Source organism: Nocardioides sp., assembly GCF_035576065.1.
Taxonomy (GTDB): Bacteria; Actinomycetota; Actinomycetes; order Propionibacteriales; family Nocardioidaceae; genus Nocardioides.
Genome location: NZ_DATLWX010000014.1, coordinates 1 through 53,647, shown reverse-complemented (window position 1 = coordinate 53,647; position 53,647 = coordinate 1). Strand labels below are relative to the sequence as shown.

The window sequence follows — 53,647 nt, the reverse complement described above, 5'->3', positions numbered from 1 at the left end:
TTCGGCCGCTAGGCTCGCTCCATGGTCAACCTCACCCGCATCTACACCCGCACCGGCGACGCCGGATCCACCCGACTCGGCGACATGAGCGAGACCACCAAGAACGACCTTCGGCTGCATGCGTATGCCGACGTCGACGAGGCCAACGCCACGATCGGTGTGGCCGTGGCTCGGGGCCAGCTCGAGCCGGACGTCGTCAAGGTGCTCGTCCACGTGCAGAACGACCTCTTCGACGTCGGAGCGGACTTCTGCACCCCGGTCGTCGAGAAGCCCGAGTGGCCCCCGTTGCGGATCGAGCAGGACTACGTCGATCGCCTCGAGGCGTGGTGCGACCAGTACAACGAGCAACTGCCCAACCTGCGGTCCTTCATCCTCAACGGCGGCACGGAGGGTGCGGCCCTCCTGCACGTCTCACGCACGGTCATCCGGCGCGCGGAGCGGTCCGCCTGGGCGGCGTACGCCGAGCACACCGACTCGATGAACATCTTGGCGATCACCTACCTCAACCGCCTCTCCGACCTGGTCTTCATCCTGGCTCGCCACGCAAATCGCGAGAACGGCGATGTGCTGTGGGTTCCCGGAGGCGAGCGCGGCAGCGACGAAGGAGCGGACACGCGAGGCGACCAGACAGTCAGCGGGGAGCGCGGGAACAAGGAAGCGGCGGAGTGAGGTGACCGACTGGGCCACCCACCCGGTCACGGCGGAGCGCGTCGACGACTTCGCCGACGTCATCAACCCCCACCGTCGCGAGTCCCATTGCTGGTGCCTGTCGCACCGCCTGCGCGTCAAGGAGATCGGCGAGCTGGGCGACGGCAGCCGCGAGAGCGCGGCACGGGCCCTCGCCGCCGGCGAGACCAGCTTCGGAGTCGTGACCTACCGCGACTCGGTGCCGGTCGGCTGGTGCCACATCGCGCCGCGCGAGGACATCACCCGGCTCGCCGCCTCCGCGCTCATCAGGCCGATCGACGACCTGGCCGTCTGGAGCATCATCTGCGTGGTGGTGCGCGGCGGCCACCGCAGGCAGGGCGTCACCGAGCACCTCATCGAGGGTGCCGTGGCGTACGCCGCCTCGCAGGGCGCTCCCGCCGTCGAGACCTACCCCGTCGACCCGCCGGGGCGGATGGACCTCACCATGGCATTCGTCGGCACCCGCTCGATGTTCGAGCGGCGCGGCTTCACGGTCGTCGGTGAGACCGACGCCGTGGCGAGCAAGCTGCCGCGGCTCGTCATGCGCCGGGTGTTGCCCTGACAGGTGCCTCGCCGACCTGACCTTCGCGTGCGGCAGGCACCACCAGAGCGGCAGGGATCAGGAGTACGGCGACCACGAGCAGCGCCTTGAGCGTGCCGACCTCGTCGCCCACGAACCCCAGCAACGGTGGTCCGGCCAGGAAGGCGGCGTAGCCGATGGTTGACACGACGCTGACGCGGGCGGCAGCTCGCACCGGGTCGTCCGCCGCGGCGCTCATGCCCACGGGGAAGCCCAGAGAGGCGCCGGCGCCCCACAGCACGACGCCGATCACCACGACGACCGGGTGGGTGCCGAAGACGATGAGCAACACGCCGATGCCGGCCGCGGCCATGGTCCCCCACAACATCACCACGCGGCCGAAGCGGTCGATCAGGCCGCTGCCGGCCAACCGACCAAGGGTCATCGCTGTCACGAACACGGCGAAGCCCGCCACACCGACCGCGTGGGAGGTGTCGTGCCCGTCAACGAGCGCGATGGCGAGCCAGTCGTTGGCACTCCCTTCAGTCGTGGCGAGGGCCATCACCATCACGCCGATCAACAGCGTGCGCGGCTCGAGCCATGCCCGCGCGGCTGACGTCCGCTCCTCCGCGTGGGCGGGCACGACCGGCAAGAAGCTGGGCGACGTGAGCCACACCACCACGACGGCGACGGTGATCACAGCCAGGAGGTGGACAACTGCAGGCACCGCGAGCTCTACCAGCAGGACGCCCAGCAACGCACCGAGGACCGTGCCACCGCTGAACCCGGCGTGGAACCTCGGCATGATCGTGCGGCCGAGGCCACGCTCGACCTCTGCGCCCTCGACGTTCATCGCGACGTCCCACACGCCGATCCCGATGCCGTAGAGGAAGAGGCCGACCGTGGTCACCACCAAGATCTCGCCGAGCCCGACCGCCGCCATCGCCAGACCGACCGTCGCTGTGACGGCCCCGAAGCGTACGACCCGAACGGTCCCGACTGCGTTGATGGCGGCTCCGGTCGTGGGCAGCGCCACGAGGGAGCCCACGGCGATCGACAGCAGCAGCAGGCCGAGCTGACCGTTGCTCAGCTCGAAGCGCGAACGCACCTCGGGGATGCGTGAGACCCAGCTGGCGAAGACCAACCCGTTGAGGAAGAAGGTCAGGCCAACGGCATTGCGTGCGGCGATCAGCTGAGGCACGGGCACTCCTGTGTCGAATCGTTTCGATCGAAACGATTCGATGGTAGCTTCTCTGCATGGCTGGTCCAACTCGCACCCCCACGCTTGCCGACGTCGCCGCGGCCGCCGGGGTGTCGTTGTCCACGGCCTCGCTGACCTTCTCCCGCAACAAGCCCGTCTCGGAGTCGACCAGACAGCGTGTGCTGAGCGCTGCCACTGCCCTGGGGTATGCCGGTCCCAATGCTCTCGCGCGCAACCTCCGCCAGGGTCGCAGCGGGGTGATCGGCATCGCTCTTGGACCGCTCAGCACCGCCTTCCGTGACCCGGCCGCGCTGCCCTTGCTCGACGCCGTATGCGAGGGGCTCGAGTCGGCTGGTCTGGGTCTGTTGCTGATGGGCGACAACGAGGACGTCGACCATTCCCAGATTCCGCTCGACGGCGTCATCTACATGATCTGCGGGCGCGAGACCTGGGCCGCTCAAGCCGACCTCGCCGCGCGTGGCGTGCCCATGGTCGTGGTCGAGGGCCCGACTTGGCCAGGGACGACCTTTGTCGACATCGACCACCGGGCAGGGGTTGCCGCGCTGGCGGCGCACCTGCGCGACCTGGGGCATCGCCGCGTTGCCACGATGACCTTGCAGCCCTCGCACCCCGAGCGTGAGCGGCTGGCCGGCCTGCGCGAGGTCTTTCCCGACGCCCACGTGATCGGCGCCTGTGAGAGCGACCTCTCTGCGGCCCAGATCATGGCTGCGACCTACCTCGAGACAGCACCCGACGTCACTGCTGTCGTGTGTCACAGCGACGTCCAGGCGGCGGCCGTGATCCTCGAGTCCACGCGACGAGATCTGCGTGTCCCTGAGGACCTGAGCGTCAGCGGGTTCGACGGTGTCGCCACCCCATGGCTGGACCTCGAGCTGACGACAGTGGTGCAGCCGTTCGCCGAGAAGGGTCGAGCAACGGCGCGGGCCATGCTTGCGCGGATCAACGGCGAGCCCGTCTCCGACGTGCTGCTCTCGGTACAGCTGCGGATCGGGGGATCGACCGGCCCGGCCTGAGGCTCCTCAGCTGCGGTGGCGGTCCCAGTCGGTGCCGGGCGGTCCGGCCTCGAGCCAGGACTGGAACCCGGTGAGTGATGCTTCGCTCATCGCGAGCTCGACGGTGCCATGGCCCGTCTCGCACACCACGACCACGTGCCCCGAGTACAGCGACATCTGCTCTCCACCCACCGGCTCACGCCGACGCGAGAAGGACAGGGACGCACGGGACCAGACCCTCCTCGGTTTCGGGGAGAGGGAGAAGATCCTGAACCACTCGAGCTCCTCACCGCTGTAGCGGCCCAGCCCGAGCAGCCAGCCGCGCCCCGGATGCTGTGTGTGCAGGCGGCAGCTGAGCTCGAAGGTGCCTCCGTGGCGTGAGAGCACCCGGCGTCGCACGATGAGCGCAATCCCGTAGAGCAGGGGGAGGAGCAGCAGTAGGCCAGCAGATTCGAGCAGCCGTTGCCAGTCGGGCATTCACTCTCCTGCTGGTCGCGCGTGGGTGATGAGGAAGGAGACAAATGTGACGAGCGCACGAACCCTGCGGTTCGTGCGCTCACCCTATCGGCCCTGGATTGCGTGGAGTCAGGAAGCCCGCTCCACTGCCCGGATCCTGGCTTCTGCGCGGCGTACGGCCTCTTTGGCATCGTCGCTGTTCTCGCCCGAGGCCTGGGCCCGTTCGAGGTCCTGACGAGCCTTCTCGAGGTCGATCTCGTGCGACATCTCTGCGCGCTCGGACAAGATGGAGACCCGGTTGTTGGCCACCGACATGAAGCCGGCGTCCACTGCAGCCACCCACGTCTCGCCCTCGGCGGTCTGCACGTCGACGACACCCTCGATGATCACCGAGAGCAGCGGCGCGTGACCGGCGAGGATGCCCACGTCACCTTCGGTGGTGCGGGCAATCACCATCTTCGCCTCGCCGGACCAGACCAGCCGGTCCGCCGCGACGAGCTCCACGTGCAGTGTCGAGTCAGACATCACAGACCCTTTTGGATCTCAGCCCACTTGGCCTCGACGTCGTCGAGACCACCGCACATGAAGAACGCCTGCTCGGCCACGTGGTCGTATTCGCCGTCGGCGATCTTGTTGAACGCCTCGATGGTGTCGGCCACGGGGACCGTCGAACCCTCGATGCCGGTGAACTGCTTGGCGACGTAGGTGTTCTGCGACAGGAACCGCTGGATGCGGCGAGCGCGGGACACGATGATCCTGTCCTCTTCGGAGAGCTCGTCGACACCGAGGATCGCGATGATGTCCTGGAGCTCCTTGTTGCGCTGCAGGATCTGCTTGATCCGGATCGCGCAGTCGTAATGAGCCTGCCCGATGTACTGCGGGTCGAGGATTCGCGAGGTCGACGTCAGCGGGTCCACGGCCGGGTAGATCCCCTGCGACGCGATGTCACGGGAGAGCTCGGTCGTGGCGTCCAGGTGGGCGAACGTCGCCGCCGGGGCGGGGTCGGTGTAGTCGTCGGCCGGGACGTAGATCGCCTGCATCGAGGTGATCGAGTGTCCGCGGGTCGAGGTGATCCGCTCCTGGAGCTGACCCATCTCGTCGGCGAGGTTGGGCTGGTAGCCCACGGCGGAGGGCATGCGCCCCAGCAGCGTGGAGACCTCGGAGCCGGCCTGGGTGAAGCGGAAGATGTTGTCGATGAAGAGCAGCACGTCCTGGTTCTGCACGTCGCGGAAGTACTCCGCCATCGTCAGTGCCGACAGGGCGACCCGCAGGCGGGTGCCCGGCGGCTCGTCCATCTGACCGAAGACCAGTGCGGTCTGGCCGATGACGCCGGCCTCGGTCATCTCCTCGATGAGGTCGTTGCCCTCACGGGTGCGCTCGCCGACGCCGGCGAACACGGACACGCCACCGTGGTTCTTGGCGACGCGGGCGATCATCTCCTGGATCAGCACGGTCTTGCCGACACCGGCACCACCGAACAGCCCGATCTTGCCGCCGAGGACATACGGCGTCAGCAGGTCGATGACCTTGATGCCGGTCTCGAACATCTGCGTCTTCGCCTCGAGCTGGTCGAAGGCGGGCGCCTTGCGGTGGATGCCCCAGCGCTCCTTGACGTCGAGCGTCTCGCCCTCGGCGAGGTTGAGGCAGTCGCCGGTGGTGTTGAACACCCGGCCGAGGGTGGCGTCACCGACGGGCACCGAGATCGGGCCGCCCGTGTCGCGCACCTGGGTGCCGCGCACGAGACCGTCGGTGGGGCGCATCGAGATGGCACGGACCATGCCGTCGCCGATGTGCATCGCGACCTCGAGGGTGATCTCCTCGGTCTTGCCGAGCAGGGTCAGCTCGACCTTGAGCGCGTTGTAGATGGACGGCATGCCATCAGTCGGGAACTCGATGTCCACGACCGGGCCGATGATGCGGGCGATGCGGCCGACAGCGCCGCCCTCGCTCTTCGTGGTGGTCTCTTCAACAGTGGCAGTCATGTTCACTCATTCCCGGCTTGTGCGTCGGCAAGGGCATTGACGCCTCCGACGATCTCGCTGATTTCCTGGGTAATGCCAGCCTGGCGTGCCTGGTTGGCAATGCGCTTGTACTTCTTGATGAGCTCGTCGGCGTTGTCCGTCGCGGACTTCATGGCCTTCTGGCGAGCGGCCAGCTCGGATGCGGCCGCCTGCAGGAGGGCGAAGAAGATCCGGCTCTGGACGTAGCGCGGCAGCAGCGAGTCGAGCACCTCGGAAGGCGACGGCTCGAACTCGTAGAGCGGCAACAGGTCCTCGTCTTCTGGCTTCTCCTCGCCCTCGACGACCTCCAGCGGCAGCAAGCGCACGGCAGCCGGCTCCTGGTGGAGCATGGAGCGGAACCGCGTGTAGACCACGTGAACCTCGTCGACGCCCGGCGCAGTGCCTTCCTCGGGCTCCGCGTCGGTGTCGTTGAGGAACGCCGAGATCAGGGTCGCGCCGATGTCGGAGGCCACGTCATAGGTCGGCTGGTCGGAGAAGCCGGTCCAGCTCTGGATGACGGGACGCTGACGGAACTTGAAGTAGGCCTCGCCCTTGCGTCCGGAGACGTAGAGGTCGACCTTCTTGCCTTCCCCCTTCAGCTTCTCGACGAGGCGTTCGGCCTCCTTGAGCACGTTGGAGGAGTAGGCACCGGCGAGCCCGCGGTCGGAGGTGACCACGAGGATCGCCGCCTTCTTCGGGTCTTCGGGCTCGACCGTCAGGGCGTGGTCGACGTTGGAGAACGTCGCCACGGCCGAGACGGCACGCGTCAGCTCACGGGCGTACGGCGCAGCCGCCTGGGCCCGCTGCTGCGCCTTGATGATCCGGGACGCAGCAATGAGCTCCATGGCACGCGTGATCTTCTTCATCGACTCCGTCGACTTGATCCGCGCGCGGTACTCACGTACCGAGAGAGCCATTGCCTCAGCCCCGCTTCTGCCGGACGATCTGCTCCTGCTCGACGTCCTCGTCCTCGAGGGCGACGTGCTCTTCCTTGCCGGCCTTGATGCTCTGGCCGTCGGAGGTCTCGAACTGGTCGAGGAAGGAGTCGTAGGCGCGCTCCATCTCGGTGCCGGTCGAGTCCTCGAACTTCTGCGTCTCGCGGATGCCGGCGAGGATGCCCTCGTGGCTGCGGCGCAGGTAGTCGAGGAACTCGTGCTCGAAGCGCAGCACGTCGTCGGTCGGGACCTTGTCGAGGCGGCCGGTCGTGCCGAGCCACAGCGAGGCAGTCATCTCCTCGAGCGGGTACGGCGAGTACTGCGGCTGGCGCAGCAGGGCCATCAGGCGCTGGCCACGGTCGAGCTGCTGGCGCGACGCGGCGTCGAGGTCGGAGGCGAACATCGCGAACGCCTCCATGGCGCGGAACTGCGCCAGGTCGACCTTGAGCGAACCGGTGACGGCCTTCATCGCCTTGGTCATCGCCGCACCACCCACGCGCGAGACCGAGACACCCACGTCGATGGCCGGGCGCTGGTTGGCCGCGAACAGGTCGGACTGCAGGAAGATCTGGCCATCGGTGATCGAGATGACGTTGGTCGGGATGAACGCCGAGACGTCGTTGGCCTTGGTCTCGATGATCGGCAGGCCGGTCATCGAGCCCTTGCCCAGCTCGTCGGAGAGCTTGGCGCAGCGCTCGAGCAGGCGGCTGTGGAGGTAGAAGACGTCACCCGGGTAGGCCTCGCGGCCCGGCGGGCGACGCAGTAGCAGCGACACGGCGCGGTAGGCCTCGGCCTGCTTGGTCAGGTCGTCGAACACGATCAGGACGTGCTTGCCGGCGTACATCCAGTGCTGGCCGATGGCCGAGCCGGTGTAGGGGGCGAGGTACTTGAAGCCGGCCGAGTCCGAGGCGGGCGAGGCGACGATGGTGGTGTATTCCAGAGCACCGGCCTCCTCGAGGGCCCCGCGCACGGCAGCGATGGTCGAGCCCTTCTGACCGATCGCGACGTAGATGCAGCGCACCTGCTTGTCCGGGTCGCCGGACTCCCAGTTCTGCTTCTGGTTGATGATCGTGTCGATGGCGATCGTGGACTTGCCGGTCGCGCGGTCACCGATGATGAGCTGGCGCTGACCGCGACCGATCGGGGTCATCGCGTCGATGGCCTTGATGCCGGTCGCGAGCGGCTCGTGCACCGACTTGCGCATCATGACATCGGGGGCCTGGAGCTCCAGGGCGCGCCGCTCGTCGGACGCGATCTCGCCGAGACCGTCGATGGGGGTGCCGAGCGGGTCGACCACGCGGCCGAGGTAGCCCTCGCCCACGGGGACCGACAGGATGTCGCCGGTACGGCGAACGGTCTGGCCTTCTTCGATCTTGTCGAAGTCACCCAGGACCACGACACCCACCTCGCGGGTGTCCAGGTTCAGGGCGATGCCGAGCGTGCCGTCCTCGAACTCGAGCAGCTCGTTGGCCATCACCGAGGGCAGGCCGCTGACGCGCGCGATGCCGTCCGCCGCCTCGGCGACGGTGCCGACCTCTTCCTTGCTGGCCGACTCAGGCTTGTAGTCGGACACGAAGCGCTGGAGCGCGTCGCGGATCTCGTCTGGACGAATCGAAAGCTCCGTCATTTTCCTAACCTCTGATTTCTTGAGCTGCTCGAAGTTCTGGGGTGTCTGCTGCGCTCGGCCGGTCAGCCGGCGAGCTTGCGCCGAGCCTCGTCGAGACGACTGGCCACGGTGCCGTCGATGACATCGTCGCCGATCTCGACGCGGATGCCGCCGATGACGTCGGGGTCGATCAGCACGTTGAGGTGCAACTGACGGTCGTACTGGCGAGAGAGGGCGTCGCTGAGACGCTGCCGCTCGGAGTCCGTCAGGGGGTGAGCGACCCGCACGGTGGCGACTCGCTCGTCATGGACCTGGGCAGCGACCTGCTGGTAGGTCGTCAGGGCGACTGCCACGGTGCGGTAGGTGCCGGCCAGCGCCTGCTGAGCCAGGGTGATCGTGGCCGGCAGTGCCTTCCCGTCGAGGAGCGACCGGACCAGGGTGGCCTTGTCGTCCACCGACCGGGCCGGGTCGGACAACGCGTCGCGCAGCGTCGGGTTGTCGTTGACGGCCTGGGCGAACGCGAACAGCTCGTCGGAGAGACGCGCTGACTCGGTGCCGGCCGACTTGACCGTGGCCATCTCGCTCAGGTGCTCGAGGGAGTTGGCCAGGTCGCGCGCCGACGTCCAGCGGCGGGTGACGGCCTCGGAGACGATGTCGAGCGACGCCGGGTCGATCTTGCCGGTGAGGATGCCCCCGACGAGGCCCTGCTTGGCGCTGGCGTCGATCGACAGATCCGTGGCGACCCGGCGCAGGCCGGGCTCGGCCCGGAACAGGCCGGCGACCGTGAAGAGGTCGTCACCGACCCGGGCCGCGTCCGCTCCGCCCTGCAGCTTGCTCCCCAAGAGGTCGGAGAGGGCTGCCAGGGCATCAGCCGAGGCACCACGCAGCTGCATCAGTTGACTCCGCTCGTCTGCGAGTCGGCCTCGAGGTCGGCAAGGAACCGCTCCACCACGCGGCTCTGACGAGCCTCGTCGTCGAGGCTCTCGCCGACGATGCGACCTGCCAGACCCGTGGCGAGTGCGCCGACCTCGGCACGCAACGAGGTGACCGCCTGCTGACGCTCGGCCTCGATCTGCGTCTTGCCGTGCTCGACGATGCGCGTCGCCTCGGTCTGGGCCTGCTCACGCATCTCGGCAACGATCTGGGCGCCCTGCTCACGCGCTTCCTCACGGATGCGCGCTGCCTCGTGACGGGCATCGGCGAGCTGCTTCTCGAGCTGGGCCAGCTTGGCGTCGGCCTCGGCCTGCTTGGTCTCGGCAGCACTCAGGCCACCTTCGATCGCCTGGGTGCGCTCGGCGAACGTCTTCTCGAAGTTCGGCACGACGAACTTCTTGATCGCGAAGAACAAGATGGCGAAGACGATCAGCGCCAGCACGATCTCCGAGAGGATCGGGATCAGAGGGTTGTGCGCCTCTTCGGCCGCTCGGATTGTGGTTTCCACAGGTGATCTCCCTAATGCCGGGACGGTCGTCAGATGGGCAGGACGAACGCGAGCGCGACGGTGATGATGAAGAGAGCCTCAGCGAGAACGAAGCCAAGGATGGCGATCGACTGCAGGCGGCTCTGAGCCTCGGGCTGACGGGCCACGCCACTGATGAACGCAGCGAAGATGAGGCCGATACCGATACCGGGACCGATGGCAGACAGGCCGAGGCCGATCATGTTGATGGAGCCTTCCACGGCTTTTCCTTTCGTCGGCGACGCGACCATCGCGCCGCTGTTTGGCGAAACTTGTGGGTGCTGGATCAGTGCTCGTCCGCGAGCGCTTCACCGATGTACATCGAGCTGAGCAGGGTGAAGACGTACGCCTGGAGGAACATGACCAGCATCTCGAGGAAGCTGACGCCGATGCCCAGGGCAAAGGAGAGGACGCCGACGCCGGCATACAGGGCGTTGCCGCTCTGCAGCAGCGCGGCACCGCCGGTGGCGAACAGGATCAGCAGCAGGTGGCCGGCGAACATGTTGCCGAACAGACGCAGCGTGAGCGTGACCGGACGCACCAGGATGTTGGAGAAGAACTCCAGCGGGATCAGCAGGATCAGGATCGGGCCGCCGACGCCGGCGGGCATCGTGGCGTGCTTGAGGTAGCCCAGCGGCCCGTGCTTCCAGATGCCCGTGCCGACGTAGATGAGCCACGAGATGATCGCGAGCGGGATCACGAAGCCGATGCGCGAGAAGCTCGGGAACTGCAGCAGCGGGAAGATGCCGTAGTAGTTGTTCACCAGGATGAACATGAACAGCGTGAAGAGGTAGGGCACGAACTTCATGAAGTGCTCGCTGCCGATGTTGTCGCGAGCCAGGGTGTTGCGGACGAAGCCGTAGACCCCTTCGCCGACGAACTGCAGCCGGCCCGGGACCATGGCGCGCTTGCGCGAGGCAGCGATCGTGAAGGCCAGGATCAGCACGGCCGAGAGGACCACCAGCAGCATCGGCTTGGTGACGCCGAACCCGGCGACCTCGAAGACCGGGGGCAGTTCGAAGCTGCCCGGTCCGGGGGCGATGAAACCATCGCCCTCGCCTTCGGCTGCGCGGATGCCCTCACTCAGGCTCACGTGGAAGCTCACTCTCTCTCCTGCCTTCGCTGTGCTTGTCCGCTCGTGGCCGAAGCCCGCCGAACCGGCCAAAAGTCATGTAGATCGCCAGCGCCACACCGAGCAGGATGCCGATGACGACGAGGTACTTCGTACCGAGCCATCGATCGAGACCCCAGCCGATGAGGCCGTAGATCGTCGCACCCGAGACGAGGTAGGAAAACGCCAACCAGGGGTCGCCGTGGGGAGGATCGTCTGAGTGTTCCGAAGGGGCCTGCTGCTGAGCCATCGCGCCCCGGACAATAGCAGGCGTGCCGGGTCATCGCGCACCCGCCTCGGGGAGGTCGTAGAGCGGGATGCGGGCCTTGGTCGCGGAGACGATCTGGGCGATCATCCAGGCCGCGGTGGCCATCGCCACGCCCCCACCGAGCCAGCGCCGGTCCAGGGTCTCCTCGATCGCTCCGCTGCGGACCAGGGCCAGCACCACGGCCGCCATGACGACCAGCTGGAGGGCGTAGGTGACCAGGGCGACGAGCACGGTGGCGCTCGGCATGATCGACGCCACCATGTTGAGCGAGAAGGCGCCGAAGCTGAGGACCGACACCACCAGACCGACGCCGGCGGCAACGCTGAGGGCGGCGACCGGACCCGAGACGAGCGCTGCGACGGCAGTCATCGTCAGCCCGACGACGAGAGCGGCGCCAGCGGCGACGAGGAGCACGGTCACACCGGGGCGGGTGTCCTGCTTCGACTCGGTCGTCATGGCGGCGGCCGTCCTGTGGAGGGTCAGAATCCGCTCTCCAAGCCCGCAGATGCGACCTCGGGAGCGCTCGTGAAAACTATCACAAAGTCTCGGGCAGGCCCGAATTCGCACTGCTCGAGCGGGGCCTGTGCAGGACGGGAACCACGAAGGTCATGACGAGCACGAAGGCGAAGGCCGCGCCCAGCCCCCACCAGGTGGCCTGGCCGCCGAAGAGGCTCACGACCACGGATCCGCCCGCGACCAGGGCCGCCCACATCCACATGATGTAGACAGCCCGACGCTGCGAGTGACCGATCTCGAGGAGCCGGTGGTGCAGGTGCTGCTTGTCGGGCGAGAACGGCGACCGGCCGGCCCGCGTGCGGCGTACGACCGCGAGCACCAGATCTGCCACCGGCACCATCAACAGCGACGCAGGTAGCAGCAGGGGCAGGATGGTGACGAAGATGGGGTTGCCGTCGGACGTGATCTCGTTGCCGGCGAACTGCCCGGTGATCGTCAGGGTGCTTGCGGACAGCACCAGCCCGATCAGCATCGAGCCGGAGTCGCCCATGAAGAGCCGGGCCGGGTGGAAGTTGTGGGGAAGGAACCCCGCACAGGCCCCCGCGAGGCTCGCCGTCAACAGGGCGGCCGTCGTGGCCAGGGTGAGCTCGTTCTCGCTGGCCAGGAAGTAGGAGAAGAGGAAGAAGGCCACGGCGCCGATGCCCACCACCCCTGCGGCGAGGCCGTCGAGGCCGTCGACGAAGTTGACCGCGTTGATGGTGGCGATCACCACGATCACGCTGAGCAGCGCCCCTTGGGCGGGGTCGAGCGAGAACTGCTCCCCGTCGAGCTGGGGGAAGAAGTAGAAGCGGACGCCGAAGACCACCAGCAGGGCGGCAGCGAGCACCTGGCCCCCGAGCTTGGTGAGCGCGTCGATGTCGAAGATGTCGTCCAGGACCCCGACCGCGCACACCAGGGCCCCGGCCAGCAGCACGACGCCGGCGTCGCGGAAGACGAAGGGGTCGCTGAGCGACAGGAACGGCAGCTCACGCGCGACGAGGTAGGCGGCCACCAGCCCCCCGAGCATGGCGATGCCACCCAGGTAGGGAATGGGCTCGACGTGCACGTCCCGGTCGCGGACCTGGGCGACGGCGCCGGTCCGCAGCGCGATCTCGCGCGCGACCACCGTCAGCAGATAGGTGACCGTCCCGGCGACCAGGAAGACGAGGAGGTATTCGCGCATCAGCCGTCGTCCGTGAGACGCACTCCGAGCGGTTCGAGCGCGGCGTTGAGGTCCTCCACCGACAGCGCACCCCGCCGCAGGATCCGTCCCTGGTCGCCTGTGCAGTCGACGATGGTGGAGGCGTCACCGCCTTCGGAGCTGCCGCCATCGATGATCACCTCGACCCGGTCCCCCAGCATCGACTCCGCCTGGTCGGCATCGACGGCAGCGGGACGCCCCGACAGGTTGGCGGAGCTGACCGCGAGGGGGCCGGTGCGCTCGAGGACCGCGAGGGTGACCTCGTGGTCGGGCATGCGGACCGCGACCGTGCCGCGGGTCTCGCCGAGGTCCCACTGGAGCGATGCCTGCTGGCGGCACACGATGGTGAGGGGTCCGGGCCAGAACTTCTCGATGAGGGTGCGTGCGTAGTCGGGGACCCCGACCGCCAGCGCGTCCAGCGTCGTCGCAGCGCTCACCAGGACCGGCGGTGGCATGTCCCGGCCGCGGTTCTTGGCGTTGAGGAGGGCATGGACGGCGTCCGCCGAGAAGGCATCGGCGGCGATCCCGTAGACGGTGTCGGTCGGAAGCACCACCAGCTCGCCGCGGCGGATCGCCATGGACGCCGCCTCGATGGCCGCCTCACGCTCGTCGTCGGTGGTCACTCCAAGCCGTTGCACCCGCCTATCGTGCCAGTCGGGCCGTGGTGAAGCGTGGACGCCCTGCCAGATCGCGGTGGTCGGTCACCTCGGCCCACCGGCCGGTGGCCCTGAAGACTGCCGGCGCCGACTCGCCCTGGGCGTCGGCGTGCTCGGCACCGACCACTCCCCCGCGTCGCAGGAGCACGGCTGCGCGGTCTGCCAGGACACGCAGGGCGACCAGCCCGTCGTCCCCGGAGAACAGCGCGAGGTGGGGGTCGTGGTCGCGGGCCTCGGGCGCCACCGACTCCCAGGCCTCGAGCGGGATGTACGGCGGGTTGCAGACGACCACGTCGACGTTGCCGACCAGGTCGTCGAAGGCGTTCGCCATGTCCCCGTGTCGCAGGTCCACCCCGGTCCCGGCCAGGTTGCCTTCGGCCCACCGATGGGCGGACTCGTCGAGCTCGACGGCGTGGACTACCGCGCCCAGGACCTCGTGGGCGACCGCCTTGGCGATGGCGCCGGACCCGGTGCACAGGTCGACCACCACCGGCGCACGCCCAGCGCTCGAGGCGACCGCGAGCGCCTCATCGATCGCCCAACCAGCGAGGAGCTCGGTCTCCGGCCGCGGCACGAAGACTCCGGGTCCGACGACGAGCTCGACGTGGCGGAAGTAGGCCGCCCCGGTGAGGTGCTGCAGGGGCTCACGCGCGGCCCGGCGCCCCACCAGACCCTCGAAGCGCTCCGCCAGCGCGGCGGGCACGACGTCGATGCGGAACAGGTCCTTGCGCTCGACCCCGTGCGCGTGTGCCAGCAGCTCCGCCGCGTCGTGCTCCGGGCTCGAGACGCCGGCGGCCGCCAGCCGTCTGGCCGCAGCAGTCAGCAGTGTCCGCGGTGGCAGACCCTCGCTCACGACTCCATCGCCTCGAGTCGTGAGGCGAGATCGGCCTCCACGCACGACTGCAGGACCGGGCCCAGTGCCCCGTCCAGGACGGTGTCGAGGTTGTAGGACTTGTAGCCGGTGCGGTGGTCGGAGATCCGGTTCTCGGCGTAGTTGTAGGTGCGGATGCGCTCGGAGCGGTCCACCGTGCGGATCTGGCTCTTGCGCGCCGCGCTGGCCTGCGCGTTGGCCTCCTCCTCCGCAGCAGCGAGCAACCTGGCCCGCAGGATCCGCATCGCCGACTCCTTGTTCTGGAGCTGGCTCTTCTCGTTCTGGCAGCTCGCCACGATGCCGGTCGGCACGTGCGTGATCCGGACCGCGGAGTCGGTGGTGTTGACGCTCTGCCCGCCGGGACCGGACGAGCGATAGACGTCGATGCGCAGGTCGGCGTCGTGGATCTCGACGTCGATGTCTTCGGCCTCCGGCATGACCAGGACGCCGGCAGCACTCGTGTGGATCCGCCCCTGTGACTCGGTGACCGGCACCCGCTGCACGCGGTGCACGCCGCCCTCGAACTTGAGGAGGGCGTACGGCGCCTCGCCGGGCTCCGCGATGCCCTTGGCCTTCACGGCGACGGTCACGGACTTGTAGCCGCCCAGGTCGGACTCCGTGGCGTCCAACACCTCGGTGTTCCAGCCGCGCTGGTCGGCGTAGCGGGTGTACATCCTCAGCAGGTCGGCCGCGAAGAGAGCGGACTCCTCGCCACCCTCCCCTGCCCTGACCTCGAGAAGTGCGTCCTTGGCGTCCGTGGCGTCCCGCGGGACCAGGAGGTGCCGCAGCCGCTCGCTGGCCTTGTCGCGCTCGGCCGTCAGCTGCACGGCCTCGTCGGCGAAGGCGGGGTCCTCGCTCGCCAGCTCGCGGGCGGCCTCGATGTCGTCTCCGAGCTCCTGCCAGCGACGCCAGGTGGTGACGATGGCCGACAGCTCGGCGTACCGCTGGTTGAGGCGCTTGGCCAGGCGCTGGTCGGCGTGCGTCTCCGGCTCGGCGAGACGACCCTCGAGGTCGGCGTGCTCGGCGACGAGCCCTTCAACGGCCTCGAACACTTCTGGTCTCCTCAGGCGGTGGGTGGAGAGTGAACTCAAACGGGCGGACGGCGAAATGCACAGCGCCGACCGCCCGCTGCTGCGGGAGGTCGGCGCTGAAAGGAAGCTACTTGCTCTCGGCGGTCTCTGCCTCGGCGGGCTCGGCCTTGCCGGCCTTCTTGGCGTAGCGAGCCTCGAAGCGGGCGACGCGGCCGCCGGTGTCGAGGATCTTCTGCTTGCCGGTGTAGAACGGGTGGCACTGCGAGCAGACGTCGGCCTTGAGAGCGCCGGAGGTCGCGGTGCTGCGGGTGGTGAAGTTTGCGCCGCAGGTGCAGGTGACCGTGGTCTCCACGTATGCGGGGTGGATGTCCTTCTTCATGGGGTGTCGTCCTCTCAAACGATGCGCCGGGTCGCCTGCGCGGGATGCGCCGAGCGTGAACCGGAGCCAGCACGCAAGTGTGCCACTGCCATCAACGCTAGTGCGAATCAGGGGATTCCCGCGCCAGCAGCGTGTCCACCCGCTTGGCCAGCTCGCGCGGGCTGAACGGCTTGGTGATGTAGTCGTCGGCCCCCGACTCGAAGCCTGTCGCGACATCGGACTCCTGGGCACGGGCCGTCAGCAGCACGACCGGCAGGTCCGCCAGCGTCGGGTCGGCCCGGATCAACCGCACGGCCTCCAACCCGGACATTCCCGGCATCATCACGTCAAGCACGGCCAGGTCGGGACGCTGGGCCCGGCATGCTTCGACCGCGGCCGCTCCGTCAGCGACGGCCACGATGTCGTGCCCCATCGCCGAGAGCTTGAACTCGACAAGCTCACGGATGTCGATGTCGTCGTCTGCGACAACGATGCGCGCCATATTTACCCCTTTGGTCGTTCGCTGACTCTAGCCGTGGATCGCGCCTCACATGGCGCGACCGGGTTTTTGCTGCTTCGTCAGGAACTCGATGTTGTTCTGAGCCTTGCCGAGCTGCTCCAGCAGGGCCGGCACGGCGGCCACCGGGTCGGAGGCCATCCGCGAGCGCAGGGACTGGACGATCCCGGACTCCTGCTCGCTCGTCAGGAGTGCCTCCTGACGCGTGCCTGACGCCACGATGTCCACGGCCGGGAAGGTGTGTGCCCGCGCGAGCTCACGACGCAGCCGCAGCTCCATGTTGGCCGTGCCGCCCAGCTCCTCGAAGATCACCTCGTCGGTGGCCGAACCGGTCTCGACGAGGACGGTTGCGAGCACGGTCAACGAGCCCCCGCCCTCCACATTGCGGGCGGCCCCGAACAGCTGCTTGGGAGGGTGCACCGCGGCTGCGTCCACGCCTCCGGCCAGTGTCCGGCCGCTGGCCGGTGCGGAGACGTTGTAGGCGCGGGCGAGGCTGGTCAGCGAGTCGAGCAGGACCAGCACGTCGTGGCCGAGCTCGACCAGGCGCTTGGCTCGCTCGATCGCGAGCTCCGCCACCATCGTGTGGTCGCTCGCCGGCCGGTCGAAGGTCGAGGCGATGACCTCGCCCTTCACGGCACGCTGGAAGTCGGTGACCTCCTCCGGACGGGCGTCCAGGAGCACCACCATCAGGTGCACGTCCGGGTTGTTGCGGGAGACGGAGCCCGCGATGGACTGCAGCATCGTGGTCCGGCCGGACTTGGGCGGCGCGACGATCATGCCGCGCTGGCCCTTGCCGACAGGCGCCGCGATGTCGATGACCCGTCCGGTCAGGTTGGCGGCATCGGTCTCCAGACGCAACCGCTCGGTGGGGTGGACCGGGGTGAACGTCTCGAACTCCAGCCGCTCACGGGCAGCCTCCGGGTCGGTCCCGTTGATGCTGTCGATGCGCACCATGGGATTGAACTTCTCCTTGCGCTCGCCCTCACGGGGCTGACGCACCTGACCCATGACGGCGTCGCCGCGACGCAGGCCGAACTTCCGCACCATCGACAGCGAGAGATAGACGTCATCGGTGCCGGGGAGGTAGCCGGAGGTGCGGACGAAGGCGTAGTTGTCCAGCACGTCGAGGATGCCGGCAGCCGGCACCAGGACGTCGTCCTCCAGCACCGTGGTGTCCGGCTCGTTGCGTCCGCCCGTGGCACGGACGCCCTGACGGTCGCGATCACGGTCGCGGCCCCGGCGGCGGCGGTTGCGCCGGCTGCCGCCCTCGCCGTCGTCGTCCAGGTCGTCGGCCTGACCCTGCTGGCCGCCCTGCTGGCCGCCCGCCTGTTGGGTGCCCTGTTGCTGGCCCTGCTGGGCCTGTTGACTGCGGCCCTGTCCCTGGTCGGCGGCCTGCTTCTCCTGCTGGGGGGCCTGTCGAGGTTCGGACCTCGCCTCGGCGGCCTGCTGGGTCTTCTCGCGCTGGCCGCCCTGCTGGCCGTTCTGCTGGCCTCCTTGCTCGGGGGGCTGCTTCTCGGCGCTGGTCTGCTGGTTGGTCTGCTGGTTGGCCTGGCGGTTGCGAGTCCGCTGGCGACCGGTCGTCTCGCCGGCCGGGCCGCCTGCGTCGGCGCGGCCGTCCTGGTCGCGGTTGTCCTGGTCGCGGTTGTCGGACCGGGACCCGGTGTCGCGTGCGGAGTCGCGTGCGGAGTCCGTAGCGGTCTCCGGCTGCGACTCGGGCTGGGCGTCGGCCTTCGGCGCGGTCGTCCTGGATGCGCCGCCACGGGTGCGGGTGGTCTTCACCACGCGAGCCGGCGCGGGCTCCTGGGTCGCGGGGGCGGCCCGGTCCGTCTCCGGCGCGGTCTTCTCGGTCGCGGGGGCGGTCTTCTCGGTCGCAGGCTCAGGCTTGTCCGTCGCCCGCGCAGCCTTCTCAGTTGCCGGCGCGGGCTTCGTGGTCGCCGGCGCGGACTTCGCGGTGCCGCCACCCGTGCCACCCTGGGCAGCCTTGATGGCCTCGACGAGCTGGGCCTTCTTCATCGACCCTGCACCGGCGATGCCCATGCCACCAGCCATCGACTTCAGGTCGGCGAGCAGCATGGAGTTGAGCCCACCGCCACGCTTCTTCGCGGACGCAGCGGTTGCGGGGGCGTCAGTTGTTTCGGTCACGTGAGTCCAACTCGGTTGTGGCGCCGCGGCCCTGGCCTGTCGGAGTGGGCGGCAGCGCGTGTCGTCAGGACGAACCCCGGCGACCAGATGGCCGCACGCGAGAGTTGCCTCGCACCGGAGCAGCAAGAGCGGCGGTCCTGTGCAGGACGCCCTCTTCACGCCGTATGGCGCAGCGCGATGCTAACACCAGCGCCGTCGCGCTGGTTCACTCCCCGACGAGCGCGCCGGCGGGATCCACGTCGAGCTGGTGGCACGTCCATCCGGCGGGGGTCCGCACCACGAGGTCGTGGTCCGTTCCATTGGAGAAGGCGAGCACCGTGGGCCCGGCGCCGCTGATCACCGCAGGGATCCCGTCCGCCCGTAGCGAGCGCATCAGCGCCAACGACTCGGGCATGGCCGGCTCACGCTGGTCCTGGTGGAGGTAGTCGCGCGTGGCGGCGAGGAGATGCTCGGGCCTGCCTGCGAGCGCCGCGACGAGCAGAGCCGCCCGGCCGCTGTTGGCTGCCGCATCGGCGTGGGGCACGACGGCCGGCAGAAGGCCGCGGGCGACCTTGGTCTCGACCGGCGTCGGAGGCACGAACACCACCGCGGTGACTCGAGGGTCGACGCCGGTCGGCACGGCGTACCACTGCTCGTGCTCACGACCGGAGATCACGAATCCGCCGTAGAAGGCCGGGGCGACGTTGTCGGGATGTCCTTCGATGTCCGCGGCGAGGCGGAACACCGCCTCGTCGTCGAGCAGCAGCTGGCCGCCCGCGACGAGCGCGCGAGCGAGCGAGACGCCGCCGACGATGGCCGCCGAGGACGACCCGAGCCCTCGACCGTGCGGGATGACGTTGATGCATCGCAGGGACAGGCCCGCCGGCTCTGCCCCCATCGCGGCGAAGGCCGCCCGCATCGAGCGGACGACGAGGTGCGTCTCGTCGCGTGGGACGTCGCCCGCCCCAGCACCCGTCACCTCGACGTGGAGGCCGCCGTCAATGATCTCTGCCTCGAGCGAGTCGCGCAGCGACAGGGCGAGTCCGAGCGAGTCGAAGCCGGGCCCGAGGTTGGCCGACGTGGACGGCACGGTGACGCGCACGGTGCCGGGGACGAAGGTCGCCATACCTAACGAAGCCCGGCTGCGGCCGCAGCCGCGTCCACGTCGGCATCGACGATGGTGTCGACGATGTCGGTGAAGGACTCCAGCGCCGTGGCGGTGTCCTTCAGTCCGTGGCCGGTGACGGTGATCGCCACGGTCTTGCCGGTGTAGGTCTCGCCGGCAGCCAGCTCACTGAGCAGACCGGCGATGCCCGCCGCTGACGCGGGCTCGACGAAGACGCCGTCGTGCCGGGCGAGCTCCACCTGCGCTGCCAGGATCTGCGCGTCCGACAGGGCCGCGAACCGGCCCCCGGACTCGGTCGCGGCCGCCTCGGCGAGCTTCCACGACGCGGGGTTGCCGATCCGGATGGCGGTCGCCTTGGTCTCCGGGTCGGGAAAGGGCTCCCCGGTCACGAGGGGCGCGGCTCCCTCGGCCTGGAAGCCGCGCATGACCGGCCGCTTGGAGGAGCGGCCGAGGTCGGCGTACTGCTCGTAGCCCATCCAGTAGGCGGAGATGTTGCCGGCGTTGCCCACCGGCAGGAGGTGGAAGTCGGGGGCGTCACCGAGGAAGTCGCAGATCTCGAAGGCGGCCGTCTTCTGGCCCTGGAGCCGGACCGGGTTGACCGAGTTGACCAGCGCGACCGGGTAGTTCCATGCCAACCCCTTGGCCATCTGCAGGCAGTGGTCGAAGTTGCCGCGCACCATGATGATCTGGGCGCCGTGCACGACCGCCTGGGCCATCTTGCCGGCGGCGATCTTGCCCTCCGGCACGAGCACGAGGGGCTTGAGTCCCGCCTTGGCGGCATAGGCAGCCATCGACGCTGACGTGTTGCCGGTGGATGCGCAGACCACGGCCTGGGCGCCGTCGTGCTTGGCCACCGAGATCGCCGTCGTCATGCCGCGGTCCTTGAACGATCCCGTCGGGTTGTTGCCCTCGACCTTGAGCCAGACCTGGCCGCCGGTCAGGGACGAGAGCCAGTCGGAGTGCACCAGCGGTGTGCCGCCCTCACGCAGCGTGACGGGCACGAGGTCGGCCGGAAGGAGGTCGATGAGCTCGCGGTACTCCTCGATCAACCCCCGCCACTGACCGTTGGTGAAGGTCATTCCGGGCCACCCTCGACCCGCATGACGGAGGTGACGTCGCGGACGATGTCCATGCTGCGCAGGTGCGAGACGGTGGCGCTGAGCGCCGCGTCCGACGCGGCGTGACTGACCACGACGAGCTGGGCATCCGCACCACGACCCTCCTGGCGCACGGTCTGGATCGAGACGTCGTTGTCGGCGAAGGCCATCGCCACGGCGGCAAGCACACCCGAGCGGTCGTCGACGTCGAGCGCGACGTGGTAGCGGGTGCGGGTCTCCCCCATCGGCAGCACCGCACGATCGGCGTACGCCGACTCGCCGGCCCCACGCGTGTTGCTGAGCCGGTTGCGGGCGACCGTGACGAGGTCGCCCAGCACCGCACTGGCAGTCGGGGACCCGCCGGCACCCGGGCCGTAGAACATCAGCTGTCCGGCCGCCTCGGACTCGACGAACACGGCGTTGTACGCCCCGCGCACGCTGGCGAGCGGGTGGGAGCGCGGGATCATGGCCGGGTGCACCCGGGCGGCGACCTTGTCGTCGCGCAGCTCGCAGATGGCGAGGAGCTTGACGACCGAGTCCATCTCACGAGCCGACTGCACGTCGGCGGCGGTCACCTCGGAGATGCCCTCGCGATAGACGTCGGAGGCAGTCACGCGGGAGTGGAAGGCGAGGCTCGCCAGGATCGCTGCCTTCGCAGCCGCGTCGAAGCCCTCGATGTCGGCCGTGGGGTCGGCCTCGGCATATCCGAGGTCCTGGGCCTCCTCGAGTGCCTCGGAGAATCCCGCTCCGGAGGAGTCCATCTTGTCGAGGATGAAGTTGGTCGTGCCGTTGACGATCCCGAGCACCCGGGTGACTTTGTCGCCCGCGAGCGACTCGCGCAGCGGGCGCAGGATCGGGATCGCACCCGCCACTGCTGCTTCGTAGTAGAGGTCTCGCTCCGCCTTTTCGGCGGCCTCGAAGAGGGTCGGTCCGTCCTCGGCCAGGAGGGCCTTGTTGGCCGTGACGACGCTGGCGCCGTTCTCCAGGGCGCTGAGGATCAGCGATCGAGCGGGCTCGATCCCGCCGATCACCTCCACCACGAGGTCCACGTCGTCCCTGGCCGCCAGCCCGGCCGCGTCGGTGGTCAGCAGGTCGGTTGGGACCTCCACCTCCCGGTGGGCGTCCAGGCGGCGTACGGCGACGCCCACCAGCTCGACGCGAGCACCCACCCGAGCCGCCAGGTCGTCGGACTGCTCCATCAGCAGCCGCACCACCTGCGAGCCCACCGAACCGCACCCGAGCACAGCGACCTTCAGTCGCTTGTCTGCCTCACCCATCACGCACCCACGTCAGTAGCCAACAAATCGTCCACAGTCTCCCTGCGTAGGACCACGGAGATCTTCCCGTCCCGCACAGCGATCACCGGAGGACGCAGCGCGTGGTTGTAGTTGGAAGCCATCGACCGACAGTAGGCACCGGTGCCGGGGACCGCGACCAGGTCCCCCGGAGCCACGTCTGCGGGGAGGAACTCGTCCTTGACGAGGATGTCGCCGGCCTCGCAGTGCTTGCCGACGACCCGGGCCAGCCGGGGCGCGGCCGCGGAGGCGCGGTTGGCCAAGGTCGCTGAGTAGTCGGCGTCGTACAACGCGGTGCGGATGTTGTCGCTCATCCCGCCGTCGACCGAGACGTAGGTGCGGCGGGCTCCTCCGTCGAGGGCGACGTCCTTGACCGTGCCGACGGTGTAGACGGTGCACATCGCCGGGCCGACGATGGCGCGCCCGGGCTCGATGCTCAGCCGCGGCTCATCGATGCCGAGCGCGCGGCACTCGTGAGCGACGATCTCGCTCATCTGGGCAGCGAGGTCGCTCGGTTCGGCTGGATCATCTTGGGTCGTGTAGGCGATGCCGAAGCCGCCGCCGAGGTCCATCTCGGGCATCGCGACACCGATCTCCTCGCTCACCCGTGCGTGCAGCGCCAGCACCCGGCGGGCCGCGACCTCGAACCCGGACGAGTCGAAGATCTGGCTGCCGATGTGGCTGTGCAGGCCCAACAGGTCGAGCCCGGGGGCGTCGTGCACGCGGCGTACGGCGTCGAGCGCGTCACCGCTCGTGATCGAGAACCCGAACTTCTGGTCCTCGTGCGCGGTGGCGATGTATTCGTGGGTGTGCGCCTCGACCCCGGCGGTCACCCGCACCATCACCCTGGTCGTGCGATCGAGCTCCGACGTCAGCCGCTCGAGACGGTCGATCTCGTGGAACGAGTCGACGATGATCCGCCCGACACCGAGCTCGAGCGCCCGGGCCAGCTCGCCCTCGGTCTTGTTGTTGCCGTGGAAGCCCACCCGCTCCATCGGGAAGCCGGCGCGCTCGGCGACCGTGAGCTCGCCCCCCGAGCACACGTCGAGGTTGAGGCCCTCCTCCGCCAGCCACCGAACGGTGGTCGTGGAGAGGAAGGCCTTGCCGGCATAGAAGACGTCGTAGGCGGCGAACGCCTCCTTGAAGGCCCGGGCGCGACCCCGGAAGTCGACCTCGTCGAGGACGTAGGCGGGACTGCCCTCCTGCGCGACGACGTCGAGCAACCTCACCCCGCCGACGCTGAGCACACCATCGACCTTCCGAGCGGTGTCGGACCACAGCAGCGGGACGAGCTCGTTGGGGTCGGTGGGCTCGCTCAGCCACGAGGGGCCGCCGGGCCGCAGCTGGTTGAGCGCTCCGTCAGCGTGCGCCCAGCCGGACGGGTGGGAGGTGGGCACGACTCACATCCGCTCGGGGGCGGAGACGCCCAGGAGCGCGAGGCCGTTGGCGATGACGGTGCGGGTGGACGCGACCACCATGAGCCGCGCCTCGTTGACAGGTGCGACCGGCTCGTCGCCCTGCGGCAGCATGCGGCACTCCTTGGTGTCGTACCACTTGTTGAAGACCGCGGCGGTGTCCTCGAGGTAGCGAGCCACCCGGTGGGGGGCGCGCAGCTCGGCAGCGGCGGTCACGACCCGCGGGAACTCCGCGAGCGCCCGGAGCAGCGTGCCGTCCAGCTCGTGGGTCAGCAGCGTCGGGTCGAACGTCTCCCCGGGCAGCAACATCTCGAGGTCGGCGGCGTTCTCCATCATCCGGCAGGTGCGCGCATGGGCGTACTGCACGTAGTAGACCGGGTTGTCGTTGGACGCCTTGGCCCACAGGTCCAGGTCGAGATCGATGGTGGTGTCGTTGGTGTAGCGCGCCAACGCATAGCGCGCCGCGTCGACGCCGATGGCGTCCACCAGGTCGCCGATGGACACGGTGGTTCCGGCCCGCTTGGACATGCGCAGCGGTGTGCCCTCGCGGAGCAGGTTGACCATCTGGCCGATCAGGATCTCCAGGTCCTTGCCGGGCTCGTCGCCGAAGGCGGCGCACATGGCATGCATCCGGCCGACGTAGCCGTGGTGGTCGGCGCCGAGCATGATGAAGCAACGGTCGAAGCCCCGCTCCTTCTTGTCGAGGTAGTAGGCGAGGTCGCCCGAGATGTAGGCAGCCGCGCCGTTGGACCGCACGATGACGCGGTCCTTGTCGTCGCCGTACTGCTCGGTCCTGAGCCACAGGGCGCCGTCGGCCTCGTAGGTGTTGCCCATCTCGGTGAGCCGCGCGATCGCCCGCTCGACGGCGCCGGACTCGTGCAGGTTGTTCTCGTGGAAGTAGACGTCGAAGTCGACCCCGAAGTCGTGGAGCGACTGCTTGATCTCGGCGAACATCAGGTCGACGCCCTCGGCGCGGAAGACCTCCTGCGCCTCCTCCTCGGGCAGGTCGAGGACCTCCGGCCGCTTGGCCACGACGTCCTTCGCGATCTCCTCGATGTACGCGCCGCCGTAGCCGTCCTCAGGCACCGGCCGGCCCTTGGACCACGCCAGCAGGGAGGAGCTGAACCGGTCGAGCTGGGCGCCGTGGTCGTTGAAGTAGTACTCCCGGGTGACGTCGGCCCCGGAGAAGGTGAAGACCCGCCCGAGGGCATCGCCGACGGCAGCCCAACGGACGCCCCCGATGTGCAACGGGCCGGTGGGGTTGGCCGAGACGAACTCGAGGTTGATCTTCTCCCCCGCGAAGTCGTCGTTGCTGCCGTACGACGCACCGGTCGCCACGATGTCGGCTGCGACCTGGCCCTGGGCGCCAGCGGCCACGGTGATGTTGAGGAAGCCGGGGCCGGCCACCTCGACCGCGGCGATGCCAGGAGCCCCGACCAGCCGGCTGCTCACGAGCTCGGCGAACGCGCGCGGATTGGTGCCGGCCGGCTTCGCCAGCTGCATGGCGACATTGGTGGCGTAGTCACCGTGACCCTTCTGCCGCGGGCGCTCCACCGTGACATTCGTCGGGACTCCGTCGGGCAGAGTCACGGAGCCGTCGGCCACCAGGGCTTCAAGGACGTCGACGATGGTCAAGGAGAGCTGGTCCGGGGTCACTGACCCAGCCTATCGGCGCCGCTCGTCCGACCCGAACCGGTTTCATCCCTGCCAGCAGGGCGTTGTAGGGTCTGCTTCGCCCGAGCCTCCGTAGCTCAGGGGATAGAGCACTGGTTTCCGGTACCAGGTGCCGCAGGTTCGAATCCTGCCGGAGGCGCTCAACAATCAGGGCTCGTCACTGGCCCTGCAGGACGGGCCCGGCGAGCCTGACCTGTCCGTCGGCGTTGACCCGCCCGATACCGAGCGGGAAGACCACGTCAATCCCCGCGGTCTCCTCGTAGACCTCGCACTCACCCGACGGCACGCGGCAGGTCATCAGTGCGACAGAGTCCCGCCCGGTCTTGTCTCCGCTCTTGTACGTCCCGACCACCGTTCGATCATCGATCCACCACGAGAGGTTCCACCGGGGCCCGTCGGTGCGGGGCGTCACCTCTTCGCCCTGGGCTCCCACGACTCGGACCTGCCCTCCTGGAGCTAGCTCGAGGCGCCACAGGCCGCCCGGGCTGCTCAGCATGTCGGAGTTGTCGTCCCGTTCGGGGTCGCTCGGCCCGTAGCCCGAGAGCTTCTCGGGCTCGCCCGTGGAGAGATCGAAGACGTAGTTCCCGTCCATCGCCTCGACGTAGAGGCTCTCGTCCGTCACCGACGAGAGTCCGATCTCCGTCTCGGAGCCCGCGTAGTCCTCGTCGTCGGGATCCCCCATGCCCAGCGTGGAGTCGATCGTCTGCTCTCCGGTCTTGAGGTCGAAGGCCACCACGAAGGGCTGCGCCGTTCCGAACTCGTCCTCGACGCCGGTCGACTGGTCCAGAACGGCGAGGTACCGGCCACTCGGCGAGGCGTACAGGTCGTGCCCCGGCACCACGGCCACCAGCCCCGTACCGATTGGCGGCCTCCCCGGCGCAGCGAACTTCAACTGGCCGCCGTGGTTGGGCGATGCGACATCCTCCTCGCTCTCGGCGGAGACGAAGAAGACCCCGTCGCCGGCCACGACGAACGCGGTGATGGGGCCGCCTGTGTCGATCGTCTGGCCGTCTGAGAGGTGGACGGTCGACCCAGCCGCCCAGACAAGCCCGTCAGTGGGGACCGGGTCGGTGCTGATCCGCCAAGCGGCGTCGTCCCGGCCGACCACCCAGCCCGCGATCACGATCGCCGCCACCACCACCAGCATCGCCGCCACGATCGCCCGGCGTCCCCTCGGGTCGGTCATGGGTCGGTCAGCAGCCGCTCAGCGTCGCGTCGCTCCGGGCGGCGTTGCCCAGCCGGCGTGCCTGCGCGACGTCGGGGAACACCACGCTCTGACCTGCCGCCGAGCCGATGCGGCCGCGGATCACGCAGGTGGTGATCTTGCCGGGCTCGACCTGGGCGACGGCCTGTGCCAGCTCGTAGAGCTCGGCGGGCCCGAGGTTCGTCGCCATGTGCTGCAACACCGTCATGACGCCACGCTCGATGAAGCCGGGCCGGTCGGCCTGAGACCTGATCCGCGCGTGGATGCCTCGCAGCGTCCGCTGCTGGTTGGCGGAACGATCGAAGTCCCCGCCCTGGAGCTCGTAACGGATGCGCGAGAACGCCATGGCGTCGTAGCCACCGAGGTGGATGCGACCGGCCCTGAACCCCTCCTTCTTGAGGTTGGGGTCCTTGAAGACACGCGGGTTGCTCACCTCGATGCCGCCGATGTCGTCGACCATGTCCTCGAAGAAGGGGAACCGGGTGACCATGACGTAGTCGGGCGTGATGCCGATCAGGTCGGCCATGGCAGCCGCCATCGCCTGCGGACCCCCGTAGTACAGGGCGGAGTTGATCTTCTGCATGCCGTGGCCGGGGAGGGAGACCCAGGAGTCCCGGGGTACGCCGATGGCAGTGGCCGAGTCCGTCCTGGTGTTGATGCCCACGAGCTGGAGCGCGTCGCCGCGACTGCGCATCATGTCCTGTCCCGCCCGCGCGTCCGAGCCGACCGCCAGGATCCAGATGACGTCGGAGCCCACCGACACATCACCGGCCCGCTTGATGCGGACGAGCTCCACGTCCGCGGGCTGGACGGACGACGGAGGCACGACGAAGACCGCCGCCGCGAGGACCAGGCCGAGGATGCCGGTCCGCGCGGCGCGCGTGAGCAAGGATCCGGGACGAGTCATCACAGCCACCCCTTCGAGACGTCGTAGCCGAAGACCTTCCAGCCCCGCGGCCCGCGCGTGAGGAACAACCGTCCTTGCAGCTGCAGCCGCCTCGGTCCTGCCTGGGATTCGGTGCTGCCCTGCGTGCCGGTGACGCGGAGCCGCAGGTCGAAGCGTGCCGTCACCGATCGGGCCCGCTTGTTGACCGCCAACAGGTCGAGGTGCACCTTGCGCATGAGCGGAGTGATGGACGCAGCCCCGAGCCGACTGTTGGTCATGAGCTCCCGGTCGGCCCTGGCCCGCACCCGAGCGCCCTCGGTGAACCCGGGGAAGGCCGAGGCGCCGTCCGCGCCCGCCGTCTCGTCCGTCGAGAGGTAGGCGGTCTCCCACCAGCGGTCGATGACGGCCGTGACCTGCTTGCGCACCGCGATCCGTCGCGGACCCGGGAGCCGCCCGACCAGCCGGCCCAGGGCGGTTGTCGTCCGCAGCTCGGCCGGCGGCGTCGTGGCACCGACGTGGCTCGCGGTGGCGCCCGGCCCCGCCTGCGCCGTCGCCTCGGCGTTGTTGCCGTCCGAGCTGCTGGGGTCCGAGAGGCTGCAGGACACGAGCAGGACCAGGCACAGCGCCAGCACGCAGGCCCGCGCCCGGGCGTGCGTGGTGCGGCCCGGCAAGGACGTTGTCATCGGCTCTCCAGTGGTGGCGCTGTGGTGCTGGACACCTTGCCGCAAACCACCCCTCCGGCCCTGCATTTGTGCGCGTGTGGGACTAGCCTTGACAACCGATCGCAAATCCCGACCTGCCTATCCGGAAGAGGCGAACCACGCCGTGCCGCAGTCCCCCACCCCTCAGTCCGGCAACACCAGCGTTGCCCCGTCCTCCGACATGGGAGCCAACGCGTGGCTCGTGGACGAGATGCGCGAGCAGTTCGCCCAGGATCCGAGCAGTGTCGCGCCCGAGTGGGCTGCCTACTTCTCGGCCAACGGCAACGGCCAGAGCGGCCAGGCCTCCGGCACCCCCACCACCGCGACAACGGCTGCTCCCGCCCAGGCGCAGTCCACGGCGAAGGCCCCGAGCGAGAAGCCGGCCCAGGCCGCGCCAGAATCCCCTGGCAAGACCGCGCCGGAGGCGCAGGCCAAGCCCGTGCCGGAGGCCAAGCCCGCCCCGCCAGCCCAGGCCAAGCCGCGTCCGGCGGCAGCCGCCGCCGAGCCTGCCCAGGGCACGACGAAGCCCGTCGCCAAGGACCCGGCGCCTCCCGCGCCGACCGCCGCCAGTGACGAGCCGAAGCACACGGTCCTCCGTGGCATCGCTGCGGCGACCGCCAAGAACATGGACCTCTCCCTCACCGTGCCCACCGCCACCTCGGTGCGGACGCTGCCGGTCAAGCTGCTGTGGGACAACCGCACCGTCATCAACAACCACCTCGCGCGCGCCCGCGGCGGCAAGGTCTCCTTCACGCACCTGATCGGCTACGCGCTCATCCAGGCGCTCAAGGCGATGCCGGAGATGAACAACTCCTTCGCAGAAGTCGACGGCAAGCCCACCATGGTGACGCCGGCGCACATCAACCTGGGACTGGCCGTTGATCAGCAGAAGCCCGACGGCACGCGCCAGCTCGTCGTCCCCTCCATCAAGGGCTGCGAGTCGATGGACTTCGCCGGGTTCTGGACGGCGTACGAAGAGATCATCAAGAAGGCCCGCGACAACAAGCTGACGATGGAGGACTACTCAGGCACGACCCTGAGCCTGACCAACGTCGGTGGCCTCGGCACCAACCACCCGGTGCCGCGCCTGATGCCCGGGCAGTCGGTCATCCTCGGTGTGGGTGCCATGGAGTTCCCCGCGGAGTGGCAGGGAGCCTCGGACGAGGCGGTCAACCGCAACGGCATCAGCAAGGTCATGACCCTGACCTCGACCTACGACCACCGCGTGATCCAGGGCGCCCAGTCGGGTGAGTTCCTCAAGCGCATGCACGCGCTGCTGCTCGGCGAGGAGAACTTCTACGACGACATCTTCCGCTCGCTGCGCATCCCCTACGAGCCCATCCGCTGGGCCAAGGACATCGTCGCCTCGCACGACGACGACATCGTCAAGCAGGCGCGCATCCTCGAGCTCATCCACGCCTATCGCGTGCGCGGGCACATGATGGCCGACACCGACCCGCTCGAATACCGCCAGCGCAGCCACCCCGACCTGGAGGTCGAGTCGCACGGGCTGACCCTGTGGGACCTCGACCGCGAGTTCGCGACCGGCTCCTTCGGTGGCGAGGGCCGTCGGTTCATGAAGCTGCGCAACATCCTGGGGATCCTGCGCGACTCCTACTGCCGCACGACCGGCATCGAATACATGCACATCATGGATCCCGACCAGCGTCAGTGGATCCAGGAGCGGGTGGAGCAGCCGCACACCAAGCCCCCGCGCGAGGAGCAGCTTCGGATCCTGCTGAAGCTCAACCAGGCGGAGGCGTTCGAGACCTTCCTGCAGACGAAGTTCGTCGGACAGAAGCGGTTCTCCCTCGAGGGCGGCGAGACCACCATCCCGCTCATCGACGAGATCTGTGAGGCGGCGGCCGAAGTCGGTCTGGACGAGGTCGCCATGGGCATGGCCCACCGTGGTCGCCTCAACGTGTTGGCCAACATCGTCGGCAAGAAGTACAGCCAGATCTTCCGTGAGTTCGAGGGCAACATCGACCCGCGCACGGTCCAGGGCTCCGGCGACGTGAAGTACCACCTCGGCGCCGAGGGTGAGTTCATCGCCGGCTCCGGCGACCGGATCAAGGTCTCGGTCGCCGCCAACCCCTCGCACCTCGAGGCAGTGGACCCGGTGCTGGAAGGCATCGCCCGCGCCAAGCAGGACGTCCTCAACAAGGGTGCGGAATACCCGGTCCTGCCGCTGCTCGTGCACGGCGACGCTGCTTTCGCGGGTCAGGGGGTCGTCGCCGAGACGCTGAACCTCTCGCAGCTCCGCGGCTACCGCACCGGCGGCACGATCCACGTGGTCGTCAACAACCAGGTCGGCTTCACCACGTCGCCCGGATCGTCGCGGTCCTCGCTCTACTGCACGGACGTCGCACGCATGGTGCAGGCGCCGATCTTCCACGTCAACGGCGACGACCCCGAGGCGTGCATCCGGGTGGCGCGGCTCGCCTTCGAATATCGCCAGGCCTTCAACAAGGACGTCGTCATCGACCTCGTGTGCTACCGCCGACGCGGACACAACGAGGGAGACGACCCCTCGTACACCCAGCCGCTCATGTACGACCTGATCGAGCAGAAGCGCTCGGTGCGCAAGCTCTACACCGAGTCCCTCATCGGCCGCGGCGACATCACCGTCGAGGAGGCCGAGCAGGTGCTGAAGGACTACCAGCAGCAGCTCGAGCGGGTCTTCACCGAGGTGCGCGAGGCGAGTGGCCAGCCCTCCGAGTGGACCACCGTGCCGGACTACCCGGACAAGCCCGCCGGCGAGTTCACCACCGCGGTCACCCCGGAGGTCCTCAAGCGGATCGCCGACGCCTACACCAGTCCCCCGGAGGGATTCACCGTCCACCCCAAGGTCATGCCGCAGCTGCAGCGGCGTGCCTCAGCGATCGTGGACGGCCCGATCGACTGGGGCACCGGCGAGATCCTGGCGTTCGGATCTCTGCTGATGGACGGCCGGCCAGTGCGGCTGGCCGGTCAGGACTCCCGGCGCGGCACGTTCGTGTCCCGCTTCGCCACGATCATCGACCGGACCAACGCCGACGAGTGGACGCCGCTGACCAACCTCACCGAGGACCAGGCGAAGTTCCACGTCTACGACTCGCTGCTCTCCGAATACGCCGCGCTCGGCTTCGAGTACGGCTACTCCGTGGCCAGGCCGGACGCGCTGGTGCTGTGGGAGGCCCAGTTCGGTGACTTCGTCAACGGTGCCCAGACGGTCATCGACGAGTTCATCTCGGCCGGCGAGACCAAGTGGCGCCAGCAGTCCGGCGTCGTCCTGCTGCTCCCCCACGGCTACGAAGGACAGGGTCCCGACCACTCGTCGGCACGCATCGAGCGCTTCCTGACCATGTGTGCCGAGGACGCGATGGTGGTCGCGCAGCCGTCCACGCCTGCGTCGTACTTCCACCTGCTCCGCCGTCACTCGCTGGGTGAGGAGCACCGCCCGCTCATCGTCTTCACGCCGAAGTCGATGCTCAAGCGCAAGGAGGCGGCCTCCCAGCCCGGAGACTTCACCAGTGAGACGGCCTTCCGACCGTTCATCGGCGACGACAGCGCCGACCCGGCCACGGTCGAGACCCTGCTCCTCTGCTCGGGCCGCGTGACCTGGGACCTGATGGTCGAACGCGCCAAGCGTGAGCGGGGCGAGACCTTCGCCATCGGCCGCGTGGAGCGTCTCTACCCGCGTCCCGAGCAGGAGATCCGCGCCGAGATCGCGAAGTACCCCAACCTGAAGGCGATCCGCTGGGTGCAGGACGAGCCGGTCAACATGGGTCCGTGGCCGCACTACCAGCTCAACGTGTGGCCCGGCCTCGACCTGGTGGTCGAAGGTGTGACGCGTCCGGCGTCGGCCTCGCCGTCGGTGGGCACGATCAAGCGCCACACCGAGGAGCAGAAGTCGCTCCTCGACACGGCGTTCGCCGCACCTGCGGACGCCCCCGGCCGCGACTACTGAGCCGAGGCGACACGATGTACTTCACCGATCGCGGTCTCGAAGAGCTCGTACGGCGCCGGGGTGACGAGGAGGTCACCCTGGCGTGGCTCGCGGAGCAGTGCCAGGTCTTCGTCGACACCTTCCCCGAGTTCGAGACGCCGATCGAGCGCTTCGCGACCTGGCTGGCTCGCCTTGACGACCCCGAGGACTGAGCAGGACCACGGGACAGGAGCGGGACGGGCGCCGGACAACGCCTCCGTCCCCGGTCATTCCTTGTCGTCGCGGGCCCGGCGGGCGGACTCGCGAATCTCGAAGAGCTCGGTCGCGAACCCCCCGACCGCACCGGCGATGTCCCGGACAGCCCCGGTGACGACGGTGCTCACCTGAGCAACGGTCGTCGCGGCCGCCGTCACCGTGTCCTGCACGGTGTCCTTGGTGATCTCGAATCTGTTCAGCCGGGTCATCACGCCTGTCTCACGCGGCGACGGCAGGCTCGGCAACCGGGCCTGTCCGCCCTGTCGGCTCCGGCTGGGACTTCGCCCGCGTCGGCATCGCGAGACGACAGATCTTCTTCGCGACGCTCATCAGCTGCTGGGGCAAGGGCCCGGTGTTGTAGTCGAGTCCGTAGCGCTGACAGATCTCCCTGACCTCGACGGCGAGCTCGGGATAGCGGCGCGCCGGCAGGTCGGGGAAGAGGTGGTGCTCGATCTGGTGGGAGAGGTTGCCACTCATCAGGTGCAGCAGGGGCCCGCCCGAGATGTTGGCCGAACCGAGGAGCTGGCGGTAGTACCAGTGCCCGCGGGACTCGCCCTCACACTCCTCCTCGGTGAACGTCGCCACCCCGGCCGGGAAGTGGCCGCAGAAGATGATGTTGAAGGCCCAGATGTTGCGGATCAGGTTGGCACTCGCGTTCCCCGCAAACGTCAGCGGGAACAGCGGACCGGTGAGGGCCGGGAAGAGAAGGTAGTCCTTGAGGGCCTGACGCTTGACCTTGCGCATGATCCCGGCATGGAGAGCACGGTTCTCCGAGAGCCTGCGCTTGCCGGTGACGAGGTTCTCCACCTCGAGGTCGTGCATCGCCACGCCCCACTCGAAGAAGACCATCAGCAGCAGCGCGTAGACCGGGTTGCCGAGGTAGTACGGGTGCCACGGTTGGTCCTCGTCCATCCGGAGCACGCCGTAGCCGATGTCGCGATCCTTGCCGAGGATGTTGGTGAAGGTGTGGTGGATGTAGTTGTGGCTGTGCTTCCACTGCTCACCCGGGCAGACGTTGTCCCAGTCGTAGATGCGCGAGTTGAGCGTGGGGTCGCCCATCCAGTCGTACTGGCCGTGCATGACGTTGTGCCCGATCTCCATGTTCTCGAGGATCTTGGAGATCGACAGGGAGGCAACGGCGAACGGCCACAATGGCGGGAGGTAGAACATCGCGCGTCCGGCGACCTCGAACTGCTGTTGACGCTTGACGACTCCGCGGATGTAGTCCGCGTCCGCCTCACCGAGGTCAGCCAGCGTCCGCTGGCGAAGCGCGTCCATCTCGGCGCCGAACGCGTCGAGCTCCTCAGGGGTCAGGGTGGTGGTCATGGGTGGTCCTTCCTAGAGGTCGACGACACAGTCGCCGACGGGGGCAGAGACACAGATCTGGATGTCCTCGTCGGGCAGCGAGGACTCCGCACCTGAGAGCACCTTGCGGACGGTGCCCTCGGTCTTGCGCTTCGTGCAGGAGAAGCAGATCCCCATCCGACAGCCGAACTCGGGCCTGAGGCCGAGCGCCTCGGCCTGCTCGAGGATCGGCGCGCCGGTGTTGGCGACGGACTTGCCGGCTCGGGTGAAGGACAGCTCACCCTCGCCCGCGCCGGTCGACGTCCGGGGTGGCTTGAAGAACTCCAGCCGGAGACGAGACCCTGCCGTGGAGTCGGGCGTCCCGCCGTACGCCGTGGTGACGAGGTCCACCAGACCGCTGGGACCGCAGACGAAGGTGTCGGTGTTGCGGTGGTCGGGCACCAGCCGGCGTAGCTCGAGCTCGTTGAAGGTGGCCGTCCCGTAGCGGACGTGCACCGTGACGTCATTGTCCGCCGCTGCCATCTCGGAGAGCTCCTCGGCGAAGATCTGATCCGCCTCGCTGCGGGCGTAGTGCAGGAAGGTCACCGGACGGCCGGCGCATTTGCCACGACCGTCGCTCGAGTAGCCGTCGCGCAGCAGCGTGCGCACCATGGACATGGCCGGGGTGATGCCCGAGCCGCCGGTGATGAACACCAGCGGGTCGATCCCCGGGGTGGCCGGACTGACCGGCAGCGTGAAGCTGCCTTGCGCCTGGCTCAGGTGGAGCACCAGACCCGGTCGGGCGTCCACCAGGAACTTGCTGACCTGTCCCTCGGCGTGCGCCCGAACGGTCAAGGTGATCTGCTCCCCCGGCAGGGAGGCTGCGGAGGAGATCGAGAAGCACCGGGTCATCCGACGCGCGGACCCAGGCAGGTCGACGCCCACCTGGACATACTGGCCGGCGCGGTGCCCACGCCAGGTGGCGGTGGGTTGGAGCGTGAGCGTGGCGACCGGCGCGCCGGGAGTGTCGGTCTCGCGGTGTACGGCGACGACGCTGGCGCGCACGTCGTGCGCAGCCCACATCGGGTTCACGTGCGAGAGGTAGTGATCGATCCCGTGCGGCGACGCGAGCGCCGCCACCGTCCGCGATCGCAGCAGGGTGGAGATGTCCATGTCGCCTCCTTCCGGCTTAGTGAACGTATGTTCACTCAAACCGTGTCAGGTCTCTGCGCAGCGGTCAATCCTTCCTGCCTGTGATCCGACCCACGCGCGTGCACAACTGTGCACCCGAACGGTTGGTCTACGATCTCGATCATGGTGGAGGTCTCCGAGTCGCGCGCCGACCGCAAGGAGCGCACTCGACAGTCGATCCTGGGTGCCGCCCTGACGCTGACGGCCGACTCCAGCCTGGTGGCGGTCTCGCTGCGACAGGTCGCCAAGGAGGTCGGCATCGTCCCGACGGCCTTCTACCGGCACTTCGACTCCGTGGAGTCCCTCGGTCTGGCGCTGGTGGAGGAGAGCGTGGTCGCGCTCCGCGGGATGCTTCGTGAGGTGTGGCGACAGGCCCCCGAGTTCCGCGACTTCATCGACGGCTCGCTGCCGCTCGTCGCCTCCCACGTGCGCGCCCACCCCCAGCACTACGCGTTCATCGTCCGGGAGCGCGTTGCCGGACCTCCTCGTGTCCGCGAGGCGATCCGGCACGAGATCGAGCTCATCACCCGCGAGCTCGCGACCGACGTGGCCCGCGTGCCCGGCAGCGAGGCCTTCTCCACCGAGCACCTCAACCTGCTGGCCGACCTCATCGTGTCGTCCGTGGTCACCACGGCCGAGCGCCTCGTCGACCGACCTGACCAGGAGGAGCGCATCATCGCCGCCACCCGCACCCAGCTGCGGATGTTGCTCATCGGCGGGCTCAACTGGCGCTCGCAACGCTGATTCCTGGGGCTGAGATCTCGGCTGGTTCTCGGCTAGGTTCTCCGGCATGGGAGTTGCTGACGACCTCGGGTACGAACACCGCCGTCCCAACCGGGCCCAGGGCGCCGTCCAAGCCTTCGCGTCCACGAAACCCGGCGCCTGGGCCTTCTCCAAGACGATCAGGCACCTCGACGACGCGGTGACCCGGATGACGCACGGCCGGCACACGCTTCCCGAGCTGCTCGCCGGTCTGCCCGTCCTCGACCTGACCACGACGGGACGGAAGTCCGGACAACCCCGCACGAGCCACCTGATCTCCATCCCCATCGGCGCGGACCTGGCGCTGCTGGGCACCAACTTCGGACAGCCGAAGACACCGGCCTGGGTGCTCAACCTCGAGGTCGACCCGACCGCGTCCGTCCGCTACCGCGACGTCACGGTGCCGGTGCGGGCACGACCGGCGAGCGAGGACGAGCGGGCCCAGGTGATGGCTCGCTCGGCGGGCATCTACAGCGGCTACAAGAAGTACGAGCAGCGCATCAACGGCCGCCAGCTTCGGATCTTCGTGCTCGAGAGCGCCGGCTGAGTCAGGTGCCGGGTCGCGGCGTGACGGGGCGGACCGTGACGTCCGGGATCGTCGCGTCGGGCGGCAGGTCGAGCACGTGCAGGATCGTCGAGACGACCGTCTGCGGACTGATCCAGCGCGAGGAGTCGTAGGTCCGCCCCTCCTGTTCGTGCACCTTCTCCTGCATCGGTGTGGCGGTCCGGCTCGGATAGACGGTGGTCACGCGGACGCCGTTCTCGATCTCCTCGGCGCGCAGCGCGTCGGCGAAGGCACGGAGGCCGAACTTGGACGCGGCGTACGCCGACCAGTCGGCGTTCGCCGTCAGGCCGGCTGACGAGTTCACGAACACCGCGATCCCCCGGCTCCGGCGTAGGTGCGGCAGCAGCTCGCGGGTGAGCACAGCGGGCGACGTCAGGTTGACGGCGATCTGCTCCTCCCACTCGTGCAGCCGGAGCCGGGACACGGGCGCGAGCTCGACGACGCCGGCAACGTGGATCACCGAGTGGACGTCTCCGTCCACCTGGCGGCCGATGCCGTTGAGGGTGCCGGGATCCGCGAGGTCGGCGAGCAGCACCTGGGCCCGCGGGAAGTCAGTGGTCAGCGCGGCGGCGCTCGACTCGCTGCGCGCCAGGAGGACCAGCTCGTCGTCCCGGGACGCCAGGGTGCGGGCCAGCGCGGCGCCGATGCCGGACGTGGCACCCGTCAGCACGTGCCTGGTCATCGGCCCTCTCATCGGCTCAGTCACCGGGTCAGGACGATCTTGCCGAAGACGTCGCCCTCGGCCATCGCCGCGAACGCCTCGGGTGCCTGCTCCATCGGCAGGACCCGGTCGATCAGCGGGCGGGTGCCCGTGGCGTCGAGCATGGTGACCAGCGACGCCAGCTCGGCGCGCGTGCCCATGGTGGAACCGATGACCTGCAGCTGCAGGAAGAAGATCCGGGTGAGCTCGGCGTCATCCAGGTTTGGCCCACTCGTCGTGCCACTGATCACGATCTTGCCGCCCGGCCGTAGCGACCGCACCGAGTGCGACCACGTCGCGCGACCGACGGTCTCCATCACGGCGTCGACCTTCGCCGGCAGGCGGGCGCCGGACTCGAAGGCCCCGTGCGCGCCGATCTCGAGCGCTCGGGACCGCTTCGCCTCGTCGCGGCTGGTGGCCAGCACCTTGAGCCCGCCGGCGCGGGCCAGCGTGATCAGGGCGGTCGCGACTCCCCCACCGGCACCTTGCACGAGCACGGTGTCCCCCGCCTTCAGCCCGCCCTGGGTGAACAACATGCGGTAGGCCGTGAGCCACGCGGTCGGCAGGCAGGCGGCCTCCTCGAAGCTCATCGAGGCCGGCTTCGCGATGACGTTGGCGCGCGGCACGACGACCTTGTCGGCGAAGGTGCCCTGGTGCCGCTCGGAGAGCAGCGACCGCTTCGGGTCGAGCGTCTCGTCCCCGCTCCAGTCCGGGCCGCTGATCACGGCGTGGACGACGACCTCGTTGCCGTCCTCGTCGAGTCCGGCAGCGTCACAGCCCAGGATCATGGGCAGCCGCTCCTGCTTGAGCCCCACCCCGCGCAGCGACCACAGGTCGTGGTGGTTGAGGCTGGCGGCCTTGACGGTGATCGTCGTCCAGCCGTCGGGCGGCGTGGGATCGGGCCGCTCGCCGACCACGAGGCCGGACAGCGGAGCGTCGGACGAGAAGGCATCGGCGTACACGGCGAACATGGGTTCAACGTACCCAAGTGCACCGATCGGCTCTCGCGCCGCTCACGTGGCGTACGGCGAACTCCCCCGCTCAGCCGGGAGCAAGGATCGACCAGCAATACACCTGTTCCTGACCCTCCCGAGCGCGGCGCGCCAACGCGGTCAGGTCCACCACGGCGTCGATGACCCGGGGCACGGCAAGGCCGATGTCGGCCACAACGATCCAAACGTCGGCGAGCTCGGGGGCCCGCGCAGGGTTGATGTCAGCGAGACCGTCCCGGATCTGGGTGTCGAGTCGCTCCACGCTCGGGTCCGTCTGCCACAAAGACGTCTCGTCGACCGATGGCGGCGTGTTCGACGGCGGCCACAGACCGTGGCTCTTCGGGCGACGGTCGAAGGACACTCCTCGCGCCAGCGTGACGAACTGCTCGAGGTGCAGAGAGTCGAAGATCGCTTGGGTGGCGACACCGTCGAAGGCCACGCCTGCGCCGCTGTCGGGATGCAACGGCCCTCCCGGCCGTGCGTGCGTCTCCCGGGCAGTCTCGTCGCCCGTCGCGCGGAAGTAGTCGCAATGGATCTCCATCAGGCCACCCTCCACCAGGACGCGCCTCGACCTGGCGCCGGGTGAGCGTGGCTGTCACCGAATCGGAGGTCTGAACCTGGTTGCATCGGCCGGAAGCGTCTGGGACTCTGCCGAGCATGCGGCTGCTTCTCGTCATCGGACCGCCCGCGGTCGGAAAGATGTCCGTGGGCCGAGAGATCGCGGCGCGCAGCAACTTCGGGCTGTTCCACAACCACCACACGATCGAGCCGCTCGTCGAGATCTTCGGCTATGGCACCGCGCCTTTCCTCGTCCTGAACAAGGAGTTCCGCCAGCGGGTGATCGAGGAGGCCGCGCGCCACAACGTGGACCTGATCTTCACCCTCGTGTGGAATCTCCAGGACCCCGCGGACGCCGCCTACGTGGATCAGCTGGTGGCGCCGTTCGAAGAGGCCGGCGGCGAGATCTGGGTGCTCGAGCTGACCGCTGACCTCGACACGCGCTTGGCGCGCAACAGGGGCGAGAGTCGGTTGGCCGCCAAGCCGACGAAGCGGGACCTGGAATGGTCGGACGGCAACGTGCGCGCCATGGACGCCCACCAGCTGAACACCGATCCGACCGGGTGCACACTGACTCCGGCCGACGCCTTCCTCAACCGGCATCCGCTCCTGCGTCTGGACACGCGGGATCTCGCTGCCGCCCAGGTTGCCGAGACCGCCCTCCACTGGCTCGGGCGGACGCCTGAGGATCGAGCATCGCCGCAGACCGGCTCGCGTCTCTAGGCACCCGCGCCGCGCTTCCTTCTGGAACTCTCGTGCTCTCCACGACCAGGGGTGCACCGCTGAGGGCTGTGACCTCCCACCGGCCGCCTCCCACGCCCACCACGACCAACCCTGGCGTGACAACGACCATCCGAGACATGAACGAGTGAGTAGCCCTCATGGCGCGTCTCAAGCTCCCGCCGTGGACAACGCCGACGCCGCACCTTCACGCGGTGGTTACTCGGTACGAAGGTTCCCTGCAGAGGCTGCCCGGACCGCCCAAGGTCGAGTGACGCGGACGGCAACGCTGATGGCCAACCACACCAGGCCAAGGGTGGCCACCACGCCGGCAGCGAGGATCGACAGGGACACGGGCGCCAGGTCGCCGCCGAGCGCCCCCAGCGTGATCGAGCCCAGGAGCACCCCGGCCGTCGCCATCGGCATGGCCACCAGTCGAGCTTCCCAACGCTGCGCACTCTCGAGCACGTCGAGCGGCATGCCCATCGCCGCCAGCGACGCAACGGAGCGCTTCCGGTCGAGCAGCGACTCGACCGAGTGGACAGCCAAGCTGCCGGTGGCGACCAGGAGGGCCAGCAGCAGCGCGCTGGCCGCCAGCGCGAGAGAGACAACGTAGAAGGAGTCCGTGTTCTCGGTGGCAACCAAGATTGCCACCAGGGCGGTTCCGCCGCCTGCGATCAGCGCGATGGCGCCCACCGCCGCTGCGGCGCGACCTGCCGGTCGAGGTTCGGCGACGAGTCGGCGGGCAGCAAGCAGCACGGCGGGCGAGGCCGTCCGGGTCTCGGCGAACCTGCCGGCCCGGTAGGCCGCCCACGGCGCGAGGCTGATCACGCCCAGGACGGCTACAGCGATCAGTCCGATGGGGGCCAGAGGTGAATCGGCGGCGAACGTGATCGCGACCGGCAGGAGCGCGACCGCGCCGAGCAGGAGCAGCAGCCCCCACGGCCTTGGCGGTGCTGAGGCCTGGCGGCGCGACACCCCGAGTGGAGTCACGATGACGCCTCGGGAAGCGCGGGCGCCGACGACAACACCGACGAGCGTGGTGCCGATGACCACGACCAACACGTCCCACCACAGCGGCGCCACCGATGTCGGCACGAGCTTGAGCTCGGGGGTGGCAACGAATCCGTTGCCCTCGAAGCTCTGCTCCACGGGAGTGCCGCCGAGGACCTGCCGCAACAGCCAGTAGAGCGCGATCCCGCCGAGACTGCCCGCAAGGGCGGGGATCCCGACCTCGAACGCCCCAAGGCGGCGCACCTCTCCGGGAGTCGCGCCAGCGAGGCGCAGCGCCGCCAGCCGCCGATCCCGGGCCGCCGTTCCCAGGCGGACCGCCTGGTAGAGCAGCAGGAGCGGCGGCAGGGTGAGCAGGCCCATCGCGAACGCCGTCCCGCCGCGGGTGCCGTGGTCGGCGACGAGGTTGAAGAGCAGCTCGTCAGGGCTCTCGGGGAGTCGGGCCAGGCTCACCACGAGGAGCAACAGTGTGCACACGAGAGCTGTGCAGGAACCCAACAGCGCCATCCGCGGCCACCCACCGGCGCGGTTCAGCGTCACCGCGAGCCGGATCATCGGATCACCGGTGCGGGGCAGACTGCTCCGTCGCGAATGACGACTTCGCGGTCCGCACTCGCGGCCACCCGGTTGTCGTGGGTGACCAGCACCACAGTGGCGCCGCTCTCCCGGGCCGTCGTCATCAGCGCCCCGAGGACGCGCTCGCCACTCACGGTGTCGAGAGCCCCGGTGGGCTCGTCGGCAAAGATCACTCGCGGGCCGGTCACGAGGGCTCGCGCAATCGCGACCCGCTGCGCCTCGCCGCCCGACATCTCTCCGGGCAGCGCGTCGGCCACCTCCAGCGCGTCGAGGCGCTCCAGCCAGCTGTGCGCGAGCGTGTTTGCGGCGCCGCGGTCGTGCTTCTCGAGCAACAGCGGCAGCGCGACGTTCTGCGCACCGCTCAGCTCAGGCACGAGCTGCCCGAACTGGAGCACGAGTCCGAACTCACGCCTGCGCAAGCGGGTGCGGTCGCTCTCGGAGAGGTCGTCCAGCTTGCGCCCGGCGTACCAGATCTCGCCGGCCTCTGGCCGCAGCACACCTGCCAGGCAGAGGAGCAGGGTGGACTTGCCGCTGCCCGACGGCCCGGTGATGGCGACGACCTCGCCTTCATCCACCGCCAGCGACGTCCCCCGAAGAGCCTCGGTCCGACCGAACGCCTTGCGGACGGCCCGAGCCTCCACCACTACCGAACTCATGAACGACCCTTTCCTCGGGCGGCCACCCTGGCCGCCGCGGTTTCCAACCAACGCAGGTCTGCGTCGAGATGAGAGATGGTGTGATCGACCGCGATCTGCTCGTCGGTGTCCGCGGTCTTCGCCTGGAGCGCGACGAGCTCGCGCATCCGGGCCAGGTGAACTGCCCGTTGTCGACGCAGGAAGTCGCTGGCGTCAGCGCCCAGATGCAGCGACGTGACTGTCTTGCGGACGAGGTCGTCAGCGGCATACGGCCCCGCCTCCTCGGCCTCGTCGAGCCACCCCGTCAGCGACTTCTCCCCCGCGGAGGTCACGGCATAGGTGGTCCGCTCCGGGCCGCCGTCCTGCGACGTCTCGACCATCTCCACGAGTCCGTCGCGCTCCAGGCGCGCCAGCGTGGAATAGACCTGTCCGTACGCCAAGGGTTTGGCGCTCGGGAACCGGGAGTCGTGCTCCCGTTTCAGGTCGTAGCCATGCGCAGGCCCGGCAGCAAGCACGCCGAGCAGAACGTGACCGATACTCATAGGACGACTATACACACAGTGACTACTCTGGGTGAATAGTGGCCGGTCCCATCAAGCAGTCCACAAAAATCGTTTCACCAACCGAGTGCGCCCTCCTAGTCTCCTTCGCATCCCGCTCTGCATCAGGAGGCTCTTTGAGTGACACGCATGAGCTCGGCGCCCCGCCGGACCGAGTGGTCGTCGAGCTTCGCCAGGTCCGCGATCTGGTCAGGACCCAGTTCCCACGGTGGGCACACCTGCCCATCGAGCCTGTCGCGAACGGTGGCTGGGACAACTACACCTTCCATCTCGGCACCGACATGGTGCTGCGCCTCCCCAGCGCCTCCGAGTACGCCCAAGCCGTCGAGAAGGAGCACCGGTGGCTCCCGGTGCTCGCCTCGTCACTGCCGCTCCCCATCCCGGTCCCCCTTGCCCAAGGGGCGCCGAGCGCGGACTACCCGTATCCGTGGTCGGTCTACCAGTGGCTCGACGGTCACGCCGCGTCTGCCGACCGGGTGGGCGACCCGGCCACCTTCGCAGGAGAGCTGGCGACCTTCCTGCTGGCGCTGCAGGCAGTGGACGCCACCCCCGGCCCCCAACCCGGGCTCCACAACTGGTTCCGGGGCGGTCCGCTCCGCACGTACGACGCGAACACCCGACGCGCACTGAGGGACCTGAGGGGCCACATCGACGTGGACCTGGCTGCCAGGGCGTGGGACGACGCGCTCAGTGCACCGTGGGACGGCGTGGACCGCTGGTTCCACGGCGACGTCGCCGCGGGCAACCTGCTCCTCGACGACGCCGGAAGGCTCAGCGCCGTCATCGACTTCGGCACCTGCGGAGTCGGAGATCCGGCGTGCGACCTCGCCGTCGCCTGGACCCTCCTGACAACTGACGGACGTCACGCGTTCCGCGAGCGCCTCGCCGTGGACGATCCGACCTGGCAGCGAGGACGCGGCTGGGCCCTCTGGAAGACCGTCGCCACCTGCTGGTCCAACTCCGAGGACCCCGACGACGCCGAGGAGCTCGACAGGGCGAAGCAGACACTCGACGTCGTCCTGGCGGGCTGATCACGCCACAAAGTCGAGTGACCCGCAGAGCCCCGGCATGGAACAGTCGCCAGCATGGCCGATGACGAGCTGAGGAACCGCGCCGCTGAGGCGAACGATCGCTTCCGGCCGGTGGAGATTGCCGAAGGGACGGTCACGCGTCCAACGGGGCCGCAGAGCAAGACGGTGCAGTCGTTCCTCCGGCATCTGCGCGAGCAGGGTCTGGACTGCGTTCCGGAGCCGCTGTCCTTGGAGGAGGAGACCGAGACCCTGCGACTCATCGAGGGCGAGAGCGGCGGCGACGCCTGGCAGCACCAGCACGATGAGCGAGGTCTGCGATCAGCAGCGCGCTTGCTGCGCCGCATCCACGACGCTTCGGCAGGGTGGCAACCACCCCCGGATGCTGTTTTCGATGCCCCACCCGTGGACGGCGGCGCAGACGTCTACTGCCACGGGGACCCCGGCCCATGGAACTTCGTGTGGCGCGACGGCGAGGCGGTGGCTCTCCTCGACTGGGACTACCTGCACCCCGGCCCGCGACAGGGGGACGTCGCATACGCCCTGCTGTGGTTCGCTCCGATGCGAGACGACGACGCGTGCCGCGATTGGCACCACTTCCCCGATGTTCCCGACCGGCGCGCCCGGATCACGGCCTTCCTCGACGCCTACGGAACCGACGCACTGCCCTCGTTCGAGGTCGTCAGCGCAGTCGCTGACCGACGTCGCGCGACCATCGAGCACGTCCGGTCCTCGGCAGAGCAGGGTCTGGAGCCCCAGCGGACATGGGTTGAGGAAGGCAGTCTCGACGATGAAGCGGCCGAGATCCGCTGGATCGAGACACACGAGTCGCTCTTCACACCCCGGCCCTGAGACCCCCTCGGGTCGGCCGACTCGATCGACTAGCGGCGAGCGACCCCGTCGCGACGCGCCGCTGCAGCAACGGCCTCGCGCACTGCCCCGGGAACGCGAGGGTCGAAGGGCGACGGGATGATCAGGTCCTCCGCCAGGTCGTCACCCACGAGGTCGGCGAGCGCGCTCGCGGCGGCGAGCTTCATGTTCTCGGTGATCGCGGAGGCGTGGACGTCGAAGGCGCCCCGGAAGATCCCGGGGAACGCCAGGACGTTGTTGATCTGGTTGGGGAAGTCCGAGCGGCCGGTCGCGACGACGCGGGCATACTTGTGAGCGACGTCCGGGTGCACCTCGGGCGTCGGGTTGGCGAGGCCGAAGATGATCGCGTCCGGCGCCATCGAGGCCACCACCTCTTCGGGGACCGTGCCGCCGGAGACCCCGATGTAGACATCGGCCCCTGCCATCGCGTCGGCGAGGGACCCGCTTCGGCCGAAGGTGTCGGCAGTGTCGGCCGCCAGCGATGCCTTGACGGGCGTGAGGTCCGAACGGGTCGAGCTCAGGACACCCTGGCGATCGATGACGGCGATGTCGCGGACCCCGGCGCCGAGCAGGATCCGAGCAACCGCCACGCCTGCGGCACCTGCGCCCGAGATGACCACCCGCGTGGCGTCGGGGCTACGACCGGTGAGGCGCAGTGCATTGGTCAGGGCAGCAAGCGCGACCACGGCCGTACCGTGCTGGTCGTCGTGGAAGACCGGGATGTCGAGGCTTGCCTTGAGGCGCTCCTCGATCTCGAAGCAGCGTGGGGCGGAGATGTCCTCGAGGTTGATCCCGCCGAAGCTCGGTGCGAGCCGCTGGACCGTCTCGATGATCTCTTCGACGTCGGTGGTGGCCAGGCAGATGGGCACGGCATCGACGCCGCCGAACTGCTTGAACAGGACCGCCTTGCCCTCCATCACCGGCATGGCGGCGGCGGGACCGATGTCCCCGAGCCCCAGGACGGCCGTGCCGTCGGTGACGATCGCGACGGTGTTGGGGACCCAGGTGTAGTGCTGGGTCATGCTCGGGTCGGCGGCGATCGCCTCACAGACTCGCGCCACGCCCGGCGTGTAGGCCAATGACAGCTCGTCGCGCCCGGTCAGCGCCACCGTCGAGACGGTCTCCATCTTGCCGCCGACGTGCAGGTCGAAGACGGGGTCACCGGCGAAGGGGTGCGACTCCGGTTCCATGGGCGCGATCCTTCCACAGCTCAGCGGCACGATTCGGGTCGTCCCACCCGGACCAGGCGTGGCGAAGGCCACAATCGGAGGAGTACGACGCCCAGCACGTCGTCCTCTGACACCGGTCCGCGGTGGCGGGAGTCGACGCCGTCGTCGAGGTTGTCGCTGAGCAGCCACCACCCGGGTCTGCCCGAACGCGTGGTCCTCCGCTCGACGGCCCGCTTCACCGCGATCGTGCCATCAGCGAACCGGGCCACCACCGCGTCGCCGACGACCGGCCGTGCGGCGTACGACACGAGCAGTCGGTCGCCCTCCCGCAGCGCCGGCGCCATTGATCGCCCGTGCACGACGGCCATGCCGTAGCGGCCCTGCGAGCGAGCGGGACCCCGCGGTCTCGGCCTCTTCACGCGGAGTAGTGTCGCAGCGAACGTGAGATCTCACCTACCTGAGAGGACTGCGATGTTCCCCCAGCTCTTCGCTCCCACCGTCGATGTCTCTGCCCACTGCGACCTGCCCTGCGGCGTCTACGACCCCGCCCAGGCACGCATCGAGGCCGAGTCGATCAAGGGCATCATTGCCAAGGTCGCCGACAACGACGACCCCGACTTCCGCACGCGAGCCGTCCTGATCAAGGAGCAGCGCGCGGAGCTGGTCAAGCACCACCTGTGGGTGCTGTGGACCGACTACTTCAAGGCCCCGCACTTCGAGAAGTACCCGGAGCTGCACACCCTCTTCAACGAGGCCACCAAGCTCGCTGGCGCCTCGGGCGCGAAGGGCACTCTCGACGCCGACGTCGTCGAGCAGCTCCTCGCCAAGATCGACCAGATCGCCGAGATCTTCTGGGAGACCAAGAAGGCCTGACGATCGCCGCGGGCCTCTGACCTGCAACGGAACTACCTGGGCGCCGCCTCAGTCCGCACAGAGTCCGCAGATGGGCTCAGAACGGGTCTGAGAGCGGCGTCCAGCACGTTGCGGGTGCGGTCTTCGTCCCCCGGGAACATGTGCGCGTAGGTCCGGAGCGTGATCACCGCGGACGAGTGCCCCAGGAACGTCTGGACCTGCTTGACGGACGCGCCCCCAGAGATCAGCGCCGAGGCCGCGAAGTGCCTCAGGTCGTGGCTCGTCGCGTCCACGCCGGCCGTGGTCGCCGCCGCCCGCCACAGCGACTTCCAGCGCCGGTACGTCAGCGGGTCGTCCCATTCGTCTGTGAACAACGCCTCGTCGGTGCCCGGGTGGGCCGCCAAGTGCGCGGTGAGGGCCTCCACGACGACCTCCCCAATCGGGACGGTCCTTCGCGAAGTCTTCGACTTCAACGGCGCCAGCGCGCCCGATTGCAGACGCTGCCTCTCGACACGGACACTGCGGCGCAGGTAGTCGACGTCGAACATTCCCAGGCCGAGCAGCTCGCCGATGCGGAGCCCCGACCCGGCTAGCACGAGCGGGATGACCTGCCACCGCTCGTCGAGGTGCGACCGAATGGCCTCGATCTGCTCGAGCGCGGGTGGCACCACCTCCGCTCCATCGCCCTTCGGTAGCGCGATCCGCCGGCACGGTGTCGACGCGATGACCCTGTCTTCTGCGGCCGCGTCGAACAGGCGAGCCACCACCTCGTAGATATTGCGGACGGAGCCCGCGGACAGACCCTTGCCCTCGAGCTCCTTCACGAGCGCCTGGACGTGGCTACGTCGCACAGTGGCGATCTTGTGCCCGCCGAGCACCGGTAGGACATGGAGGCGCAGGGCGTTGTCCACGATCCGGCGCGTGCCCTCACTCGACACCTGGATCGCTTCCCAGCTAGCGGCGTACACCGCGACGGTGGTTCGCCCGGCCTGCGGGTCGACGTAGTCACCGCGCACTACCGAGGCTGTCACCTGGTCGAGCCACTGCTGCGCCTCGCGCTTGGTGTCAAAGTGGCGCGCGTGCTCCTTGCCTGCCGCGTCTCGGTAGCGGGCTCGGCGCTTGCCGTTGGCGAGGGGTTGGATGCTGGCCATCTACTGTCCCTCAATCTGGCTGAGCATGGCGCGTGCCTCAGGGGTCATCTCGCCGCCCCTTCGGCCTTGGCCGGCGCCAGTGAACAATCGGGGACTTGCGTCACGTCGCGCCCAGGAGAGCAGGTCCCTGACCGCCGACCGGCTCATGTGGAACTGCTGCGCAACGTCCTCGAGCGTCTGCCCGGCTGCATGTGCCTTCTCTGCCGCCTGCAAGATCTGGAGCTTCACTAACATCGACCGCTGCGGCGGGCGTCCTGGCTTGTGTGCCGGTGGCGTCAGCAACGCCTTCGCCTCCGTGGACAGCCCCTCAGTGCTGCGCCCTCCACGGGCAAGGTTCGCCCGTGCTCGGTCGAGCAGGCGGCCCTGCGACGCCGCCTCAAAGACATACCGAGGAATCCCGACAGGATCGAACGGCCCCTCGCCGACAATTCCCTGCTCGGCATGGTCCTCCATCGCGTGGATGGTGCGATGCAAGTTCACAACGTCATCGAACTTTCGTTCGCCGCGTCGCACCTGACGGACGCGGTACTCCACGCATACGGGATCACCATGCTCGCCCGTTACGTAGGCCGCGACCACAGCCCATCCAACGCGTCCCGTGCGGCGATCCATGACGTCGCTGCTGACAGTGACGATTTCTGCATTCACGAGTGGGCTCTCGTTTCTGTGTCCGGTGCGAGTTCCTCGACAGTGTCACACTGTTGACAATCTTGTCAATACCAGCCGCGGATATCCCCGGCTAGTCACCGATGACAGGAAGGCCTAGACGTGAGAACTGACATAGCTGAATACCTCACCACCGAGGAAGTCGCCGCGACCCTGCGGACCTCCCCCGAGACCGTGCGCTACTGGCGCCACATCGGCAAGGGACCAAGGTCCTTCAAGGTCGGTCGACGCGTGCTGTACGCAGCCGTCGACGTGGAGCTGTTCATCGCCGAGGCCCGAGGGGTGGGGGCCTGAATGGCTCGCCGCGTGCTGGAAGTCGAGCTCGACGGGTACGGCTCCCTGGTGCGCGGTCACGGCTCACGCGATCTCGTCATCCTCATCACTGGTCGACCGCCCGTGTGGTCTGGACTGCGCCGCGGCTGGTCGGTCAAGGAAGTCACCGCGCGCGACGTCGTTGCGGCGGCCGAGATCCGGAACTACGACATCGTCATCACCGGCCGGCGCGCTACGGCTGCCCAGGGAAACGGGTTTCCACCTCGTCCAGATTCAGACGAAGTCACCTGCGAACGACCTGCCAAAACTCCATCTGGAGTTTTGGCTCCCGTCCCGGATGGGACACCTGACCCGGGCGGTGGTCTCTGGTGAGCGCCGCAGAGCGTGCCGAATGGGCACGCCGGCTCATCGCCCGCGCGGAATTTTCCGCACCCACCTACGGCTCTGCCGAGTGGCTTGCGCTGCCTGAGGGTGACGCCCGCAAGGTCGCGGCCGTGGTGGTCGCAGCTGAGTCGTGGGCACGGGACGCTGACGATCTCGAGGTGCGGCTACGCCTGGAGTGCGAAGCGTTGTCCCGGGCGAACAAGCGCGCCGAGGACGTCGAGTACACCGCCAACGCCGCTGAGCACCGAGAGCAGTGGGCCGGACTCGACAAGCTCGTGACGCACCCTCTCGCGGTCGCTCGCCGTGCTGCCCTCGGGGAGGTCGCATGAAGCGCCGAACCAACGACCAGTGGCGCCGTGATGTCTTCGCCAGTCGTGACGCGCGCATGACTTCGGCGGTCAAAGTGCTGCTGATCTACATGGCGGACCACATGAAGACAGACGGTCAGGTCAGCATCCCGCGGGATGCGATCGCCAAGGATCTCGGCATCCACAAAGCTCGCGTGGCCGAGCGTCTCGCCAAGGCGATCGACGCTGACTACCTCACTCGGGTCCAGGCGGGGTATCCGGGGTGCACTGCGATCTATCGAAGGCTCTGGCCGGATGAATGCGTCCAGCAGAGCGGTATCCATATGGGTACCGCTCCACCTGACGCATTGTCGTCACGCTCTGCTGGACGCACCGGAGACGGAGTTAAGCGGGGAATGGTTACCGCTCCACGGGACGCCATAGATACAGAACCTCTATCGGTCTGGTCCCTTTCGGGAACCGTCCGCGACGAAGAGCGCAGCGAGGAAAAGGCGTCACGACAGGCGGACGTCGACCACCGGCGCCGCTCTGCTCACGACCGAGAGGAAACAGCATGACCGCGACCGTGCACGACCTCATCAGCGCTCGCGAACGTCGGGGACGAAACCCGCTGCACTTCGAGGACGACGTGGAGGCAATCACGTGGGTGCAGGCACAGATTGCCGAGGTCCGCGACCAGTCCGCGGGCGTGCTCCTCATCCCCACAGCCTCGCTCGACGTCCGACTCGCCCAGGTGTCGGCCGTCCTCGCTGCGATCGGCGACCTCTACCAGCGCGACGAGAAAGGCACGCAATGAGCTTCCTGTCATCCATCCCCACCGAACCCAAGCGCACCGACCGCAAACTCTGTTCGTCCTGCGAAGGCACCGCGTCCGGCTGCCGCTCTGTCGAGTGGCTCCGTGGCCGGCGCTGCTGCGAGGCATGCACCGGCAACCACGACGAAGGGAACGACCGATGACCCAATCCGTCCCGCTCACCTACGACTCAGCCAGAGACCTGGCTGGCGACTTGCTCCGCACCCTCGTGCAGCACTACGGCGACGACGAGGAGGTGGCGACCGTGCTCATGCACTGGCTCGAAGTCCTGGGCATGGACGGGCTGTCGCTCGTGTGCGTCGCCGCGGTCCAGCGCACCTTCGCCGAGTGCCTGAGCCCGCCCCCAGCCGATGGCCCGCCACCCGGCGCCCTTGAGTTCCGCCCAACCGAAGGAGCCACCCGGTGAGCATTCAGTCCGAGTTCGAGGCAGCCGGCCAGGAGTACGCCCGACGCATCGAGAAGCAGCAACAGACAGATCGACTCGAGGCCCTACGCCTCGAAGCACGCAAGCACGGCAACGCATCCGCGTTCGCCGCCGCCCTCGAGGACGCCTTCGACCAGCTCGACGCCGCCAACACCGACACTCAGGAGCACTGATGTTCATCGCCAACCAGTCCAACGACATCCGCACGCTGACCACCGCCGCCGACGGTCTCGGCGTCACCCTCCCCGGCAGCATCACCACGATGCTCGACCACCTGCGCGAGATGCAGGCCGACCAGCAGCCACGCCCCGACCTCAACGGCTACACCACCGACCTGGCTACCCACCTCGGTGATCGTGCCGCGATGGTCAAGGCTCGCAAGGTAGCCGCCCTTGACCTCGCCGCCGCCGATGCCCACCAGCGGATCACCGGCCCGCTCATCGACCGATGTGCCAAGGTCGTGCATCAGCGCGTCCGAGAAGCACGCGACGAGATCACCGCCCTGTTCGCCACCGCCCTCGCACCGCAGCTCGACATCCTCAACACCGAGGCCGGCAGACTGCCTGCTGGCTTCAAGCCCGAGCACGCAGCCGACCTCGACCCCGCCCTGTTCGAGGCGTGGAGTCGAGCCCGCGACGCCCACGCCGTGCTCAGGTCCGCTCGGCAGTCGCTCGCCATGTTCTACCGGGTGTCACCCGACAACCTGTTCACCATCGAAGCACTGCTCGCCTTGGCCTACGCTGCACCGCCCAAGACGTTCACGGACTACACCTACGCATACCGATTCGCTCGCGCCCTCGCCGGCATCCGTCACGCCGGGTCGGACCTTGGTGTCCTCAACACGGATGGTGTGTTCGCGCCGACAGCCCTCGCACACCTCGGCGCCACGTTCGAGTGGGCAGGACCGACCGAGGTTGCACGTCGGATGCAGACCATCACCGCGGCCGCGGTGCAGCCGAAGACCGAGCGGGTTGGCGTATGACTTTCGAGCTGGACGCAGACTCTGGTTCGGGCTCTGCGTTACTGCTGGGACATCAGCGCGATGACGACAGCGGCCAATGCCAGAGCGGTGTTGGCCACCGTCAGCCAGAACGAAGTCTTGGCGAGCTTGTGGCTTGCCTCGATCGCTCGCTCCTGTTGTCTGCGCTGGATCTCTTCCAAGTAGTAGTTGAGGCCGACCGATGTGCTCGCAGCCACCTCGTCGTGGAGCGCGATCAGCTTGGCGTCTTCGGTGTCGCGGAGTTGCTTCCAGGTAAGTGCCATGACCGGGACGCTAGCTCGGACACGTCCTCGTCGTCGCTGGGGTGGGCCCTAACCCTCGATGTCTTTTCGCGCAGCCACCCTCGGCCTAGGGCTTTCTTGCACACAAGCCTGAAACCAACGGCCCTTGGGGGTGCCTGGGATGGCTTCTAACGGCCCTTCTGCTCCCAAGCCGCCCAAGGGACTCGGTCAGTCCGGCCGTGCTCTGTGGGCGGCTGTCCTAGGCGACTTCGAGCTGACCGAGCACGAGACGGTCGTGCTCCGCGAGGCATGCCGAACCGCCGACTCCCTCGACGCCCTGCAAATGCTCATCGAGCAGGAGGGGCACATGTCCGAGTCTTCTCAAGGTGTCCGCGTGCACCCGGCCTTGGTCGAGCTCCGTCAGCAACGGATTGCACTGGCCCGCCTCTTTGCTGCGATGCACATTCCAACCGGGGAGGACCAGGGTCGGACTCAGCACCGCGGGGTCCGTGGCGTCTACGGGATCGCTCGATGAGGCGCCGACTGCGGGGAGGTCGCACCCTGTCCGCTGAGCAGCTCAGCGACCTTTACGTCCGCACGGTGTCGCAGTACGCCGGCGCATCGCTCGAGGTCCGCAACCACGCCCTGCGCCTTGCGCTTGGAGAACACGGCTATGACCCGCTCGACGCGATCCGCGCCCGCTACTGGCTGCGACGAGGCAAGCCAGCCAACTACCGATGGGACGACGCCGCCTTTCCGCAAGACAGGTTCAGCGAAGTCCTCGACACGTACACCCCATCCGGTTCCGCGCACCGGGCAACCGAAGGGAACCAACCATGACCTATCGCTATCGCGCAGACGACCCGACACCGATTCCCTCCGTCATGCTTCCCGACGAAGGGCTCGTGAACCAGACGATGCGGATGCTGCCCGACTGGATGCACCCAGCTCAGAATCCGTTCGGGATGGTCTTCGAGGGCTACCTGACTGACGAAACTTGCGACGAGATGGTGTCGTGCATCGAGGACGACGAGACCTACAGCGTGCAGCGGTGCGGAGCGCAGACCCGCCAGTACGAGCGGGAGCAGTCCAGCCACGCTGCTGCCCTCGAGGAAATGGCTCGACTGGTTCGTCGCGTCAACGACAGCCGATGGAACTACGTCGTCGACCACGATCCGGCCGCGTGGCTGCAGACCTACACCCAAGGTGGCGACTACCACGCTCACCAGGACAACAGCCCCGGCCAGTCCCGCAAGCTCAGCGCCGTCGCGCTGATCTCCGACCCCGCCGACTACGAGGGCGGCGACCTGACGATCCGTGCGATCCCCGAGGTCGGCGAGTACGTCATCCCGCGGACTCGGGGGACGGTCGTTGTCTTCCAGCCCTGGTTGGTCCACGACGTCTCGACCGTGACGGCCGGCACGCGGCGAACGGTGAACATGGGCTTCTGGGGCCCGCCGCTCCGATGAGTGCGGACGGGCAACAGGACCGCGAGTGCTGCACGGTGGGAGCGGCGTGAGGCAGTGCGGTGCGCGATGGCGATACTGGGCGGCTTGGTTCCGCAAGTGTCGTTCGTCGTGCAAGAGTCCTTGCGTGTCCGAACCGCAGCAACATCCAGAACCCCCGCCGAAACTCAGTCGAGAGGCACTCGAGGTAGTCGCTTCGACCCTCAATGAACGGGGTGTCAACGCCTCATGCATGCGATGTCGACCAGGCCGTATGGCCTTGATTGATTCGCTGGTGGCGTTCTCGCTTGCTCCGGAGGTTGGTGCTGTGGTGCTCGGTGGGCAGACGATTCCCGCCGTCATTCTCGCGTGTAACCACTGCGGGTGGCTGGACTTTCACGCCATGGGTTCCTTGGGTCTGATGGAGCACGCCGTTTTTGGTCGAGGAGACTCGAGGTGAGCGAGCCCCCCGCAGCCTTACCGGAACCGCGGGCATCCACCACTACGGAAGCAGCGCTCACAGCAGACGTTTCAAGGCGAATTAAGACCGATTCAACGATGGTCTACAACGTTCACCAGCGCATTATCGTCATAGGGCGAGATCGGCTCACGCTAGTGCTTAACCGGAACCGGAGCCGCCTGCTTCGAGTCGAGCTCGTCGTTAGTCTCGTCGGGTTGGTTGCTGGCTTGCTACTGACGTTGGTCACGGCGGATTTCCAAGATCGGTGGGGCATCTCTGCTGCGCAGTGGCAGACAGGCTTCGTGCTGTCCCTAGCCATCTCTTTCGCATGGCTAGTCTTCGAGTTCGTCCGACTCGCTTGCTGGCGGGTAACGATCGAGGGACTAGTCGACAAAATCGAAAGCGAGTCGGACCGCCCACTCGGCTAGTTTCAGAAATTGGAACCGCCCACGGTCTCGAGACCGTGGGCGGTTCTTTCTTGCGCCGATTTCCAGCGGGGCGGCTGGCTTGTCGTGAGGCTACTCCTTGAGCAGAGCGTCCGCGCGCCGTGCGATCTCCGAGGGCTTGACGTCGAGCACGTTGCAGAGCGCTGCGAGATCGTCCATCTTCACGGGTTGCTTCGTGAGGTGGACGCGCAGGGCAGCGAGGAGAACTACGGCCCATGCGTCCGCGATGCTCATTCCCGACCCTCTGCCGTATCGACAAGGAACTCGAGCGCCACGATGAGATCCTGCGCATCCTGGACCGAGAGCGAGAGGCGCTTCTCGAACTTGAGGTCGTTGTGCTTGGGCCAGCAGCGCAGGTAGACGTCGATCACGGGCTCCCCCTGCCCGCGCTGCTTCAAGTGAGGCTCGATCGTCGCTGCGCGGATGTCCCTGTCTCCCGTCGAGGAGTTGCCCGAACAGTGGCCGGCATATCTGGAGGCGAACACGGTCGGGACC

64 protein-coding genes and 1 tRNA gene are annotated in these 53,647 nt (G+C 68.4%); 22 read left to right on the top strand and 43 right to left on the bottom strand.

The window, feature by feature from the left end; genetic code table 11:
* Nucleotides 1–21 precede the first annotated feature (21 nt).
* Both VNJ48_RS07000 and VNJ48_RS06995 read left to right on the top strand, forming a co-directional pair.
* On the top strand, nt 22–669 hold the full coding sequence (locus tag VNJ48_RS07000) for a cob(I)yrinic acid a,c-diamide adenosyltransferase (RefSeq protein WP_325600478.1): 648 nt from the start codon (nt 22–24) through the stop codon (nt 667–669).
* 1 nt (nt 670) lies between these two features.
* On the top strand, nt 671–1,249 hold the full coding sequence (locus tag VNJ48_RS06995) for a GNAT family N-acetyltransferase (RefSeq protein ID WP_325600476.1): 579 nt from the start codon (nt 671–673) through the stop codon (nt 1,247–1,249).
* On the opposite strand, the gene VNJ48_RS06990 is transcribed toward VNJ48_RS06995, so the two are convergent.
* Nucleotides 1,227–2,408: an MFS transporter gene (locus tag VNJ48_RS06990; RefSeq protein ID WP_325600474.1), complete on the bottom strand. Its 1,182-nt coding sequence runs from the start codon at nt 2,406–2,408 to the stop codon at nt 1,227–1,229. The two genes, VNJ48_RS06995 and VNJ48_RS06990, sit on opposite strands and share 23 nt — an antisense overlap.
* A 56-nt stretch (nt 2,409–2,464) precedes the next feature.
* Between VNJ48_RS06990 and VNJ48_RS06985 the strand changes: the two genes are divergently transcribed.
* Nucleotides 2,465–3,442: a LacI family DNA-binding transcriptional regulator gene (locus tag VNJ48_RS06985; RefSeq protein ID WP_325600472.1), complete on the top strand. Its 978-nt coding sequence runs from the start codon at nt 2,465–2,467 to the stop codon at nt 3,440–3,442.
* Nucleotides 3,443–3,448: 6 nt separating this feature from the next.
* On the opposite strand, the gene VNJ48_RS06980 is transcribed toward VNJ48_RS06985, so the two are convergent.
* The 23 genes from VNJ48_RS06980 to argS form a co-directional block, all read right to left on the bottom strand.
* Nucleotides 3,449–3,898, bottom strand: coding sequence for a DUF2550 domain-containing protein (locus VNJ48_RS06980; RefSeq protein ID WP_325600470.1), 450 nt, complete (start codon nt 3,896–3,898; stop codon nt 3,449–3,451).
* 108 nt (nt 3,899–4,006) lie between these two features.
* Nucleotides 4,007–4,402 (bottom strand): F0F1 ATP synthase subunit epsilon, encoded by a 396-nt coding sequence (locus tag VNJ48_RS06975; protein ID WP_325600468.1) that lies wholly within the window; start codon nt 4,400–4,402, stop codon nt 4,007–4,009.
* Nucleotides 4,402–5,859 carry a F0F1 ATP synthase subunit beta gene (atpD, locus tag VNJ48_RS06970; protein ID WP_325600466.1) on the bottom strand — a complete coding sequence of 486 codons (1,458 nt, stop codon included), beginning with the start codon at nt 5,857–5,859 and terminating at the stop codon, nt 4,402–4,404. Before atpD ends, VNJ48_RS06975 begins: the two co-directional genes overlap by 1 nt.
* Nucleotides 5,860–5,861: 2 nt before the next feature.
* Nucleotides 5,862–6,794: a F0F1 ATP synthase subunit gamma gene (locus tag VNJ48_RS06965; RefSeq protein ID WP_325600464.1), complete on the bottom strand. Its 933-nt coding sequence runs from the start codon at nt 6,792–6,794 to the stop codon at nt 5,862–5,864.
* A 4-nt stretch (nt 6,795–6,798) separates the two neighbouring features.
* Complete coding sequence (atpA, locus tag VNJ48_RS06960; protein ID WP_325600462.1) at nt 6,799–8,439, bottom strand: F0F1 ATP synthase subunit alpha; 1,641 nt, start codon at nt 8,437–8,439, stop codon at nt 6,799–6,801.
* A gap of 62 nt (nt 8,440–8,501) precedes the next feature.
* The gene (locus tag VNJ48_RS06955) at nt 8,502–9,311 is read right to left on the bottom strand and encodes a F0F1 ATP synthase subunit delta (protein ID WP_325600460.1); all 810 of its coding nucleotides are present in this window, start codon (nt 9,309–9,311) and stop codon (nt 8,502–8,504) included.
* Nucleotides 9,311–9,859, bottom strand: coding sequence for a F0F1 ATP synthase subunit B (locus tag VNJ48_RS06950; protein WP_325600458.1), 549 nt, complete (start codon nt 9,857–9,859; stop codon nt 9,311–9,313). The genes VNJ48_RS06955 and VNJ48_RS06950 overlap by 1 nt, the downstream gene beginning before the upstream one ends.
* Before the next feature lie 29 nt (nt 9,860–9,888).
* Complete coding sequence (gene atpE / locus VNJ48_RS06945; RefSeq protein WP_325600456.1) at nt 9,889–10,128, bottom strand: ATP synthase F0 subunit C; 240 nt, start codon at nt 10,126–10,128, stop codon at nt 9,889–9,891.
* Between the two features lie 35 nt (nt 10,129–10,163).
* Nucleotides 10,164–10,982: a F0F1 ATP synthase subunit A gene (gene atpB / locus VNJ48_RS06940; protein WP_325600454.1), complete on the bottom strand. Its 819-nt coding sequence runs from the start codon at nt 10,980–10,982 to the stop codon at nt 10,164–10,166.
* A complete protein-coding gene (locus tag VNJ48_RS06935; RefSeq protein WP_325600453.1) occupies nt 10,957–11,178 on the bottom strand; it encodes an AtpZ/AtpI family protein in 222 nt (73 codons plus the stop codon). Before VNJ48_RS06935 ends, atpB begins: the two co-directional genes overlap by 26 nt.
* 90 nt (nt 11,179–11,268) lie before the next feature.
* On the bottom strand, nt 11,269–11,712 hold the full coding sequence (locus VNJ48_RS06930; protein ID WP_325600451.1) for a hypothetical protein: 444 nt from the start codon (nt 11,710–11,712) through the stop codon (nt 11,269–11,271).
* A 79-nt stretch (nt 11,713–11,791) separates the two neighbouring features.
* Nucleotides 11,792–12,934, bottom strand: coding sequence for an MraY family glycosyltransferase (locus tag VNJ48_RS06925; protein WP_325600449.1), 1,143 nt, complete (start codon nt 12,932–12,934; stop codon nt 11,792–11,794).
* On the bottom strand, nt 12,934–13,590 hold the full coding sequence (locus tag VNJ48_RS06920) for an L-threonylcarbamoyladenylate synthase (RefSeq protein ID WP_325600447.1): 657 nt from the start codon (nt 13,588–13,590) through the stop codon (nt 12,934–12,936). Before VNJ48_RS06920 ends, VNJ48_RS06925 begins: the two co-directional genes overlap by 1 nt.
* A gap of 4 nt (nt 13,591–13,594) precedes the next feature.
* A complete protein-coding gene (prmC, locus tag VNJ48_RS06915) occupies nt 13,595–14,461 on the bottom strand; it encodes a peptide chain release factor N(5)-glutamine methyltransferase (RefSeq protein WP_325600445.1) in 867 nt (288 codons plus the stop codon).
* Entirely contained in the window at nt 14,458–15,531 is a 1,074-nt protein-coding gene (gene prfA, locus VNJ48_RS06910) for a peptide chain release factor 1 (RefSeq protein WP_325600443.1), read from the bottom strand. The genes prmC and prfA overlap by 4 nt, the downstream gene beginning before the upstream one ends.
* 106 nt (nt 15,532–15,637) lie before the next feature.
* Complete coding sequence (gene rpmE, locus VNJ48_RS06905; protein WP_325600441.1) at nt 15,638–15,889, bottom strand: 50S ribosomal protein L31; 252 nt, start codon at nt 15,887–15,889, stop codon at nt 15,638–15,640.
* 97 nt (nt 15,890–15,986) lie between these two features.
* Entirely contained in the window at nt 15,987–16,370 is a 384-nt protein-coding gene (locus VNJ48_RS06900) for a response regulator transcription factor (RefSeq protein ID WP_297740385.1), read from the bottom strand.
* A 45-nt stretch (nt 16,371–16,415) separates the two neighbouring features.
* Nucleotides 16,416–18,527: a transcription termination factor Rho gene (gene rho, locus VNJ48_RS06895; protein ID WP_325600438.1), complete on the bottom strand. Its 2,112-nt coding sequence runs from the start codon at nt 18,525–18,527 to the stop codon at nt 16,416–16,418.
* Nucleotides 18,528–18,732: 205 nt separating this feature from the next.
* Nucleotides 18,733–19,632: a homoserine kinase gene (gene thrB / locus VNJ48_RS06890; protein ID WP_325600436.1), complete on the bottom strand. Its 900-nt coding sequence runs from the start codon at nt 19,630–19,632 to the stop codon at nt 18,733–18,735.
* A gap of 2 nt (nt 19,633–19,634) precedes the next feature.
* The gene (gene thrC / locus VNJ48_RS06885; RefSeq protein ID WP_325600434.1) at nt 19,635–20,711 is read right to left on the bottom strand and encodes a threonine synthase; all 1,077 of its coding nucleotides are present in this window, start codon (nt 20,709–20,711) and stop codon (nt 19,635–19,637) included.
* Nucleotides 20,708–22,006, bottom strand: coding sequence for a homoserine dehydrogenase (locus VNJ48_RS06880; protein ID WP_325600433.1), 1,299 nt, complete (start codon nt 22,004–22,006; stop codon nt 20,708–20,710). Before VNJ48_RS06880 ends, thrC begins: the two co-directional genes overlap by 4 nt.
* Nucleotides 22,006–23,421: a diaminopimelate decarboxylase gene (gene lysA, locus VNJ48_RS06875; protein WP_414689922.1), complete on the bottom strand. Its 1,416-nt coding sequence runs from the start codon at nt 23,419–23,421 to the stop codon at nt 22,006–22,008. The genes VNJ48_RS06880 and lysA overlap by 1 nt, the downstream gene beginning before the upstream one ends.
* 3 nt (nt 23,422–23,424) lie before the next feature.
* Complete coding sequence (gene argS, locus VNJ48_RS06870; RefSeq protein ID WP_325600431.1) at nt 23,425–25,095, bottom strand: arginine--tRNA ligase; 1,671 nt, start codon at nt 25,093–25,095, stop codon at nt 23,425–23,427.
* Between the two features lie 84 nt (nt 25,096–25,179).
* Here argS and VNJ48_RS06865 point away from each other — a divergent pair.
* Nucleotides 25,180–25,252 (top strand) — tRNA-Arg (locus VNJ48_RS06865).
* An 18-nt stretch (nt 25,253–25,270) separates the two neighbouring features.
* Here the strand turns inward: VNJ48_RS06865 and VNJ48_RS06860 are convergent.
* From VNJ48_RS06860 to VNJ48_RS06850, 3 genes are read right to left on the bottom strand one after another with little or no spacing between them, the layout of a single operon-like run.
* The gene (locus tag VNJ48_RS06860; RefSeq protein ID WP_325600429.1) at nt 25,271–26,299 is read right to left on the bottom strand and encodes a hypothetical protein; all 1,029 of its coding nucleotides are present in this window, start codon (nt 26,297–26,299) and stop codon (nt 25,271–25,273) included.
* A gap of 7 nt (nt 26,300–26,306) precedes the next feature.
* Nucleotides 26,307–27,224 carry an LCP family protein gene (locus VNJ48_RS06855; protein ID WP_325600427.1) on the bottom strand — a complete coding sequence of 306 codons (918 nt, stop codon included), beginning with the start codon at nt 27,222–27,224 and terminating at the stop codon, nt 26,307–26,309.
* Nucleotides 27,224–27,886 carry a hypothetical protein gene (locus tag VNJ48_RS06850; RefSeq protein ID WP_325600425.1) on the bottom strand — a complete coding sequence of 221 codons (663 nt, stop codon included), beginning with the start codon at nt 27,884–27,886 and terminating at the stop codon, nt 27,224–27,226. Before VNJ48_RS06850 ends, VNJ48_RS06855 begins: the two co-directional genes overlap by 1 nt.
* A gap of 142 nt (nt 27,887–28,028) precedes the next feature.
* On the opposite strand from VNJ48_RS06850, the gene VNJ48_RS06845 reads away from it, so the two are divergent.
* A complete protein-coding gene (locus VNJ48_RS06845; RefSeq protein WP_325600423.1) occupies nt 28,029–31,853 on the top strand; it encodes a multifunctional oxoglutarate decarboxylase/oxoglutarate dehydrogenase thiamine pyrophosphate-binding subunit/dihydrolipoyllysine-residue succinyltransferase subunit in 3,825 nt (1,274 codons plus the stop codon).
* Nucleotides 31,854–31,867: 14 nt separating this feature from the next.
* On the top strand, nt 31,868–32,044 hold the full coding sequence (locus VNJ48_RS06840; protein ID WP_325600421.1) for a DUF6104 family protein: 177 nt from the start codon (nt 31,868–31,870) through the stop codon (nt 32,042–32,044).
* A gap of 54 nt (nt 32,045–32,098) precedes the next feature.
* Here the strand turns inward: VNJ48_RS06840 and VNJ48_RS06835 are convergent, their stop codons facing one another.
* From VNJ48_RS06835 to VNJ48_RS06825, 3 genes are read right to left on the bottom strand one after another with little or no spacing between them, the layout of a single operon-like run.
* Nucleotides 32,099–32,296, bottom strand: a complete 198-nt coding sequence (locus VNJ48_RS06835) for a hypothetical protein (RefSeq protein ID WP_325600419.1) — start codon at nt 32,294–32,296, stop codon at nt 32,099–32,101.
* A 10-nt stretch (nt 32,297–32,306) separates the two neighbouring features.
* Nucleotides 32,307–33,413: an acyl-CoA desaturase gene (locus VNJ48_RS06830; RefSeq protein WP_325600417.1), complete on the bottom strand. Its 1,107-nt coding sequence runs from the start codon at nt 33,411–33,413 to the stop codon at nt 32,307–32,309.
* 12 nt (nt 33,414–33,425) lie between these two features.
* On the bottom strand, nt 33,426–34,544 hold the full coding sequence (locus tag VNJ48_RS06825; RefSeq protein WP_325600415.1) for a ferredoxin reductase: 1,119 nt from the start codon (nt 34,542–34,544) through the stop codon (nt 33,426–33,428).
* 141 nt (nt 34,545–34,685) lie between these two features.
* Between VNJ48_RS06825 and VNJ48_RS06820 the strand changes: the two genes are divergently transcribed.
* Both VNJ48_RS06820 and VNJ48_RS06815 read left to right on the top strand, forming a co-directional pair.
* Nucleotides 34,686–35,306 carry a TetR family transcriptional regulator gene (locus tag VNJ48_RS06820; protein ID WP_325600413.1) on the top strand — a complete coding sequence of 207 codons (621 nt, stop codon included), beginning with the start codon at nt 34,686–34,688 and terminating at the stop codon, nt 35,304–35,306.
* Nucleotides 35,307–35,352: 46 nt separating this feature from the next.
* The gene (locus tag VNJ48_RS06815; RefSeq protein WP_325600411.1) at nt 35,353–35,871 is read left to right on the top strand and encodes a nitroreductase family deazaflavin-dependent oxidoreductase; all 519 of its coding nucleotides are present in this window, start codon (nt 35,353–35,355) and stop codon (nt 35,869–35,871) included.
* A gap of 1 nt (nt 35,872) precedes the next feature.
* Here the strand turns inward: VNJ48_RS06815 and VNJ48_RS06810 are convergent, their stop codons facing one another.
* The 3 genes from VNJ48_RS06810 to VNJ48_RS06800 all read right to left on the bottom strand — a co-directional run bounded on the left by VNJ48_RS06810 (nt 35,873) and on the right by VNJ48_RS06800 (nt 38,122).
* Nucleotides 35,873–36,571, bottom strand: coding sequence for an SDR family oxidoreductase (locus VNJ48_RS06810; protein ID WP_325600409.1), 699 nt, complete (start codon nt 36,569–36,571; stop codon nt 35,873–35,875).
* Nucleotides 36,572–36,591: 20 nt separating this feature from the next.
* The gene (locus VNJ48_RS06805; RefSeq protein WP_325600408.1) at nt 36,592–37,560 is read right to left on the bottom strand and encodes a zinc-binding dehydrogenase; all 969 of its coding nucleotides are present in this window, start codon (nt 37,558–37,560) and stop codon (nt 36,592–36,594) included.
* A 70-nt stretch (nt 37,561–37,630) separates the two neighbouring features.
* Nucleotides 37,631–38,122, bottom strand: a complete 492-nt coding sequence (locus VNJ48_RS06800; protein ID WP_325600406.1) for a hypothetical protein — start codon at nt 38,120–38,122, stop codon at nt 37,631–37,633.
* A gap of 116 nt (nt 38,123–38,238) precedes the next feature.
* Between VNJ48_RS06800 and VNJ48_RS06795 the strand changes: the two genes are divergently transcribed.
* Nucleotides 38,239–38,862 carry an AAA family ATPase gene (locus tag VNJ48_RS06795; RefSeq protein ID WP_325600404.1) on the top strand — a complete coding sequence of 208 codons (624 nt, stop codon included), beginning with the start codon at nt 38,239–38,241 and terminating at the stop codon, nt 38,860–38,862.
* A gap of 216 nt (nt 38,863–39,078) precedes the next feature.
* On the opposite strand, the gene VNJ48_RS06790 is transcribed toward VNJ48_RS06795, so the two are convergent.
* From VNJ48_RS06790 to VNJ48_RS06780, 3 genes are read right to left on the bottom strand one after another with little or no spacing between them, the layout of a single operon-like run.
* Entirely contained in the window at nt 39,079–40,425 is a 1,347-nt protein-coding gene (locus VNJ48_RS06790; RefSeq protein WP_325600402.1) for an FtsX-like permease family protein, read from the bottom strand.
* Nucleotides 40,422–41,102 carry an ABC transporter ATP-binding protein gene (locus VNJ48_RS06785; RefSeq protein WP_325600400.1) on the bottom strand — a complete coding sequence of 227 codons (681 nt, stop codon included), beginning with the start codon at nt 41,100–41,102 and terminating at the stop codon, nt 40,422–40,424. Before VNJ48_RS06785 ends, VNJ48_RS06790 begins: the two co-directional genes overlap by 4 nt.
* Nucleotides 41,099–41,623, bottom strand: coding sequence for a PadR family transcriptional regulator (locus VNJ48_RS06780; RefSeq protein WP_325600398.1), 525 nt, complete (start codon nt 41,621–41,623; stop codon nt 41,099–41,101). The genes VNJ48_RS06785 and VNJ48_RS06780 overlap by 4 nt, the downstream gene beginning before the upstream one ends.
* A gap of 134 nt (nt 41,624–41,757) precedes the next feature.
* Here VNJ48_RS06780 and VNJ48_RS06775 point away from each other — a divergent pair, with 134 nt between their 5' ends.
* Nucleotides 41,758–42,672: an aminoglycoside phosphotransferase family protein gene (locus VNJ48_RS06775; protein WP_325600396.1), complete on the top strand. Its 915-nt coding sequence runs from the start codon at nt 41,758–41,760 to the stop codon at nt 42,670–42,672.
* Nucleotides 42,673–42,726: 54 nt separating this feature from the next.
* The gene (locus VNJ48_RS06770; protein WP_325600394.1) at nt 42,727–43,521 is read left to right on the top strand and encodes an aminoglycoside phosphotransferase family protein; all 795 of its coding nucleotides are present in this window, start codon (nt 42,727–42,729) and stop codon (nt 43,519–43,521) included.
* 29 nt (nt 43,522–43,550) lie between these two features.
* Here the strand turns inward: VNJ48_RS06770 and VNJ48_RS06765 are convergent, their stop codons facing one another.
* On the bottom strand, nt 43,551–44,729 hold the full coding sequence (locus tag VNJ48_RS06765; RefSeq protein ID WP_325600392.1) for an NADP-dependent malic enzyme: 1,179 nt from the start codon (nt 44,727–44,729) through the stop codon (nt 43,551–43,553).
* Nucleotides 44,730–44,749: 20 nt separating this feature from the next.
* A complete protein-coding gene (locus VNJ48_RS06760) occupies nt 44,750–45,127 on the bottom strand; it encodes a S24/S26 family peptidase (protein ID WP_325600390.1) in 378 nt (125 codons plus the stop codon).
* A 52-nt stretch (nt 45,128–45,179) separates the two neighbouring features.
* Between VNJ48_RS06760 and sodN the strand changes: the two genes are divergently transcribed.
* Nucleotides 45,180–45,581 carry a superoxide dismutase, Ni gene (gene sodN / locus VNJ48_RS06755; RefSeq protein WP_325600388.1) on the top strand — a complete coding sequence of 134 codons (402 nt, stop codon included), beginning with the start codon at nt 45,180–45,182 and terminating at the stop codon, nt 45,579–45,581.
* A gap of 32 nt (nt 45,582–45,613) precedes the next feature.
* Here the strand turns inward: sodN and VNJ48_RS06750 are convergent, their stop codons facing one another.
* Nucleotides 45,614–46,711 (bottom strand): tyrosine-type recombinase/integrase, encoded by a 1,098-nt coding sequence (locus VNJ48_RS06750; protein ID WP_325600386.1) that lies wholly within the window; start codon nt 46,709–46,711, stop codon nt 45,614–45,616.
* A complete protein-coding gene (locus VNJ48_RS06745) occupies nt 46,712–47,359 on the bottom strand; it encodes a hypothetical protein (RefSeq protein ID WP_325600384.1) in 648 nt (215 codons plus the stop codon).
* Nucleotides 47,360–47,479: 120 nt separating this feature from the next.
* Here VNJ48_RS06745 and VNJ48_RS06740 point away from each other — a divergent pair, with 120 nt between their 5' ends.
* From VNJ48_RS06740 to VNJ48_RS06710, 7 genes are all read left to right on the top strand, one after another.
* Nucleotides 47,480–47,671, top strand: a complete 192-nt coding sequence (locus tag VNJ48_RS06740) for a helix-turn-helix domain-containing protein (protein WP_325600382.1) — start codon at nt 47,480–47,482, stop codon at nt 47,669–47,671.
* A 347-nt stretch (nt 47,672–48,018) separates the two neighbouring features.
* Nucleotides 48,019–48,363 (top strand): hypothetical protein, encoded by a 345-nt coding sequence (locus tag VNJ48_RS06735; protein ID WP_325600380.1) that lies wholly within the window; start codon nt 48,019–48,021, stop codon nt 48,361–48,363.
* Nucleotides 48,360–48,899 (top strand): helix-turn-helix domain-containing protein, encoded by a 540-nt coding sequence (locus VNJ48_RS06730; RefSeq protein ID WP_325600378.1) that lies wholly within the window; start codon nt 48,360–48,362, stop codon nt 48,897–48,899. The genes VNJ48_RS06735 and VNJ48_RS06730 overlap by 4 nt, the downstream gene beginning before the upstream one ends.
* Nucleotides 48,896–49,138, top strand: a complete 243-nt coding sequence (locus tag VNJ48_RS06725) for a hypothetical protein (RefSeq protein WP_325600376.1) — start codon at nt 48,896–48,898, stop codon at nt 49,136–49,138. Before VNJ48_RS06730 ends, VNJ48_RS06725 begins: the two co-directional genes overlap by 4 nt.
* Before the next feature lie 157 nt (nt 49,139–49,295).
* Nucleotides 49,296–49,562 (top strand): hypothetical protein, encoded by a 267-nt coding sequence (locus VNJ48_RS06720; protein WP_325600374.1) that lies wholly within the window; start codon nt 49,296–49,298, stop codon nt 49,560–49,562.
* The gene (locus VNJ48_RS06715; protein WP_325600372.1) at nt 49,559–49,753 is read left to right on the top strand and encodes a hypothetical protein; all 195 of its coding nucleotides are present in this window, start codon (nt 49,559–49,561) and stop codon (nt 49,751–49,753) included. Before VNJ48_RS06720 ends, VNJ48_RS06715 begins: the two co-directional genes overlap by 4 nt.
* Entirely contained in the window at nt 49,753–50,562 is an 810-nt protein-coding gene (locus VNJ48_RS06710) for a hypothetical protein (protein ID WP_325600371.1), read from the top strand. Before VNJ48_RS06715 ends, VNJ48_RS06710 begins: the two co-directional genes overlap by 1 nt.
* A gap of 38 nt (nt 50,563–50,600) precedes the next feature.
* Here VNJ48_RS06710 and VNJ48_RS06705 read toward each other — a convergent pair whose 3' ends face one another.
* Nucleotides 50,601–50,843: a hypothetical protein gene (locus tag VNJ48_RS06705; protein ID WP_325600369.1), complete on the bottom strand. Its 243-nt coding sequence runs from the start codon at nt 50,841–50,843 to the stop codon at nt 50,601–50,603.
* 139 nt (nt 50,844–50,982) lie between these two features.
* Between VNJ48_RS06705 and VNJ48_RS06700 the strand changes: the two genes are divergently transcribed.
* Genes VNJ48_RS06700 through VNJ48_RS06690 form a run of 3 tightly spaced genes read left to right on the top strand, consistent with a single transcriptional unit; the run spans nt 50,983 to nt 52,270 of the window.
* Nucleotides 50,983–51,336 carry a hypothetical protein gene (locus tag VNJ48_RS06700; RefSeq protein ID WP_325600367.1) on the top strand — a complete coding sequence of 118 codons (354 nt, stop codon included), beginning with the start codon at nt 50,983–50,985 and terminating at the stop codon, nt 51,334–51,336.
* Nucleotides 51,333–51,641, top strand: coding sequence for a hypothetical protein (locus tag VNJ48_RS06695; protein ID WP_325600365.1), 309 nt, complete (start codon nt 51,333–51,335; stop codon nt 51,639–51,641). The genes VNJ48_RS06700 and VNJ48_RS06695 overlap by 4 nt, the downstream gene beginning before the upstream one ends.
* A complete protein-coding gene (locus tag VNJ48_RS06690; RefSeq protein ID WP_325600363.1) occupies nt 51,638–52,270 on the top strand; it encodes a 2OG-Fe(II) oxygenase in 633 nt (210 codons plus the stop codon). The genes VNJ48_RS06695 and VNJ48_RS06690 overlap by 4 nt, the downstream gene beginning before the upstream one ends.
* A gap of 954 nt (nt 52,271–53,224) precedes the next feature.
* Here VNJ48_RS06690 and VNJ48_RS06685 read toward each other — a convergent pair.
* Both VNJ48_RS06685 and VNJ48_RS06680 read right to left on the bottom strand, forming a co-directional pair.
* Entirely contained in the window at nt 53,225–53,386 is a 162-nt protein-coding gene (locus tag VNJ48_RS06685) for a hypothetical protein (RefSeq protein ID WP_325600361.1), read from the bottom strand.
* On the bottom strand, nt 53,383–53,647 hold a 265-nt coding region (locus tag VNJ48_RS06680; protein WP_325600359.1), incomplete at its 5' end, for a hypothetical protein. The genes VNJ48_RS06685 and VNJ48_RS06680, both read right to left, overlap by 4 nt.

Excerpts from the sequence above, each read along its gene's own strand:
- VNJ48_RS07000 (WP_325600478.1), top strand. The coding sequence starts at position 22 with ATGGTCAACCTCACCCGCATCTACACCCGCACCGGCGACGCCGGATCC.
- VNJ48_RS06985 (WP_325600472.1), top strand. The coding sequence starts at position 2,465 with ATGGCTGGTCCAACTCGCACCCCCACGCTTGCCGACGTCGCCGCGGCC.
- VNJ48_RS06980 (WP_325600470.1), bottom strand. The coding sequence starts at position 3,898 with ATGCCCGACTGGCAACGGCTGCTCGAATCTGCTGGCCTACTGCTGCTC.
- VNJ48_RS06975 (WP_325600468.1), bottom strand. The coding sequence starts at position 4,402 with ATGTCTGACTCGACACTGCACGTGGAGCTCGTCGCGGCGGACCGGCTG.
- atpD (WP_325600466.1), bottom strand. The coding sequence starts at position 5,859 with ATGACTGCCACTGTTGAAGAGACCACCACGAAGAGCGAGGGCGGCGCT.
- VNJ48_RS06965 (WP_325600464.1), bottom strand. The coding sequence starts at position 6,794 with ATGGCTCTCTCGGTACGTGAGTACCGCGCGCGGATCAAGTCGACGGAG.
- atpA (WP_325600462.1), bottom strand. The coding sequence starts at position 8,439 with ATGACGGAGCTTTCGATTCGTCCAGACGAGATCCGCGACGCGCTCCAG.
- VNJ48_RS06955 (WP_325600460.1), bottom strand. The coding sequence starts at position 9,311 with ATGCAGCTGCGTGGTGCCTCGGCTGATGCCCTGGCAGCCCTCTCCGAC.
- atpE (WP_325600456.1), bottom strand. The coding sequence starts at position 10,128 with ATGGTCGCGTCGCCGACGAAAGGAAAAGCCGTGGAAGGCTCCATCAAC.
- VNJ48_RS06930 (WP_325600451.1), bottom strand. The coding sequence starts at position 11,712 with ATGACGACCGAGTCGAAGCAGGACACCCGCCCCGGTGTGACCGTGCTC.
- VNJ48_RS06925 (WP_325600449.1), bottom strand. The coding sequence starts at position 12,934 with ATGCGCGAATACCTCCTCGTCTTCCTGGTCGCCGGGACGGTCACCTAT.
- rpmE (WP_325600441.1), bottom strand. The coding sequence starts at position 15,889 with ATGAAGAAGGACATCCACCCCGCATACGTGGAGACCACGGTCACCTGC.
- VNJ48_RS06900 (WP_297740385.1), bottom strand. The coding sequence starts at position 16,370 with ATGGCGCGCATCGTTGTCGCAGACGACGACATCGACATCCGTGAGCTT.
- thrB (WP_325600436.1), bottom strand. The coding sequence starts at position 19,632 with ATGGCGACCTTCGTCCCCGGCACCGTGCGCGTCACCGTGCCGTCCACG.
- thrC (WP_325600434.1), bottom strand. The coding sequence starts at position 20,711 with ATGACCTTCACCAACGGTCAGTGGCGGGGGTTGATCGAGGAGTACCGC.
- VNJ48_RS06880 (WP_325600433.1), bottom strand. The coding sequence starts at position 22,006 with ATGGGTGAGGCAGACAAGCGACTGAAGGTCGCTGTGCTCGGGTGCGGT.
- VNJ48_RS06860 (WP_325600429.1), bottom strand. The coding sequence starts at position 26,299 with ATGACCGACCCGAGGGGACGCCGGGCGATCGTGGCGGCGATGCTGGTG.
- VNJ48_RS06855 (WP_325600427.1), bottom strand. The coding sequence starts at position 27,224 with ATGACTCGTCCCGGATCCTTGCTCACGCGCGCCGCGCGGACCGGCATC.
- VNJ48_RS06850 (WP_325600425.1), bottom strand. The coding sequence starts at position 27,886 with ATGACAACGTCCTTGCCGGGCCGCACCACGCACGCCCGGGCGCGGGCC.
- VNJ48_RS06840 (WP_325600421.1), top strand. The coding sequence starts at position 31,868 with ATGTACTTCACCGATCGCGGTCTCGAAGAGCTCGTACGGCGCCGGGGT.
- VNJ48_RS06835 (WP_325600419.1), bottom strand. The coding sequence starts at position 32,296 with ATGACCCGGCTGAACAGATTCGAGATCACCAAGGACACCGTGCAGGAC.
- VNJ48_RS06830 (WP_325600417.1), bottom strand. The coding sequence starts at position 33,413 with ATGACCACCACCCTGACCCCTGAGGAGCTCGACGCGTTCGGCGCCGAG.
- VNJ48_RS06825 (WP_325600415.1), bottom strand. The coding sequence starts at position 34,544 with ATGGACATCTCCACCCTGCTGCGATCGCGGACGGTGGCGGCGCTCGCG.
- VNJ48_RS06820 (WP_325600413.1), top strand. The coding sequence starts at position 34,686 with ATGGTGGAGGTCTCCGAGTCGCGCGCCGACCGCAAGGAGCGCACTCGA.
- VNJ48_RS06815 (WP_325600411.1), top strand. The coding sequence starts at position 35,353 with ATGGGAGTTGCTGACGACCTCGGGTACGAACACCGCCGTCCCAACCGG.
- VNJ48_RS06810 (WP_325600409.1), bottom strand. The coding sequence starts at position 36,571 with ATGACCAGGCACGTGCTGACGGGTGCCACGTCCGGCATCGGCGCCGCG.
- VNJ48_RS06805 (WP_325600408.1), bottom strand. The coding sequence starts at position 37,560 with ATGTTCGCCGTGTACGCCGATGCCTTCTCGTCCGACGCTCCGCTGTCC.
- VNJ48_RS06800 (WP_325600406.1), bottom strand. The coding sequence starts at position 38,122 with ATGGAGATCCATTGCGACTACTTCCGCGCGACGGGCGACGAGACTGCC.
- VNJ48_RS06795 (WP_325600404.1), top strand. The coding sequence starts at position 38,239 with ATGCGGCTGCTTCTCGTCATCGGACCGCCCGCGGTCGGAAAGATGTCC.
- VNJ48_RS06790 (WP_325600402.1), bottom strand. The coding sequence starts at position 40,425 with ATGATCCGGCTCGCGGTGACGCTGAACCGCGCCGGTGGGTGGCCGCGG.
- VNJ48_RS06785 (WP_325600400.1), bottom strand. The coding sequence starts at position 41,102 with ATGAGTTCGGTAGTGGTGGAGGCTCGGGCCGTCCGCAAGGCGTTCGGT.
- VNJ48_RS06780 (WP_325600398.1), bottom strand. The coding sequence starts at position 41,623 with ATGAGTATCGGTCACGTTCTGCTCGGCGTGCTTGCTGCCGGGCCTGCG.
- VNJ48_RS06770 (WP_325600394.1), top strand. The coding sequence starts at position 42,727 with ATGGCCGATGACGAGCTGAGGAACCGCGCCGCTGAGGCGAACGATCGC.
- VNJ48_RS06765 (WP_325600392.1), bottom strand. The coding sequence starts at position 44,729 with ATGGAACCGGAGTCGCACCCCTTCGCCGGTGACCCCGTCTTCGACCTG.
- sodN (WP_325600388.1), top strand. The coding sequence starts at position 45,180 with ATGTTCCCCCAGCTCTTCGCTCCCACCGTCGATGTCTCTGCCCACTGC.
- VNJ48_RS06750 (WP_325600386.1), bottom strand. The coding sequence starts at position 46,711 with ATGGCCAGCATCCAACCCCTCGCCAACGGCAAGCGCCGAGCCCGCTAC.
- VNJ48_RS06730 (WP_325600378.1), top strand. The coding sequence starts at position 48,360 with ATGAAGCGCCGAACCAACGACCAGTGGCGCCGTGATGTCTTCGCCAGT.
- VNJ48_RS06725 (WP_325600376.1), top strand. The coding sequence starts at position 48,896 with ATGACCGCGACCGTGCACGACCTCATCAGCGCTCGCGAACGTCGGGGA.
- VNJ48_RS06720 (WP_325600374.1), top strand. The coding sequence starts at position 49,296 with ATGACCCAATCCGTCCCGCTCACCTACGACTCAGCCAGAGACCTGGCT.
- VNJ48_RS06710 (WP_325600371.1), top strand. The coding sequence starts at position 49,753 with ATGTTCATCGCCAACCAGTCCAACGACATCCGCACGCTGACCACCGCC.
- VNJ48_RS06705 (WP_325600369.1), bottom strand. The coding sequence starts at position 50,843 with ATGGCACTTACCTGGAAGCAACTCCGCGACACCGAAGACGCCAAGCTG.
- VNJ48_RS06700 (WP_325600367.1), top strand. The coding sequence starts at position 50,983 with ATGGCTTCTAACGGCCCTTCTGCTCCCAAGCCGCCCAAGGGACTCGGT.
- VNJ48_RS06695 (WP_325600365.1), top strand. The coding sequence starts at position 51,333 with ATGAGGCGCCGACTGCGGGGAGGTCGCACCCTGTCCGCTGAGCAGCTC.
- VNJ48_RS06690 (WP_325600363.1), top strand. The coding sequence starts at position 51,638 with ATGACCTATCGCTATCGCGCAGACGACCCGACACCGATTCCCTCCGTC.
- VNJ48_RS06685 (WP_325600361.1), bottom strand. The coding sequence starts at position 53,386 with ATGAGCATCGCGGACGCATGGGCCGTAGTTCTCCTCGCTGCCCTGCGC.